This window comes from Pseudomonas sediminis (assembly GCF_002741105.1).
Taxonomy (GTDB): Bacteria; Pseudomonadota; Gammaproteobacteria; order Pseudomonadales; family Pseudomonadaceae; genus Aquipseudomonas; species Aquipseudomonas sediminis.
Window position 1 is genome coordinate 115,343 of record NZ_NIQU01000007.1, and the last position, 57,671, is coordinate 173,013.

General features: G+C 63.2%; 48 protein-coding genes (1 of these 48 cut by a window edge). 19 read left to right on the plus strand and 29 right to left on the minus strand.

Annotation, left to right across the window (positions count from 1 at the left end; all coding sequences use genetic code 11):
- Positions 1-163: the 5' end (the start) of a biotin synthase BioB gene (gene bioB / locus CDO35_RS17095; protein WP_074855420.1), read on the minus strand. 896 nt of this gene lie to the left of the window's left edge; 163 of the gene's 1,059 nt are visible here — the first part of the coding sequence; its start codon is at positions 161-163; its stop codon lies beyond the left edge, outside the window.
- A 196-nt stretch (positions 164-359) separates the two neighbouring features.
- On the opposite strand from bioB, the gene CDO35_RS17100 reads away from it, so the two are divergent.
- The 5 genes from CDO35_RS17100 (at position 360) to rarD (ending at position 4,448) form a co-directional block, all read left to right on the plus strand.
- The gene (locus CDO35_RS17100; protein WP_017675774.1) at positions 360-653 is read left to right on the plus strand and encodes a hypothetical protein; all 294 of its coding nucleotides are present in this window, start codon (positions 360-362) and stop codon (positions 651-653) included.
- Positions 654-696: 43 nt separating this feature from the next.
- The gene (locus CDO35_RS17105) at positions 697-1,437 is read left to right on the plus strand and encodes a ComF family protein (protein WP_099525882.1); all 741 of its coding nucleotides are present in this window, start codon (positions 697-699) and stop codon (positions 1,435-1,437) included.
- A 61-nt stretch (positions 1,438-1,498) separates the two neighbouring features.
- Entirely contained in the window at positions 1,499-2,263 is a 765-nt protein-coding gene (locus CDO35_RS17110) for a TOBE domain-containing protein (protein ID WP_099526054.1), read from the plus strand.
- A 98-nt stretch (positions 2,264-2,361) separates the two neighbouring features.
- Positions 2,362-3,336 carry a serine/threonine protein kinase gene (locus CDO35_RS17115; protein ID WP_099525883.1) on the plus strand — a complete coding sequence of 325 codons (975 nt, stop codon included), beginning with the start codon at positions 2,362-2,364 and terminating at the stop codon, positions 3,334-3,336.
- A gap of 218 nt (positions 3,337-3,554) precedes the next feature.
- A complete protein-coding gene (rarD, locus tag CDO35_RS17120; RefSeq protein ID WP_099525884.1) occupies positions 3,555-4,448 on the plus strand; it encodes an EamA family transporter RarD in 894 nt (297 codons plus the stop codon).
- 309 nt (positions 4,449-4,757) lie between these two features.
- On the opposite strand, the gene CDO35_RS17125 is transcribed toward rarD, so the two are convergent.
- Together CDO35_RS17125 and CDO35_RS17130 are read right to left on the minus strand one after the other, a co-directional pair.
- On the minus strand, positions 4,758-5,276 hold the full coding sequence (locus tag CDO35_RS17125; RefSeq protein ID WP_099525885.1) for a glycine cleavage system transcriptional repressor: 519 nt from the start codon (positions 5,274-5,276) through the stop codon (positions 4,758-4,760).
- Between the two features lie 36 nt (positions 5,277-5,312).
- The gene (locus CDO35_RS17130; RefSeq protein WP_099525886.1) at positions 5,313-5,762 is read right to left on the minus strand and encodes a GNAT family N-acetyltransferase; all 450 of its coding nucleotides are present in this window, start codon (positions 5,760-5,762) and stop codon (positions 5,313-5,315) included.
- A gap of 303 nt (positions 5,763-6,065) precedes the next feature.
- Here CDO35_RS17130 and CDO35_RS17135 point away from each other — a divergent pair, with 303 nt between their 5' ends.
- The gene (locus CDO35_RS17135; RefSeq protein ID WP_099525887.1) at positions 6,066-8,255 is read left to right on the plus strand and encodes a malate synthase G; all 2,190 of its coding nucleotides are present in this window, start codon (positions 6,066-6,068) and stop codon (positions 8,253-8,255) included.
- 128 nt (positions 8,256-8,383) lie between these two features.
- Here the strand turns inward: CDO35_RS17135 and CDO35_RS17140 are convergent, their stop codons facing one another.
- Positions 8,384-10,450 carry an LTA synthase family protein gene (locus CDO35_RS17140; protein ID WP_099525888.1) on the minus strand — a complete coding sequence of 689 codons (2,067 nt, stop codon included), beginning with the start codon at positions 10,448-10,450 and terminating at the stop codon, positions 8,384-8,386.
- Positions 10,451-10,615: 165 nt separating this feature from the next.
- Here CDO35_RS17140 and CDO35_RS17145 point away from each other — a divergent pair, with 165 nt between their 5' ends.
- Both CDO35_RS17145 and CDO35_RS17150 read left to right on the plus strand, forming a co-directional pair.
- Positions 10,616-12,547, plus strand: coding sequence for a putative nucleotidyltransferase substrate binding domain-containing protein (locus CDO35_RS17145; RefSeq protein ID WP_099525889.1), 1,932 nt, complete (start codon positions 10,616-10,618; stop codon positions 12,545-12,547).
- Positions 12,544-13,245 carry a 3'-5' exonuclease gene (locus CDO35_RS17150; RefSeq protein WP_099525890.1) on the plus strand — a complete coding sequence of 234 codons (702 nt, stop codon included), beginning with the start codon at positions 12,544-12,546 and terminating at the stop codon, positions 13,243-13,245. Before CDO35_RS17145 ends, CDO35_RS17150 begins: the two co-directional genes overlap by 4 nt.
- A 101-nt stretch (positions 13,246-13,346) precedes the next feature.
- Here the strand turns inward: CDO35_RS17150 and trhP are convergent, their stop codons facing one another.
- From trhP to CDO35_RS17190, 8 genes are all read right to left on the minus strand, one after another.
- Positions 13,347-14,654, minus strand: coding sequence for a prephenate-dependent tRNA uridine(34) hydroxylase TrhP (gene trhP / locus CDO35_RS17155; protein WP_099525891.1), 1,308 nt, complete (start codon positions 14,652-14,654; stop codon positions 13,347-13,349).
- A 249-nt stretch (positions 14,655-14,903) separates the two neighbouring features.
- The gene (locus CDO35_RS17160; protein WP_099525892.1) at positions 14,904-15,410 is read right to left on the minus strand and encodes a hypothetical protein; all 507 of its coding nucleotides are present in this window, start codon (positions 15,408-15,410) and stop codon (positions 14,904-14,906) included.
- Between the two features lie 91 nt (positions 15,411-15,501).
- Positions 15,502-17,271, minus strand: coding sequence for a sodium:solute symporter family protein (locus CDO35_RS17165; protein WP_099525893.1), 1,770 nt, complete (start codon positions 17,269-17,271; stop codon positions 15,502-15,504).
- A 6-nt stretch (positions 17,272-17,277) separates the two neighbouring features.
- On the minus strand, positions 17,278-17,538 hold the full coding sequence (locus tag CDO35_RS17170) for a DUF4212 domain-containing protein (RefSeq protein ID WP_099525894.1): 261 nt from the start codon (positions 17,536-17,538) through the stop codon (positions 17,278-17,280).
- Positions 17,539-17,679: 141 nt separating this feature from the next.
- The gene (locus CDO35_RS17175) at positions 17,680-18,468 is read right to left on the minus strand and encodes a PA3715 family protein (RefSeq protein ID WP_099525895.1); all 789 of its coding nucleotides are present in this window, start codon (positions 18,466-18,468) and stop codon (positions 17,680-17,682) included.
- A gap of 144 nt (positions 18,469-18,612) precedes the next feature.
- The gene (locus tag CDO35_RS17180) at positions 18,613-18,915 is read right to left on the minus strand and encodes a hypothetical protein (protein WP_099525896.1); all 303 of its coding nucleotides are present in this window, start codon (positions 18,913-18,915) and stop codon (positions 18,613-18,615) included.
- Positions 18,916-18,963: 48 nt separating this feature from the next.
- Positions 18,964-20,307 carry a cell envelope integrity protein CreD gene (creD, locus tag CDO35_RS17185; protein ID WP_099525897.1) on the minus strand — a complete coding sequence of 448 codons (1,344 nt, stop codon included), beginning with the start codon at positions 20,305-20,307 and terminating at the stop codon, positions 18,964-18,966.
- A 179-nt stretch (positions 20,308-20,486) separates the two neighbouring features.
- Positions 20,487-21,026, minus strand: a complete 540-nt coding sequence (locus CDO35_RS17190) for a phage infection protein (RefSeq protein WP_099525898.1) — start codon at positions 21,024-21,026, stop codon at positions 20,487-20,489.
- A gap of 245 nt (positions 21,027-21,271) precedes the next feature.
- Here CDO35_RS17190 and CDO35_RS17195 point away from each other — a divergent pair, with 245 nt between their 5' ends.
- Together CDO35_RS17195 and CDO35_RS17200 are read left to right on the plus strand one after the other, a co-directional pair.
- Entirely contained in the window at positions 21,272-22,903 is a 1,632-nt protein-coding gene (locus CDO35_RS17195; RefSeq protein WP_099525899.1) for a VRR-NUC domain-containing protein, read from the plus strand.
- Complete coding sequence (locus CDO35_RS17200; protein ID WP_099525900.1) at positions 22,900-25,200, plus strand: ATP-dependent DNA helicase; 2,301 nt, start codon at positions 22,900-22,902, stop codon at positions 25,198-25,200. Before CDO35_RS17195 ends, CDO35_RS17200 begins: the two co-directional genes overlap by 4 nt.
- Positions 25,201-25,341: 141 nt before the next feature.
- Here CDO35_RS17200 and CDO35_RS23310 read toward each other — a convergent pair whose 3' ends face one another.
- The 7 genes from CDO35_RS23310 to CDO35_RS17235 all read right to left on the minus strand — a co-directional run bounded on the left by CDO35_RS23310 (position 25,342) and on the right by CDO35_RS17235 (position 32,873).
- Positions 25,342-25,749, minus strand: a complete 408-nt coding sequence (locus tag CDO35_RS23310) for a DUF6232 family protein (RefSeq protein ID WP_099525901.1) — start codon at positions 25,747-25,749, stop codon at positions 25,342-25,344.
- A gap of 290 nt (positions 25,750-26,039) precedes the next feature.
- On the minus strand, positions 26,040-27,461 hold the full coding sequence (gene creC, locus CDO35_RS17210) for a two-component system sensor histidine kinase CreC (protein ID WP_099525902.1): 1,422 nt from the start codon (positions 27,459-27,461) through the stop codon (positions 26,040-26,042).
- Between the two features lie 2 nt (positions 27,462-27,463).
- Positions 27,464-28,144 carry a two-component system response regulator CreB gene (gene creB, locus CDO35_RS17215; protein ID WP_099525903.1) on the minus strand — a complete coding sequence of 227 codons (681 nt, stop codon included), beginning with the start codon at positions 28,142-28,144 and terminating at the stop codon, positions 27,464-27,466.
- Positions 28,145-28,339: 195 nt separating this feature from the next.
- A complete protein-coding gene (locus CDO35_RS17220) occupies positions 28,340-28,780 on the minus strand; it encodes a CBS domain-containing protein (RefSeq protein WP_099525904.1) in 441 nt (146 codons plus the stop codon).
- 64 nt (positions 28,781-28,844) lie between these two features.
- Entirely contained in the window at positions 28,845-30,875 is a 2,031-nt protein-coding gene (locus CDO35_RS17225; RefSeq protein ID WP_099525905.1) for a methyl-accepting chemotaxis protein, read from the minus strand.
- Between the two features lie 162 nt (positions 30,876-31,037).
- A complete protein-coding gene (rloA2, locus tag CDO35_RS17230) occupies positions 31,038-31,547 on the minus strand; it encodes a retropepsin-like aspartic peptidase RloA2 (protein WP_099525906.1) in 510 nt (169 codons plus the stop codon).
- A gap of 87 nt (positions 31,548-31,634) precedes the next feature.
- The gene (locus CDO35_RS17235) at positions 31,635-32,873 is read right to left on the minus strand and encodes an HD-GYP domain-containing protein (protein WP_099525907.1); all 1,239 of its coding nucleotides are present in this window, start codon (positions 32,871-32,873) and stop codon (positions 31,635-31,637) included.
- Between the two features lie 162 nt (positions 32,874-33,035).
- Between CDO35_RS17235 and CDO35_RS17240 the strand changes: the two genes are divergently transcribed.
- The 7 genes from CDO35_RS17240 (at position 33,036) to aauR (ending at position 40,972) form a co-directional block, all read left to right on the plus strand.
- On the plus strand, positions 33,036-33,929 hold the full coding sequence (locus CDO35_RS17240; RefSeq protein ID WP_099525908.1) for an acyltransferase: 894 nt from the start codon (positions 33,036-33,038) through the stop codon (positions 33,927-33,929).
- 256 nt (positions 33,930-34,185) lie between these two features.
- On the plus strand, positions 34,186-35,094 hold the full coding sequence (locus CDO35_RS17245) for a glutamate/aspartate ABC transporter substrate-binding protein (protein WP_099525909.1): 909 nt from the start codon (positions 34,186-34,188) through the stop codon (positions 35,092-35,094).
- 409 nt (positions 35,095-35,503) lie between these two features.
- Complete coding sequence (locus CDO35_RS17250; RefSeq protein WP_013717486.1) at positions 35,504-36,250, plus strand: amino acid ABC transporter permease; 747 nt, start codon at positions 35,504-35,506, stop codon at positions 36,248-36,250.
- The gene (locus CDO35_RS17255) at positions 36,247-36,915 is read left to right on the plus strand and encodes an amino acid ABC transporter permease (RefSeq protein ID WP_166432422.1); all 669 of its coding nucleotides are present in this window, start codon (positions 36,247-36,249) and stop codon (positions 36,913-36,915) included. The genes CDO35_RS17250 and CDO35_RS17255 overlap by 4 nt, the downstream gene beginning before the upstream one ends.
- Positions 36,912-37,646, plus strand: a complete 735-nt coding sequence (locus CDO35_RS17260; RefSeq protein WP_037005476.1) for an amino acid ABC transporter ATP-binding protein — start codon at positions 36,912-36,914, stop codon at positions 37,644-37,646. Before CDO35_RS17255 ends, CDO35_RS17260 begins: the two co-directional genes overlap by 4 nt.
- Positions 37,647-37,772: 126 nt before the next feature.
- Entirely contained in the window at positions 37,773-39,656 is a 1,884-nt protein-coding gene (locus tag CDO35_RS17265; protein ID WP_099525911.1) for a sensor histidine kinase, read from the plus strand.
- Positions 39,653-40,972, plus strand: coding sequence for a two-component response regulator AauR (gene aauR, locus CDO35_RS17270; RefSeq protein ID WP_099525912.1), 1,320 nt, complete (start codon positions 39,653-39,655; stop codon positions 40,970-40,972). Before CDO35_RS17265 ends, aauR begins: the two co-directional genes overlap by 4 nt.
- A gap of 156 nt (positions 40,973-41,128) precedes the next feature.
- On the opposite strand, the gene fdhA is transcribed toward aauR, so the two are convergent.
- The 8 genes from fdhA to CDO35_RS17310 all read right to left on the minus strand — a co-directional run bounded on the left by fdhA (position 41,129) and on the right by CDO35_RS17310 (position 51,290).
- On the minus strand, positions 41,129-42,328 hold the full coding sequence (gene fdhA / locus CDO35_RS17275) for a formaldehyde dehydrogenase, glutathione-independent (RefSeq protein ID WP_099525913.1): 1,200 nt from the start codon (positions 42,326-42,328) through the stop codon (positions 41,129-41,131).
- A gap of 257 nt (positions 42,329-42,585) precedes the next feature.
- Positions 42,586-43,449, minus strand: a complete 864-nt coding sequence (purU, locus tag CDO35_RS17280) for a formyltetrahydrofolate deformylase (RefSeq protein WP_099525914.1) — start codon at positions 43,447-43,449, stop codon at positions 42,586-42,588.
- Between the two features lie 122 nt (positions 43,450-43,571).
- A complete protein-coding gene (locus CDO35_RS17285; protein ID WP_099525915.1) occupies positions 43,572-44,201 on the minus strand; it encodes a sarcosine oxidase subunit gamma in 630 nt (209 codons plus the stop codon).
- Positions 44,194-47,217, minus strand: coding sequence for a sarcosine oxidase subunit alpha (locus tag CDO35_RS17290; RefSeq protein ID WP_099525916.1), 3,024 nt, complete (start codon positions 47,215-47,217; stop codon positions 44,194-44,196). Before CDO35_RS17290 ends, CDO35_RS17285 begins: the two co-directional genes overlap by 8 nt.
- On the minus strand, positions 47,214-47,540 hold the full coding sequence (locus tag CDO35_RS17295; protein ID WP_099525917.1) for a sarcosine oxidase subunit delta: 327 nt from the start codon (positions 47,538-47,540) through the stop codon (positions 47,214-47,216). Before CDO35_RS17295 ends, CDO35_RS17290 begins: the two co-directional genes overlap by 4 nt.
- Before the next feature lie 185 nt (positions 47,541-47,725).
- Entirely contained in the window at positions 47,726-48,976 is a 1,251-nt protein-coding gene (locus CDO35_RS17300) for a sarcosine oxidase subunit beta (protein ID WP_099525918.1), read from the minus strand.
- Between the two features lie 66 nt (positions 48,977-49,042).
- On the minus strand, positions 49,043-50,296 hold the full coding sequence (gene glyA / locus CDO35_RS17305; protein ID WP_017675820.1) for a serine hydroxymethyltransferase: 1,254 nt from the start codon (positions 50,294-50,296) through the stop codon (positions 49,043-49,045).
- A 694-nt stretch (positions 50,297-50,990) separates the two neighbouring features.
- On the minus strand, positions 50,991-51,290 hold the full coding sequence (locus CDO35_RS17310) for a hypothetical protein (RefSeq protein WP_099525919.1): 300 nt from the start codon (positions 51,288-51,290) through the stop codon (positions 50,991-50,993).
- Between the two features lie 239 nt (positions 51,291-51,529).
- On the opposite strand from CDO35_RS17310, the gene CDO35_RS17315 reads away from it, so the two are divergent.
- Positions 51,530-52,570 (plus strand): threonine aldolase family protein, encoded by a 1,041-nt coding sequence (locus CDO35_RS17315; RefSeq protein ID WP_099525920.1) that lies wholly within the window; start codon positions 51,530-51,532, stop codon positions 52,568-52,570.
- Between the two features lie 120 nt (positions 52,571-52,690).
- Here the strand turns inward: CDO35_RS17315 and gbcB are convergent, their stop codons facing one another.
- Complete coding sequence (gene gbcB / locus CDO35_RS17320) at positions 52,691-53,794, minus strand: glycine-betaine demethylase subunit GbcB (protein ID WP_099525921.1); 1,104 nt, start codon at positions 53,792-53,794, stop codon at positions 52,691-52,693.
- A gap of 313 nt (positions 53,795-54,107) precedes the next feature.
- Between gbcB and gbcA the strand changes: the two genes are divergently transcribed.
- Entirely contained in the window at positions 54,108-55,400 is a 1,293-nt protein-coding gene (gene gbcA / locus CDO35_RS17330; protein WP_099525922.1) for a glycine-betaine demethylase subunit GbcA, read from the plus strand.
- 171 nt (positions 55,401-55,571) lie between these two features.
- On the opposite strand, the gene typA is transcribed toward gbcA, so the two are convergent.
- Positions 55,572-57,395 carry a translational GTPase TypA gene (gene typA, locus CDO35_RS17335; protein WP_092378185.1) on the minus strand — a complete coding sequence of 608 codons (1,824 nt, stop codon included), beginning with the start codon at positions 57,393-57,395 and terminating at the stop codon, positions 55,572-55,574.
- Positions 57,396-57,671: the final 276 nt, after the last annotated feature.

Consider the following 57,671-nt stretch of genomic DNA (forward strand, 5'->3'; position numbering starts at 1 on the left):
TGATCGACAGCAGTGTGGAAACCTGCACGCGGTTCGGGTCGAAGTGTTGGCGATGGATGCTCTGCGCCTGGAACAGCAGGTCGTTGAAAGGCTGCTCGAACAGCGCGCGAACCTCGGCGAGGCTCCAGTCGTGGCGGGTGGTGATTTCGGCGGTTGCGCTCATCTGAGAAGTCCTTCGACGCTTGGTGGCATCTGTTGTCAGGCCCACACGGGGCATTCAGGCTTTGGCCATCATAAGTGGCGATTGGATGCTGTCAACCACGATAAAGACACAGGTTTACATATGATCAATTAATAACCAATAGAACTTATGTCATGGCACAAGGCCAAATGCTTACCCCTCCCACAGGATTTTCTGCATGCAGGTTGAAGGTTTTTTCGAAGGACTCGGCGAAGCGCTGGGTCGCGCCATCCGTTTCATCGTCGACATGTTGTCCGGCGTGCTAGGCGCCATGGCCGATGCCATCGACGACTTTCTCCAGGGTATGGCCAGGGCCATTGGCATGGACGTGTCGATATTCAGCATCATCCTGCTGATCATCGGCCTGCTGTTCCTGTTCAGCGGCGCTCGTTCACTGCTGCGCGGCTCGATCATCGGCGGGGTGATCTGGCTGTTCCTCGGCCTGATCGTCATGGGCTGGCTCATCCGCTGACGCGAACTACACTTCAGGCACCACCGCTCATGAATGAGCCGCGATGCCAGCGTTCGACCCAACCCTCCTGCAACGCCTCCCCTGGCTGCGACCGCGCCGCCATTGCCAGCTTTGCGACGAAACCACCGATCACCCCACGCACGCGGTCTGCACGGCTTGCGAGGCCGAGTTGCCGTGGCTCGGTGCGCATTGCCAGATCTGTGCGGTGCCATTGCCGGCCCACGGCATGATCTGCGGCGCCTGCCAGAACAAGCCGCCGAGTTTCAGCCGCGTGGAGGCGCCCTGGCGCTATGCCTTTCCCGTCGACAATCTGATCACCCGCTTCAAGCATCAGGCGCAATGGCCATACGGCCGTCTGCTCGCCGAACTGCTGGCTGAACACCTTCGCCATGCCTATGACGAAGGCCTGCCACGACCCCAGGCGCTGTTGCCCGTTCCACTGGCGCGCAAGCGCCAGCGGCGACGCGGCTTCAATCAGGCGCAGATGCTCGCCGAGTGGCTGAGCACCAGCCTCGACCTGCCGGTAGAGCGAGACTGGCTTCAGCGCCGTGTCGATACGCCCGCACAGCAAGGGCTGGATGCCGCGACGCGCAAGCGCAATCTGCGTCAGGCCTTCAGCCTGGAACTGCAGGCCAAGGTGGCTGGCGCGCACCTGGCGCTGGTCGACGACGTGCTCACCACCGGCGCCACGGCGGGCGTGCTCGCCCATCTGCTGCGTCGCGCCGGCGCCCTGCGCGTCGATGTGTATTGCCTGGCCCGCACGCCACGGCCGGGCGATGGCTGACTTGACGCGCCAGGCGCAGTCACGCACCTTGCCCGACATCCTTCCTGGCCACGCCTCAATCATGTCGCAGCTCGATCCCCTCGCCCAACTGCTCAGCCGCCGCCCGAAACGCCTGGCCCTGCTCGAGCAGATCGCCGAACAAGGCTCCATCACCCGCGCCGCCAAAGCCGCCGGGCTGAGCTACAAGGCCGCCTGGGACGCCATCGACGAGTTGAACAACCTCTCGGAGCAGCCCCTGGTCAGCCGCAACGTCGGCGGCAAAGGCGGCGGCGGTGCACGCCTGACACCCGCTGGCGAACGTCTGCTGGCACTGCAACAACGCCTGCAGGCGCTGCAGGTGCAACTGCTGCAGGCCGCCGGTGACGACGCCGACCTGGCGCTGCTCGGCCGCCTGATGCTGCGCACCAGTGCGCGTAACCAGCTCACCGGCCGCGTGCGCGCGATTCACGCCCACGGCCACAACGACCTGATCGATATCGAACTGCCCGGCGGCAGCCGCCTGCAAGCGCAGATCACCCATGACAGCACCGAGAACCTGCAACTGAGCGAAGGCAGCGGCGTGGTCGCCCTGATCAAGGCTGGCTGGCTGGAACTACAGCCACTCGATGCACCGCCAGCAGAACAGCACAATGCTCTCGAAGGCCGTATCGAACAGATTCTGCCGGCCAGCGACGGCCCCAGCGATGTGCGCATCAGCCTGCCTAATGGTCAAACCCTGTGCGCCCTGCTCGAATCCGCTCGCCTGGCCGAGCTGGGCCTGCGCGTCGGCGACCCGGTGCGCGCACAGTTCGCCGCCAGCCAGGTGCTGCTCGGTACGCAACTGTAGGGCGGCTGCAACTCGCTGATAACGCCAACGGCGGGTTACACCCGCCCTAGGTTCAGCGCAAGCCGGTAGACTGGGCGCCCACTCACGCGGAGCCGTTCATGAGCCATCCCTTTTCCACCCTCACCCCGGATCTGGTGCTCGATGCCGTGGAGAGCCTTGGCTACCTCAGCGACGCCCGCGTATTGGCACTCAACAGTTATGAGAACCGCGTCTATCAAGTCGGCATCGAGGACGAAACACCGCTGATCGCCAAGTTCTATCGCCCGGATCGCTGGAGCGATGCGGCAATCCGCGAGGAGCACAGTTTCAGCGCCGAGCTGGCCGAGCACGAGGTCCCGGTGGTGGCGCCACTGGCGCGCGATGGCGAGACACTGTTCGAGCACGTCGGCTTCCGCTTCGCCCTGTTCCCGCGCCGGGGCGGCCGCGCGCCGGAGCCGGGCAACCTCGACCAGCTGTACCGCCTTGGCCAGTTGCTCGGACGCATGCACGCCATCGGCGCCAGTCGTCCTTTCGCTCACCGCGAAACCCTGGCGGTGGACAACTTCGGCCATGCAGCCCTGGCCTCTCTGCTCGACGGCGGCTTCGTGCCGCGCAGCCTGCTGCCGGCCTACGAGTCGGTAGCGCGCGACCTGCTCGCCCGCCTCGATGAACTCTTCGCTCGTGTGCGCTACACGCCGATTCGCCTGCACGGCGACTGCCACCCAGGCAACCTGCTGCACCGTGACGACGCCTTCCATGTCGTCGACCTCGATGACTGCCGCATGGGCCCGGCTGTGCAGGACCTGTGGATGATGCTGGCCGGCGAACGTCATGAACGCCTTGGCCAGTTGGCCGAGCTGGTCGACGGCTATCAGGAGTTCCATGATTTTGCCTCTCGCGAGTTGCCGCTGATCGAAGGTCTGCGCGCCCTGCGTCTGATGCATCACAGCGCCTGGATCGCCCGCCGCTGGGACGACCCGGCCTTCCCCCTGGCCTTCCCCTGGTTTGCCGGCGAGCGCTACTGGGGCGACCAGATTCTCGCCCTGCGCGAACAGATGGCCGCACTGGATGAAGAGCCGCTGCGACTGTTCTGAGCCGATGCAATCCGGGAGCGCAGTTCCCGGATTGCATACGGGCTACGCACCGACCGCGCCACGTCCTCGCACCGATACAGTTGCGCGCACCGCGTAAAGTTTGCCTTACGACTTTGCCGGCGTTTCGGTATACATAAAAAGCTGAACGGACAGACAAGGCAGAGGCCAGAGCGCTAGAATTTCGCGGCAACCGTTAGCTGCCTAACCAAGGATTCTCGATGGCCACCGCCAACCCGCAACGCGGGTACGTTCTGGGCCTTACCGCCTACATCATCTGGGGCCTGTTCCCGCTCTACTTCAAAGCCCTGCAAAGCGTGCCGGCGATGGAAATCATCGTGCACCGCGTGCTCTGGTCCGCGCTGTTCGGCGGCCTGCTGCTGCTCGTCTGGAAGCACCCTGGCTGGTGGCGCGAGCTGCGTGACAACCCCAAACGCCTGGCGGTGCTGGCCGGCTGCGGCCTGCTGATCGCGACCAACTGGCTGGTATACGTGTGGGCGGTGAACAACGACCGCATGATCGAGGCCAGCCTGGGCTACTACATCAACCCCTTGATCAACGTATTGCTCGGCCTGCTGATTCTCGGTGAGCGCTTGCGTCGCCTGCAGTGGCTGGCCGTGGCCCTGGCCGCGATAGGCGTGCTGCAACAACTGTGGCAGGTCGGCAGCCTGCCCTGGGTATCGCTGGTGCTGGCGCTGACCTTCGGCTTCTATGGATTGATCCGCAAACAGGCGCCTGTGGCGGCACTGCCCGGATTGGTGGTGGAAACCTGGTTGCTGGTGCCGGTAGCGTTGGCCTGGCTGGTTTTGCACCCTGCGGCGATGAGCAGCCAGGCAAGTTTCTGGACCAGCAGCGAAGCGCTGTGGCTGGCCGCCGCCGGGCCGATCACCCTGGTGCCGCTGGTGTGCTTCAACGCCGCGGCGCGGCATCTGCCTTACACCACGCTGGGCTTCCTGCAATACCTGGCTCCGACCCTGGTACTGCTGCAAGCCATCTTGCTGTTCGATGAGCACTTCTCGCCGAGTACCCTGCTGGCCTTCGCCTGCATATGGGCGGGGCTTTTTGTGTACAGCCTGGATATCTGGCTGAACCTGCGCAAGCGCTCGACGCAGTAAAAGGCTGGTGCGCACAGCGGCACCCTACCCGCGCCTGCGAATCTCGTAGGGTGTCGCGGGGCCGCCCAGGCTATGCGCACCGGGGTCGATAGGGCACTGAGCAGAAAACGCTCAACTATCCCCAGGCCGCGTCAGCCTTGAGGCTGAGCGTGTCATCCCCGGCTTACCCACAGACCCATCCCCGGCATTTGTGCACAAGCCTTTGATCCTGTTGAATTTTTAGCCAGACAATGAAAAGCCCCGGGACACTAGACAGTGCGCCGGGGCTCCCCAGTTTATCCACAGGCTGATCCACGCATACCGTGGATATCAATCCTCAGCGCGCAGATTCAGCTCCACCATCAGGTCATCGGCCAGGGTTTCCAGGCGTGCCTGCAATTGCTCCAGGGCCAGCGTCTCCGGCACGGCCAGCAGCGCTTCGGCGGTGAACAGCAACTCGCCGCTCATCGGCGCTGGCGCCACCTCGGTCAGCAGGCTCTCCAGATTGACGCCCTGTTCGGCCAACACGCGAGTGATATCGCGGACGATACCGGGCCGGTCGTTACCCACCAGTTCCAGGCGAATCGCGCTGAAGCGCCCGCCCGGCTCGCTGCCGCTGGCCGCCAGTTGCACGCGAATGCCTTGCGCGCTGAGGGCTTCGAGCGCCTTAATCAGGCCGCCGTGGGCCTCGGCCGGTACATCCACACGCACGATCCCGGCGAACTGCCCGGCCATGCGCGCCATGCGGCTCTCCAGCCAGTTGCCGCCGTGGGTCGCTACACAACCCGCCAAGCGCTCGACCAACCCGGGTTGGTCCTCGGCAATCACCGTCAGTACCAGATGATCCATGTACTACCTCACTCGTTCACACAGGGTTCGAAAAGGTCAGCCGCGCAGCGACAACCAATAGGTGAAGAACTGTTCGTCACGTACGTAGCCAAGCCGCTCGTAAAGGCTCTGGCCGGCCAGATTGGTTTTCGCCGTTTCCAGTTGCAGACCACAAGCGCCGGTTGCCTCGGCATGTGCGCGGGCGGCGTTCATCAATGCCTCGCCAACGCCGCAACGGCGCGCGCTTTCGTCGACATACAGATCGCTGAGCAACCAGGCCGGTTCCAGCGCCAACGAGGACTGAAAGGGATAAAGCTGCACGAAGCCCTGCGCCGCGGCCTGCTCGTCGCGGGCGATGAACAGTTGCGAATCACCGCGCTGCAGGCGCTGGCCAAGAAAGCTGGCAACTTCCGCCGCGTCCCGCGGAACTTGGTAGAAGCGCAGGTAGCCGACGAACAGACGGGTGAGATCAACAAGGTCGGCAGCAACAACAGCGGATACCGTCATGGCAGGCTCCAGAATGACTGAAAGGCAGTATAGGCGAGGTGGCGTAGGCCATATCGGCGCACTTGTCAGCAGCCGACTCAATTAATCGTGTACGATTTTGCTTATTTTGTGGAACAATAGCGCACTTTTTTGCACGCACAGCGCACTAAATGTGACCATAAATAGTCTTTTGGTCGCAGACTGACGCTACCCCGCTGCATTTACCCAGGATCTTGATGTAGTATGCCGCGCTTTGGACTACAAGACGGAAACCCCGTCTCCAAAGCGGCTATTGAGTAGAGCTCAGAGAGAGTGAGGCAAGTGATGACTGAACGCGTTCAAGTCGGCGGCCTGCAGGTCGCCAAAGCCCTGTACGACTTCGTGAACAACGAAGCCATTCCCGGTACCGGCATCGCTGCCGACCAGTTCTGGGCCGGTGCCGCTGCGGTCATCAAGGACCTGGCGCCGAAGAACTACGCCCTGCTGGCCAAGCGCGACGAACTGCAGGCGCAGATCGACGCCTGGCATCAGGCGCGCAAGGGGCAGGCCCATGACGCGGCTGCCTACAAGGCCTTCCTCCAGGAAATCGGCTATCTGCTGCCGGAGCCGGAAGACTTCCACGCCACCACCACCAACGTCGACGAAGAAATCGCCCGTCTGGCCGGCCCACAGCTGGTAGTACCGGTGATGAACGCGCGCTTCGCCCTGAACGCTTCCAACGCCCGCTGGGGCTCGCTGTACGATGCGCTGTACGGCACCGACGTGATCAGCGAAGAAGGTGGCGCCGAAAAGGGCAAGGGCTACAACAAGGTCCGTGGCGACAAGGTCATCGCCTTCGCCCGCGCCTTCCTCGACGAGGCCGCGCCGCTGGCTGCCGGCTCGCACGTCGACTCCACCGGTTATGCCATCGTCGACGGCAAGCTGGTCGTCGCCCTCAAGGGTGGCAGCAACAGCGGCCTGCGTGACGACGCACAACTGGTCGGTTTCCAGGGCGAGGCCAGCGCGCCGATCGCCGTACTGCTCAAGCACAACGGCCTGCACTTCGAGATCCAGATCGACGCCTCCAGCCCGATCGGCAGCACTGACGCCGCCGGCGTCAAAGACGTGCTGATGGAAGCAGCGCTGACCACCATCATGGACTGTGAAGACTCCGTCGCCGCCGTCGATGCCGATGACAAAGTGGTGGTCTACAAGAACTGGCTGGGCCTGATGAAAGGCGACCTTGCCGAGGAAGTGTCCAAGGGCGGCAAGACCTTCACCCGCACCATGAACCCGGATCGCGTCTACACCAAGCCGGACGGCTCCGAGCTGACCCTGCATGGCCGTTCGCTGCTGTTCGTGCGTAACGTCGGCCACCTGATGACCAACCCGGCCATCCTCGACGCCGCAGGCAACGAGATCCCGGAAGGCATCCAGGACGCGCTGTTCACCAGCCTGATCGCGGTGCACAACCTGATCGGCAACACCAGCCGCAAGAACACCCGTACCGGCAGCGTATACATCGTCAAACCGAAGATGCACGGCCCGGAAGAAGTCGCCTTCACCAGCGAAATCTTCGCCCGCGTCGAGGATGTGCTGGGCCTGGCCCGCAACACCCTGAAAGTCGGCATCATGGACGAAGAGCGCCGCACCACCGTCAACCTCAAGGCGTGCATCAAGGCTGCCAGCGAGCGCGTGGTGTTCATCAACACCGGCTTCCTCGACCGTACCGGTGACGAGATTCACACCTCCATGGAAGCCGGCGCCGTGGTGCGCAAGGCCGCGATGAAGAGCGAAGCCTGGATCGGCGCCTACGAGAACAACAACGTCGACGTCGGCCTGGCCACCGGCCTGCAAGGCCGTGCACAGATCGGCAAGGGCATGTGGGCCATGCCGGACCTGATGGCCGCCATGCTCGAGCAGAAAGTCGCGCATCCGCTGTCCGGCGCCAACACCGCCTGGGTTCCGTCGCCGACCGCCGCAGCCCTGCACGCGCTGCACTACCACAAGGTCGACGTGTTCGCCCGTCAGGCCGAACTGGCCAAGCGCGCACCGGCTTCGGTCGACGACATCCTGACCATTCCGCTGGCCAAGGACACCAACTGGAGCGACGAGGAAATCCGCAACGAGCTGGATAACAACTCGCAAGGCATCCTCGGCTACGTGGTGCGCTGGATCGACCAGGGCGTCGGTTGCTCCAAGGTGCCGGACATCAACGATGTCGGCCTGATGGAAGACCGCGCCACCCTGCGTATCTCCAGCCAACTGCTGGCCAACTGGCTGCGTCACGGCATCGTCAGCGAAGCGCAGGTGGTCGAAAGCCTCAAGCGCATGGCGCCGGTGGTGGATCGTCAGAACGCCAACGACCCGCTGTATCGCCCGATGGCTCCGGACTTCGACAACAACGTCGCCTTCCAGGCCGCGCTGGAGCTGGTGGTCGAAGGCACCAAGCAGCCCAACGGCTACACCGAGCCGGTGCTGCACCGTCGTCGTCGCGAATTCAAGGAAAAGAGCAAGGCCAAGAACGGTCTGTGATTCGCTCACTGCGCGAATAAAAAACCGCCCTCCGGGGCGGTTTTTTTATGGGGAGTGTCGCGGCTAAAGCCCCTCCCACCCCACAAAGTTGAGTGTCCCGTGGGAGGGGCTTTAGCCGCGACGGGCAATCAGGGCTTGGCCTGCGCCGCCTTGTCCGCCGTCACCCCGGTGGTGTTGCCCAGCAGACTGGCTGTCGCGGTCTGCACGAAGGCCGACAGTTTGCGCTCCAGATCGCTGCGCCGCTGCGCGTCATCGATCACCTCGGCACTGGCCTCGTGGCCAAGCTGGTAGCGATACAGGCGCGCATCACGGTCACGCGGTTTGACCAGGATATTGTCGCCGGTCACCAAACCCACGGTCTGGTCGCTCCCGGACGGTTTGATCACCGCCACACCGGCATCACCCTCAGGCAGCGCCAGCAGATCGCGGCCCCAGCATTGCTGCTGCACGGGCTGACCGAGGCGGCCCATGATGGTCGGCACCACGTCGATCTGGCTGCCAACGGTGTCGCGACTGCTGCCGAAGGTGTCCTGCACGCCAGGGCCGATCAGCAGCAGCGGAACGCTGAAGCGCGAAAGGTCCATCTCGGTAATCTGCTCGTCGTTGCCGAAACCATGGTCACCCAGAACCACGAACAGGGTGTCCTTGAAATAGGGCTCCTGGCGCGCCTTGGCGAAGAACTGGCCGAGCGCCCAGTCGGCGTAGCGCATGGCAGTCAGGTGTTCGTCCAGCGAACCGTGGCCGGTGACGCGCTCGACCGGCAGGTCTTCCGGCAGCGCGTAAGGCGTGTGGTTGGACAGCGTCTGCAGCAGTGCGTAGAACGGCTTGCCCTGGCTGCCAAGCTTGGCCAGTTCTTCGGCGCCGCGGCTGAACATGTCCTGGTCGGACACGCCCCAGGTCGGATCGATGAACACCGGGTCGACGAAGTCGTCACGGCCGACGAAGTTGCGCATGCCCTGGTTAGCGAAGAAGCCGGATTGGTTATCCCAGGCGAAGCTGCCGTTGTAGACATAAACGTCGTCATAGCCACGGGCACTGAGCAGTTGCGGCAGGCCGGAGAACTGATGGCCGCCTTCAGGCATGCGCATCAGGTATTCGAACGCCGGCAAGTTGGGGAAGCAGGCCATGGTGGCGAACATGCCCTGGTGGGTGTGGGTGCCGTTGGAGAATACGCGCTGGAACAGCAGCCCTTGCTTGGCCAGGGCATCGAAGTTGGGGGTGATGCCGTCCTGGTTGCCCATGGCGCCGATGTAGCGGCCGGCCATGCTCTCCATGAGGATCACCACCACGTTGCGCACCTGCGGCAGTTGGCCTTCGGTTGGGGGCGTGTAAATGCGGCGCACGGCGGCCTGGTCAGGGTCGATCAGCTCATCGCGCGGGGTCAGCAGCAGGTCGCGGGTGACCTGCTGTGCTTCGTCAGCCGGCAGGGTGGCCTTCCAGCTGTTGTCGCGGTGATCGGAGAAAAAGTTCTCGGCGGCGTCGACCAGGGTCAGGGTGCCATTAAGGCCCAGGTGATTGGCGAACATCGAATCGGTGGTATAGGCGTCTCCCCAACGCAGCGGCGGGCCGGAGCGCAGGGTGCCACGGGCAGCAACCACGCAGACCAGCAGGAACAGTACGAACACGGCGGTGCGAGCCGGCCAGCGCGGCGGCGCAGCATGCCCGCGCGCACGCGTTGCGCGCTCGATACGGCGGAATAGCCAGGCCAGCAGCAGCGTCGCCAGGGCCCAGGCCAGCAGCAGGCGCAGCACCGGGAAACCGTTCCAGATCATGCTGGTAACGGTGCCCAGGTCTTCCTGCATGTACTGGAACACCAGGCTATTCAGGCGCTGGTGAAATTCGCGGTAGAAGTTCAGCTCGACCACGGCGAAGAACAGGCACAGGCTGGTGGCGAACGTCAGCCAGGCGACGTGCAGACGCCGTGCACGCATCGCCGTGACGCTGAGCAGCGACAGGCTCAACGGCACGCACAAATAGACGATCAGGCGCAGGTCGAAACGCGCGCCATTGATAAAGGCCTCGACGAAGGTGCTGGCCGGCGTATCGGCGATCAGCGCGTGGTTGTAGGCCAGAAGCCCCAGGCGAGCCAGGGCGAAGAGCAGCAGCATGCACAGCGCGCTGCCAAGGATGAACGCCAGGTGACTAGCAACACTGACCTGCGCCGCCTTGTGGGCAGCTGGTACGGATGACTGCATGGATGTGCCTTGCTCTTTACGGAATACGTGGGCGGGGGCAGTCTGCCTGGGCATAAGTCAAAATTTCGTCAAAACGGCGCTGCCCGCACCCTACTTAGGTGCAATGGGCAACCCGGCGGGCCAGGGCCACACTGACAACATCCCGAAACTGCGAGGCGCAAGCCCATGAGCAAGGCCGACGCAATGGCCGATGCGGGCAAGACTGCGGTGCTTCAGAACATCCACGGCACCATGGAGTTCCTGCACAAGTTCCCGCCTTTCAACCAGATGGACACCGCTCACCTGGCGTATCTGGTCGAGCACTGCCAGCTGCGCTTCTATGCCGAAGGTGACTCGATCATCAAGCCCAGCGATGGCCCGGTCGAGCACTTCTACATCGTCAAACAGGGCCGCGTGCACGGTGAGCGCCCACACAGCGCCCGGCGCGGCACCGAGACCACTTTTGAGATCACCGCCGGCGAGTGCTTCCCCCTGGCGGCACTGATCGGCGAACGCGCCACGCGCACCGAACACCTGGCCGCCGAAGATACCTTCTGCCTGCTGTTGGCCAAGCACGCCTTCATCAAGCTGTTCGCCGTTTCCAACCCGCTGCGCGACTTCGCCCTGCGCGGGGTCAGCAGCCTGCTCGATCAGGTCAACCAGCAGGTACAACTGCGCGCGGTGGAAACCCTCGGCGCGCAATACTCGCTGGACACCCGCCTGGGCGAACTGGCCATGCGTCAACCCATCGGCTGCGCGCCCGACACGCCTGTTCGCGATGCCGTGCGGCTTATGCACGAGCAGCACGTGGGCAGCATCGTGGTGCTCGATCCGGCCGACAAACCACTGGGCATCTTCACCCTGCGCGACCTGCGCCGGGTGGTCGCCGATGGCGTCGACCTGGCCCAGCCCATCGACAATCTGATGACACCCAATCCGTTTCATCTGCCGCCGGATGCCAGCGCCTTCGATGCCGCCATCGCCATGACCGAGCGGCATATCGCCCACGTCTGCCTGGTGGAACACGAGAAACTGTGCGGGGTGATTTCCGAGCGCGACCTGTTCAGCCTGCAGCGCGTCGACCTGGTGCATCTGGCGCGTACTATTCGCCATGCCGGCAAGGTAGAGACCTTGGCCGGGCTGCGCAGCGATATTCGCCTGCTGGTCGACCGCATGCTCGCCCACGGCGCCAGTTCGACGCAGATCACCCATATCGTCACCCTGCTCAACGACCACACCGTATGCCGGGTGATCGAACTGACCCTCGAGGAAATGGGCGATCCGGGTATCCCATTCACCTGGCTGTGCTTCGGCAGCGAGGGCCGCCGCGAGCAGACCCTGCACACCGACCAGGACAACGGCATCCTTTTCGAGGCGGAAAACGCCAGCGAGGCTGCGGCAATTCGCGAGCGCCTGCTACCGATCGCCCGCGAGATCAACCAGCGCCTGGCGCAGTGCGGCTTCACCCTGTGCAAGGGCAACATCATGGCCGGCAATCCCGAGCTGTGCCTGTCGCGCCAGGAATGGTCACGGCGCTTTGCTGGCTTCGTCCTCGAAGCCACGCCGGAGAATCTGCTGGGCTCGTCGATCTACTTCGACCTGCGCACCATCTGGGGTCCGGACGAAGGCTGCGAACAACTGCGCGAAGAATTGCTCGGCCGCGTCGCCAGCAACAGCCTGTTCCAGAAGATGCTGGCCGAGAACGCTCTACGCCAGCGCCCGCCGGTCGGGCGCTTCCGTGATTTCGTGGTGGCCCGTTCCGGCGCCGACAAGGACACCCTCGACCTCAAGGTGCAGGGCCTGACGCCTTTCGTCGACGGCGCGCGCCTGCTGGCACTGGCCAACGGCATCAGCGCAGTCGGCACCCTCGAGCGTTTGCGCGCGTTGATCACCAAGGGCGTGATCGATGCGCTGGACGGCGCCGCCTATGAAGAGGCCTATCATTTCATTCAGCAGACGCGTATGCAGCAGCATCAGTTGCAGGCACGTGACGAGCTGCCCTATTCCAATCGGGTCGACCCCGACCACCTCAACCACCTGGACCGGCGTATTCTGCGCGAGTCGTTCCGCCAGGCGCAGCGCCTGCAGAGCAGCCTGGCCATGAGGTATCAGTTATGAGCAAGTTCACCTGGTTCACCGGCCGCGGTCCGGCCCTGACCCAGCAGCAGTTGCAACGCCGCGATGCCTTGAGCGCCCCAGCAGCGTTCGACGACCGTCCGCTGCACCAGCAGCGCTTCGTCGTGCTCGATCTGGAAACCACCGGCCTGAACATGCGTCGTGACCAGGTGCTGGCCATCGGCGCGGTGGTGATCGACAACGGCGCCATCGACTTCGCCGAACAGTTCGAATGCACCCTGCACCGCGCCGATCATCAGGCCAGCGCCAGCACCCTGATTCACGGCATCGCCCCCAGCGAAGTGGCCCGTGGCGTCGAGCCGAGCGAGGCGCTGCTGGATTTCATGGAGTTCGTCGGCAGCAGCCCGCTGCTGGCCTTCCATGCCGAATTCGACCAGCGCATGCTCGCTCGCGCACTGCGCCAGAGCCTGGGCTATCGCCTGCAGCACAGCTTCTTCGATGTCGCCGAGATCGCACCGCTACTGTGTCCGCAATCGCGTGTTCGCCAGGGCGGGCTCGACGACTGGGTCGCCGAATTCGGCCTGCAGGTACACCAGCGTCACAACGCCAGTGCCGATGCGCTGGTGACCGCCGAACTGGCGCTGATGCTGTTCAGCAAAGCGCGGCGCCAGGGCATCGACAGTCTTTGCGAGCTGGAGCGCCAACTGGCCAGCCGGCGGCGGCGCCAGCACGCCATGTAATAGGTGCCATGTAGGGTCGTAGGGTGGATGAGGCTCTTTTCATCCACCATGAGGGCAACAACCCCGGTGGATGGGTGAAGCGTCATCCACCCTACGGGAACCTAGAGATCGCGCATCAGCAGCCCGTATTCCAATTGCACATCTGTCGGCAGCGGCAGATAAAGCACGTGACCGTCGCCCGGCGCCACCTGCTGCGCCTGGCCCTGCGCGTTCTGCAGGTGTTCCAACGTGAAACGCAGATTACCCTGTGGCGTCATCAACTCCAGTCCATCGCCCACCGCAAAGCGGTTCTTCACCCGCACCTCGACCAGCTCGCCACGGCGCTCACCGGTGAGTTCGCCAACGAACTGCTGGCGCTCCGCGACCGAGCTGCCGCGCGCGTAGTTCTGGTATTCGTCGTGCACATGACGACGCAGAAAACCCTCGGTATAACCGCGATGCGCCAGTGACTCCAGGCTGCCGAGCAGGCTCGGGTCGAAGGGTTTGCCGGCCAGCGCATCGTCGATGGCTCGGCGGTAGACCTGCGCCGTGCGCGCCACGTAGAAATGGCTCTTGGTGCGCCCCTCGATCTTCAGCGAATGCACACCCATGCGCAGCAGGCGCTCGACGTGCTGCACCGCGCGCAGGTCCTTGGAGTTCATGATGTAGGTGCCGTGCTCGTCTTCGAAAGCGGCCATTTCTTCAACTGGACGACCGGCCTCTTCGAGCACGAAAGCCTGAGTGCTCGGCGCGCCCTGCCCTAGCGTCGGCTCGACCACACGGACGATTTCGCCCAGTTCGTTCTCGGTTGCCGTCGTGGCTTGGTACTTCCAGCGGCAGGCGTTGGTACAGGTGCCCTGGTTGGGATCGCGGCGATTGATGTAGCCCGACAGCAGGCAACGCCCGGAATAGGCCATGCACAGTGCGCCGTGGACGAACACTTCCAGCTCCATACCCGGTACCTGGCTACGGATTTCCTCGATCTCTTCCAACGCCAGCTCACGCGAGAGGATCACTCGGCTCAGCCCCTGCTGCCGCCAGAACTCGACGCTGGCCCAGTTCACCGCGTTGGCCTGCACCGAGAGGTGAATCGGCATCTGCGGATAATGCTGACGTACCAGCATGATCAGGCCCGGGTCGGACATGATCAGCGCATCGGGCGCCATCTCGATCACCGGCGCCAGGTCCTTGAGGAAGGTCCTGAGCTTGGCGTTGTGCGGGGCGATGTTGACCACCACGTAGAACTGCTTGCCCTGCGCGTGCGCCTCAGCGATGCCGAGGGCCAGGTTGGCGTGGTCGAACTCGTTGTTGCGCACGCGCAGGCTGTAACGCGGCTGCCCGGCATACACCGCATCGGCGCCGTAGGCGAAGGCGTAACGCATGTTCTTCAGGCTGCCAGCTGGCGACAGCAGTTCGGGGAAACGGGGCATGACCGCAAGCTCGAAAATCCGGGGCTGGCGATTCTATGCAGGTGGCAGGCGTGGATATTGATCTGGGTCTATCGGGCGCAGAAAAGCAGCCGAGTCAGGCACCATCAGTGAAGGGTCGGTGCGCAAGGCGCACCCTACAGTGAGAGGCGTCCGCAAATAGGGAGTGATGGCCCAGTTCACGCGCACCGATGCTGCGCTTTCGCGTAGGGTGCGCCGTGCGCACCACTGCCGCGACACAAGAATGACGGGCTAGCGACACACTTGGCGATACAGCGCGTCGTCCTTGTCGATGCGCTTGAGCTGGGCAAGCTGAGGCTGCTTTTTCTCGTCCAGCGGCAACAACTCGCCAGTTGCGCAATTGAGCAGATGAGCTCGGTGCGAGACGTGGTCGATGTGCTGCTTCTCGAAACGATAGAGCATGAACTCGGCCACTTGCGCGTCCGCCACCTGCTCGCGCACGACGCTCTTGCTGTCGAGCACGGTGAAGGCGGTGACCATCGGCACGAAGTAGCTCCACGGGCGCCAGAACACGTGACCCGCTTCGGTCGCGACCACAACCGACTCCTTGGGCTGGCGCGCCTGCTGATGCTCGAACCAGGAGTACTCGTAGAACACCTGATAGCCCAGCATCCCCAAGCCACCGAACAGCGGCACGATCCACTTCGGCAGTTTGTTACGCGTCAGTTTACGCAGCAGCAGAGCGATACCGGCAGCGCCGAGCCCCGCCACCACGATGGCAAGCAAAGTCCACAACATATGGTTGTTCCCGAAAAAAGACGGGCCTCCAGTGGAGGCCCGTCTGTCAGAGCCTGGACCATCGACAGATGGCGTCAGGCCAGGATTATGCTTAGTGGTTCAGAGCGGCACCAGCACCTTTGGGGGTACGTACGCTTTCCACCAGGTCCTGGATTTCCTGCGGCGGTGCAACAGTGACCTGCGATACGCCGTAAGCCACAGCGAAGTTGATCAGCGCACCGACGGTACCGAAGGAAGCCGGGGAGATACCCATGAACCACTGGTCCGGGGTGTTCGGCAGCATGTTGGTGCCCGGAATGAAGAACCAGCCCAGGTAGGTGAAGATGTACAGCAGGGTGATCACCAGGCCGGCGACCATACCGCAGATCGCACCCTTGTCGTTCATGCGCTTGGAGAAGATCCCCATCATCAGCACCGGGAACAGGGTCGCCGCCGCAATACCGAAGGCCAATGCCACCACCTGCGCGGCGAATCCGGGTGGATTCAAGCCCAGGTAGGTCGCCAGCAGAATCGCCGCAGCCATCGATAGCCGCGCTGCCATCATCTCGTTCTTCTCGCTGATCTTCGGATTGATCAAGGTCTTGATCAGGTCATGACTGATCGCCGAAGAAATCGCCAGCAACAAACCAGCCGCCGTCGACAGTGCCGCCGCAATGGCGCCCGCCGCAATCAGGCCGACCACCCAACCTGGCAGGTTGGCGATCTCCGGGTTGGCCAGAACCAGGATGTCGTTGTTCACGGTCAGCTCGTTACCGTTCCAGCCACGCTCCTGAGCGGTCGCAGTAAAGGCCGGTGCAGCATCGTTGTACATCTGGATGCGGCCGTCGCCGTTCTTGTCTTCCCACTTGATCAGGCCGGTTTGCTCCCAGTTCTTGACCCACTCAGGACGCTCGTCATAGGACAGGGCAGGAGCCGAGGCGCCTTCCGGATAGATGGTGGTCACCAGGTTCAGGCGCGCCATCGAAGCAACAGCCGGCGCGGTGAGGTAGAGCATGGCGATGAAGATCAGGGTCCAACCCGCCGACCAGCGTGCGTCGGAAACCTTGGGCACGGTGAAGAAGCGGATGATGACGTGCGGCAGACCAGCAGTACCGATCATCAGCGACATGGTGAACAGCACCATGTTCAGCTTGTTGTCGACATCGGCGGTGTAGGCAGCGAAGCCCAGGTCACGCACCACTTCATCGAGTTTCTGCAACAGCGGCACGCCGGACTCGACGTGGTCACCGAACAGGCCCAGCGGCGGGATCGGGTTACCGGTCAGCTGCAGGGAGATGAAGATCGCCGGGATGGTGTAGGCCACGATCAGTACCACGTACTGCGCAACCTGAGTGTAGGTGATGCCCTTCATGCCACCGAATACGGCGTAGGCGAATACCACCGCTGCAGCGATCCAGATACCCGTGGAGTTGCTCACTTCGAGGAAGCGCGAGAAGGCAACACCGGCACCGGCCATCTGACCGATCACGTAGGTCACGGAGATGATCACCAGGCAGATCACTGCAGTCAGACGTGCGCCACGGCTGTAGAAGCGATCACCGATGAAGTCCGGCACGGTAAATTTGCCGAACTTGCGCAGGTAGGGCGCCAGCAGCATCGCCAGCAGCACATAACCACCGGTCCAACCCATGAGAAAGGTGGAGTTGGCATAACCACCGGCGGCAATAAGGCCCGCCATGGAAATGAAGGAAGCTGCGGACATCCAGTCAGCGGCTGTCGCCATACCGTTGGTGACCGGATGCACACCACCGCCAGCGACGTAGAACTCTTTGGTGGAGCCGGCACGCGCCCAGATGGCGATGCCGATGTAGAGCGCGAAGGACGCGCCTACGAACAACATGTTGATAACGAATTGGCTCATGACCACTTACTCCTCAACGCCATATTCTTTATCGAGTTTGTTCAGTCTCCACGCGTAGTGAAAAATGAGCCCGATAAAGAAGAGGATTGAGCCTTGCTGGGCGAACCAGAATCCGAGGTCGGAACCGCCAACGGAGATTCCCGCGACCATCGGGCGCAGGATCATGGCGAATCCATAGGAAACCAGCGCCCAGACAATCAGGCTCCAGGTGATGAGCCGCACATTGGCCTTCCAATAGGCCGCGGCATTGCTTTGTTCAGAAGTCATAGACGCCTCCGGTTATTGTTATTCTGATGCAGCTTCAAGCTAGCAGCAGGCCAGTACCGACCGACAGCTAGACATTGGTATTAGCCGCATCGCAGAGCGCTTCTGGAACGTCTTATCCCACCCGAGCAATACACAGCGCCTTCAGTGCGGGTCGGAGACCAACTCGATCGGCAGCAGATAGCGTTCTACGCCGTACTCGATACGGAACTGGCCGCGGCGGGCATCGGCTTCGATGGTCTGGCATTCGCCATCGGCCACCACCATGCGCCGGCCAGTATAGGTTTGCCTGAAGATCAGGTCGCGATAGCCATCGCGGCCAACCTTGTCGGTAACGATGAGCACGCCCTTGGCCTCGCCGAACGAAGCCGTGCAGTCGCCGTCTCGTTCACCGCCGAAGCTCTCCACCACCAGCCCTCCCATCAGGGGGCGCAACCCTTGCGCTTTCAACTCGTAGAGAGCGAGCTCGGTTTCCGCGAAGGGATTCATCCACGACCCGTTGCGGCGATTGATTCGAACGCCAAAGGCCAGGTCATCACCTCGTAGTCGATAAGGCGCGGTATCCAAGACCAACCGGTCCACATAGATCGCGTCCCAATCCAGTAGATTGGGCTTGACCAGGCGCGCCACGACGTCTTGCCTCGCATGATCCAGCACCAGTATTTCAAGGTCGCTCTGGCCTTGGTCAGGCTGCGCCTCGCGTACCAGCGGCACGGCGAGCAGGGTCAACTGAGGACGCGCAGGCCAGATCTTGCAGCTGCTCTGCTCGGCATCGACCCGATAGGCACCGCGCTCATCCTGCAGCCAAGCGCCGCCGGCATGGCCGGGATGCGCCAGCTCCAGCCAGGCTGACAGTTGCACCGCGCAGTCATCGGCCAACGCCACGCTGATCGACAGCAGGCCACCCAGGCCCGTTGCGAATAGTCCTTTCATCCTTGAGTTCCTTCATTTCATCCCGGCGCGAGTCTACGCCGCCAACCGCCCACTGCCCATGATGGGCATCGCGAAACAGCCAGGCGATACGCCGCGCCAGAAGGTGCCCGGCACGCGCCTCCTCGCGCAAGCCGATATGCCCGCTCATGGCCGATACCACAGGCGCATGAAGCCCAGTGCCAGCAGCAGGCCGACCTGGCCCAACGCTGCGCACAGCGACAGAAAGGAACGCAGCGTGCCGTTGCTCGCCGCGTCCTGGATACCGGTCAGGGCGTTCCAGAAACCGTCCGGCAGCACCATCAGGCTCAGGCTGGCGAGCGGCTTGCCGGTCAGCAACAGGCCGTCGATCAGGTTGAACCAGCCGCAGAACATCAGGCCGATGAGGATCATCACCGCCACCACCAGACCGAGGCCAAGGCAGGCAGAAAATTGCATGAGAAGACGCATGGGGTTCTCTCCAGAGAAGTGGCGCGGCCTACGCCGCGCCAGTCACGATCAGGCATGCGGAGTGCTGCGGCCGACGCCGTACCAGTCCAGTTTGCGGGTCAGCACCATCACGCTGCCGAGTACGCCGAACACCAGCAGCGAGCCCATCAACAGGGCGTAGTCCTCGGCGTTGAGCAGGCCATAGAGCATGGCGTACAGAGCGGCCAGCAACGCGCCAAAACCCATGCCACGTCGCCAGCTGTGCAGCACGAAGCTGACGTAGAAACCGATCAGGCCAACGCAGGCGCCCGCCGAAAGACCATAGGCCAGGGTGAACGGCAGATGCTCGGAGAGCGACAGCAGCAGCAGATAGAACAGCGCCAGCGACAGGCCGACCAGGGCGTATTGAACCGGGTGCACGGCCAGGCGCTTGAGCACCTCGAAGAGGAAGAAGGTGGCGAAGGTCAGGGCGATGAACAGCAGCGCATATTTGATCGCACGATCGGTCTTCAGGTACTGGTCGACCGGGTCGACGAAGCTGACCCCGAAGTTGCGGCCGAACAAAGCCTGGCAACGATCACCGCCCACGCAGTCGCGCAATGCTTCCTCCAGATTGGTGGCGAAGAAGCTGGTCTGCCACTCGGCAGTGAAGCCTGCGGCACTGATCTCGCGGCTGCTCGGCAGGTATTCACCGACGAAGCTCGGGTGCGGCCAGTCGGAGCTCAGCTTGACCCGGCTGTCACGCCCGACCGGCACCACCGAGAGCTGCTCGGTGCCCTGCAGCTTGAGGTCGAAAGCGAACTCGAGAATCTGCCCGCCCTGCGCATCCAGAGCCGGAATCGGTGCATGCACGCCAGCGCCGAAGTTATCGTCAGCACTGCCCGGCGCGAAGCTTAGGGTCTGGCCATTGAGGCGCAGCTGCAGATCGTTGCTGATGCCGCGGATATCGCTGATGCCGACGGAGAGGAAGGGCTTCTCGAAACGGTAGAAGCCCAACTCGTCGCCCAGCCCCAGGCGCGCCGGCAGGCGGAATTGACCGCTGACCTGGCTGTCGCTGCGGTACAGGCGCGCTTCATAGATACCACGGGCACGCAATTCGGTGCCCACCTGACCTTCGAGCACGAAGCGCTCCGGCAGGAAGTACAGGCGGCCGCGACGCTGGCGCTCTTCGCTATAGCGCTCACCGGTCTTCTCGTTGGTCTTCCACTCATGAGTGGTCTTGATATACGGCAGCACCAGGATCGGCCCGGTGATCTGCTGGCGGTAGCTGGAACTGCGGGCAATGTCCTGCAGCACCTCGTAGCGCAGTCCTTGGCGCTCATCGACCAGGCCATCGATCATTAGCAGGGGAATCATCAGCAACAAAATCAGCAGGGCGATGGCGCCCAGCTTGAAGCCCAGGGAACGGCTCATGGTACGGCTCTCCGTAGCGAGTGAAGGTACGGCAGAGTCTGGGCAAGGGCGGTGGGAGGCGTGTGGGGCGAGCGTGGAGATTGTGTGGAGAATGGGTGAAAGAAAAAGGACGCCGATTCAGGGCGCCCTTTCTAACTGCTGTGCGGCATAAGACTGCTCCCGCGTGATGGATATCCGGATCAGCTGATACGGCTGGCACCCACGCGGTCGGCACCATCTTCGGCTACACGGTTCAGACCAACGCGGTCAGCACCACCTTCTGCGACACGGTTCGGGCCTACGCGATCAGCACCACCTTCTGCGACACGGTTCAGACCAACGCGATCAGCACCACCTTCTGCGACACGGTTCAGACCAACGCGGTCAGTGCCACCTTCTGCTACGCGGTTCAGACCAACGCGATCAGCACCACCTTCTGCTACGCGGTTCAGACCAACGCGATCAGCACCACCTTCTGCTACGCGGTTCAGACCAACGCGGTCAGCACCACCTTCTGCAACACGGTTCGGACCAACGCGATCAGCACCATCTTCGGCTACGCGAAAACGCTCCAGAGTACGCTCGGCACCGCCTTCGGTTACGCGGTTCGGGCCGACGCGATCTGCACCACCTTCAGCGACTACAGGGGCTGCAGACTGTTGAGCGTTGATCTGCGGCAGGGCGAAAGCACCGGCGGACAGAGCGGCAATAACGAGGCTGGCGAGGATATGCTTTTTCATGTTCGTTCTCCTGAGGGGGTAAGTAACTGGCTACGGTTGTCATGTTACGCACGCCCCAGAACGGCAAAAGGCACATCTCGGGATAGTGACAATCGACGCCATCGATACCTGAAAAAGCGCTTATCGATCAGACAGATAGTTGCCACGAACACTCGCACAGCGCTGCCCTCGCCTTCCGTCTACTCGGTGCGGTAGCGGGTGAACGGCACTGGCATCTGTATAAAAAACCAGTAAAACTTCGCCCCATGCTCAGCCTCGACGCTCCCGAACTCTATTATCTGGCCAACTTCCGCAAGGCCCTCGCCTGGCTCGACACCCATCACCGTGAACTGATGGATGACACCGAGCGCGCCTTCGTTGCGGACTTTCCCCAGTTGCCATTGCCCTCCCAGGCGCTGCTGGTGCGCCTGGTGATGCGCAAGGGCATTCACTTTCGCGCGAGCAAACTGCGCTACGCCGAGATCGGCGATATCCCAACTGCCGCAGAACCATTGCTGGAACTGGGCTTGCTGATCGACTGCGCCGCACTGAGCTTCGACGAACTCGGCGCCCTGCTGCTCAAGGACGAACTGGCCGCGCATTTCGCCGCTGACCTGCCGCGCGGGACATTGAAGAAAAGCGAAGTGCTCGACCATCTGCGCGAGCTGCACACAGAGCCGCGCAGCCTGGCCGACTGGTGCCCGAATATGGAGGAACGTCTGCTGAGCCTGGCTATCGGGCCGCTATGCGACCGCCTGCGCCTGATGTTCTTCGGCAACCTGGCGCAGGACTGGTCGGAATTCGTACTCGCCGACCTGGGGATATTCCGCTACGAGCAGGTGCCAATCACACCGGGCTCGCGCGGCTTTCGTCACCGCCAGGATGTGGATGACTACTTGCACCTGCGCGCCTGCCGCGAGGCTTTCGAGGTCGGCATGCCGGTGACCGAGGTTCTGCAGCACCTTGGCGATTTCTCCAGCGACAGCCCGCATATCGGCGAACGCCACCAGCGCCTGCTGCTGCAACTGGCGCAGCATCTGGAACGCGCTGGCGAGCTGGACTCTGCACTGGCGCTGTACCGCGACACCCGTGCGGTGGGCTCGCGGCAGCGGCAGATTCGCGTGCTGGAACGCCTGGGCCAGGATGCCGAAGCGCTGACACTCGCCGAACAGGTGATCGCGGCGCCGCACAATGCCGAAGAAGCGCAACTGGCCGAACGCGCACGCACGCGCCTGCGCAAACGCCTCCGCCTGCCGCCAGCAGCCAAGGCGGCGAAGCTGAACGAGGATCGCATCGACCTGCGCCTGCCGCGCGCCGCCAGCGTCGAGCTGGCCGTGGCCATGCACCTGGCCGAGCCCGATGCGCCGGTGCATTACGTGGAGAACACGCTGATCTGCGGGCTGTTCGGCCTGCTCTGCTGGGAGGCGATCTTCGCCCCACTGCCCGGCGCCTTCTTCCACCCCTTCCACACCGGCCCGGTGGATCTGCACCGCGCCGACTTCCACGCCCGCCGCGCTCCCCTGTTCGCCGCCTGCCTGGCCCGTCTGGAGGATGGCAGCTACATCGAGGCCATACGCCGCACCCACGCCGAGAAGTTCGGCATTCAGTCGCCCTTCGTGTTCTGGGAGCTGCTCGATACCGAACGCCTGGAACAGGCCCTGACCTGCCTGCCACCCGCGCACCTGGGCGCCTGGTTCCGCCGCCTGCTCGCAGATATCCGCGAGAACCGCGCCGGCATGCCCGACCTGATCCAGTTCTGGCCTGCTGAAGGCCGCTACCGGATGATCGAAGTGAAAGGCCCCGGCGACCGCCTGCAGGACAACCAGAAACGCTGGCTGGCCTTCTGCGCTGAGCACGGCATGCCGGTCAGCGTCTGCTACGTGGAGTGGAGCGATTGAACCTGCGTGTCGCCGTGCGCGAGCTGTGCGAGTTCACCGCCAAGGAAGGTGACCTCGACCTGCGCTTCACCCCCTCGCCCACTGCGCAGGAAGGCATGGCCGGGCACGCCACGGTGGTGGCCCGGCGCGGCCCGGATTACGTCTCCGAGCTGCCGCTGATCGGCGAGTTCGAGGGGCTGACAGTCAGTGGCCGCGCCGATGGTTTCGACCCCGAGTTCCGCCTGCTGGAAGAGATCAAGACCCACCGTGGCGACATCTCGCGCATCCCCGCCAATCACCGCCTGCTGCACTGGGCGCAGGTGAAGATCTACGGCTGGCTGCTGTGCCAGGAACTGGGCTTCGAGGAACTGGATCTGGCGGTGGTGTACTTCAACGTCATGACCCAGCAGGAAACGGTGTTCCGCGAGCGCCATAGTGCAGCCTCGCTGAGTGAGTTCTTCGCCCTGCACTGCCGCCGCTATATCGAATGGGCGCGGCAGGAACAGGCGCATCAGCACGCACGCAACCAGGCATTGGAAGCACTGGAGTTCCCCTACGGCGAATTCCGCCATGGCCAACGGCAACTGGCCGAAGCCGTATACCGCGCCGCGCGTGACGGCCACTACCTGCTGGCGCAGGCCACCACCGGCATCGGCAAGACCCTCGGCACCCTGTTCCCGCAGCTCAAGGCCATGCCCGGCCAACAGCTCGACCGCCTGTTCTTCCTTAGCGCCAAGACGCCAGGCCGGCGCCTGGCACTCGATGCCCTGCAACGCCTGCGCGAGCCGGACACGCCGCTGCGCGTGCTGGAACACGTGGCCCGTGACAAAGCCTGCGAACACCCGAGCAAAGCCTGCCATGGCGACTCCTGTCCGCTGGCCAAGGGCTTCTACGACCGCCTGCCGGCAGCACGCAGCGCGGCGCTGAAGGAGCGCTGGCTGGATCAACGAGCCGTGCGCAATATCGCCATCGCCCATGGCGTGTGCCCCTATTACCTGAGCCAGGAGCTGTGCCGCTGGAGCGACGTGGTGGTGGGCGACTACAACTACTACTTCGACCTCGGCGCCCTGCTGCACAGCCTCACCCTGATCAACCAGTGGCGCGTCTGCCTGCTGGTGGACGAGGCGCACAACCTGGTGGAACGCGGGCGCGGTATGTACAGCGCCGAGCTGGATCAGGCGCGCTTCAAGGCCATGTGCCGTGACGCGCCGAAGCGCCTGAAAAGCGTGCTGGATCGGGTCGACCGCCACTGGGATCAACTGCACCGCGAGCAGGAGGTGCCCTATCAGGTCTACCCGCTGGCGCCGGACTTGCTGCTTGCCGCGTTGGGCAAGGCCGTCAGCGCCATCACCGACCTGCTCACCGATCAACCCGAAGGCAACGGCGGAGAGCTGCTCAGTTTTTATATGGACGCCATGCTGTTCTGCCGCCTGGCGGAAAGCTTCGGCCCGCACTCGCTGTTCGATATCAACCGAGATGAAGCCGGAAACGGGCGCAGCTACTCCACACTGTGCATCCGCAATATCCTCCCGGCGCCCTTCCTCGGCCCGCGCTTCGAGGACGCCCACAGCGCCACGCTGTTCTCCGCCACCCTCAGCCCCAGCCACTATTACCTCGACCTGCTCGGCCTGCCGGAAGAGACCCAGTGCCTGGACGTCGCCTCGCCGTTCAGCGCCGAACAACTGCACGTGCAGCTGGTGCGCAACCTGTCGACCCGCTACCAACACCGCGACGCTTCGTTGGCGCCGATCTGCCAGTTGATGGCGCGCCAGTACGCCGAACGCCCCGGCAACTACCTGGCCTTCTTCAGCAGCTATCAGTACCTGGAACAGGTACTGCAGGAGCTGCACCGCGACCACCCGCAGATTCCGGTATGGACGCAATCGCGACAGATGGACGAAGCGGCGCGCCAGGGCTTTATCGAGCGCTTCCAGATCGGCGGCCGCGGCATCGGCTTCGCCGTACTTGGCGGCGTATTTGGCGAAGGTGTCGACCTGCCCGGCGAACGCCTGATCGGCGCCTTCGTCGCCACCCTCGGCCTGGCCCAGCTCAACCCGATCAACGAAGAAATCCGCCAGCGCATGGACGCCCTGTTCGGCAATGGCTACGACTACACCTACCTCTACCCCGGCCTGCAAAAGGTCGTACAAGCCGCCGGCCGCGTGATCCGAACCCCGGAGGATCAAGGCGTGCTCTACCTCATCGACGACCGCTTCGCCCGCCCCGAAGTCCGCCGTTTGTTGCCGACCTGGTGGCAGGTGGAACTGCTGCGCTTGCCGCTCAAATCCCCCACACCCGAGCCGCAACCCGATTTGTAGGATCGGCTGGGCGGCATTCCGTTTTAGCCGCGATCAGTTCGGCAAGTTTTAGCGTGGTGCGGGCAGCATGCTGTGGGAAGCGCTTCAGCGGCGACGGGTTCGTGTATCGCTCGCGGCTAAAGCTACTCCCACAAGATATCTTTAGCCTCGATAGACAATTGCCTGGTTCAGCGCGTCCTCAACGACCCTGATATCTGGCTCACTGTTGCTGGTTAACGCAGTGGTTTCTCCAGACGAGGTAGTGAGCACAATCTTGTACTCAAAGCGCGGCTTGATGGATCTGAACCACCATACCCCCAGTGCAACCATAGCGAGCGGCATAAACTTTGCCATTAAGCCAGATGAGGAGAATGCGCCTAGAAGCCAGAAAGCTCCGATAACGATGAGAACGATGGGCCCCGTCTTCGATGGGGTAAGGTCCGCGACTCCAACTTTGACTGAACTGACTGACGCCATTGCATAAGTCTGCTTGTGCGCAATAAACCGAGCATTGGTTACCTTGATTCCATGCTTATCAAAAAACACTTTCTCGGACGCTATAGCTTCCATGTGATTCCCACCCCGTTATAGATCTCGGTGAATCTACCATCACTACGCCATCACAGAAACCCGACAAGCTCATGTGCGCAGCCGGCCAGTAGCACAGGGGCTTGTGCTTGCCGCCATCGGCGGCATACAGCGGTTTGCATACCACGGTCGCCGATCGTACCCACGCTCCGCGTGGCAATGCAGCTAGTGCTCATCGAGAAGCAGTCGTGGGAGGCGCTTCAGCGGCGACGGGTTCGTGTATCGCTCGCGGCTAAAGCCCCTCCCATAGGGCGGCCGCTGAGAGACGCAGCCTAGACGGGTAGCATCAGACTCACTTCCACCCCACCCTCGACATTGCCGATCTGCAACTCGCCGCCATGCAGCTCGGCCACTTCCTGCACGAAGTTCAGGCCCAGGCCAGTGCTCTTGCGCCCACCGTTGGGGCGCGGCAGCGAGTAGAAGCGCTCGGTCAGTCGATCCAGCGCGTAGTCGGGGATGGCTTCGCCTTGGTTGAACAGGCGCAGGACGATGTGCTCGCCCTGGCGTTCGGCGGCGATGCGGATCTGCCCGCCGGGTGGGGTAAAGTCGAGGGCGTTGTCCAGCAGGTTGGCCAGCGCCTGACGCAGCAGGAAGCGCTCGCCGCGCAGGCTGAGGCCGGTCGGTATTGCCTGATCAATCTGCAGATGGGCAGCGGTGATACGCGCTTGTTGCGCTTGCAGCAGTTCGTCAACCAGCGGCGCCAGCGGCACTGTCACGCGTTCTTCCAGGCCCTGGCGCTGCTCCACCTGCGCCAGGTGCAGCAGGCGTTCGATCAGGTTCTGCAGGCGCGCACTTTCCTGCTGGATATTGCCCACGAAGCGCTGGCGTTGCTCGGCCGGCATATCACCTTCGAGCAGTTCGGCGGCCCCGCGGATGGCCGCCAGCGGGCTTTTCAGTTCGTGGGTCAGGGTGTGTACGTAGCGCTCGACGTAGGCCTTGCCTTCCAGCTCGGTGCGCATGCGCTCCACCGCCTTGGCCAACTGGCCCAGTTCGCCGCCACGCACAGTAGGCATTTCGGCGCGCTGCCCCTCGCTGACGGCCTGGGCGTAGCGAGTGAGCTTGCCCAGCGCCGCGCTGAGCCACCAGGACAGCGCCGCGCCGATTAGCAGGCCGAGGCCGATCAGCCCGGCGCCGAGCCAGCCAAGGCGCGTTTGCGAGCGCTCGATGTAGGGCTGCAGGGTGCGGTTGGGTTTGGCCACCGAGACCACGCCGATGATTCGCTCGCCGTCCTTGATCGGCGCGGCGACGTACATCACCGAGGAATCGGGATCGTCCGGGTCTTCGCGGGTCGAGCGGGCGCCGTACTGGCCGCGCAGGGTCAGCAGCACGTCGTTCCAGCGCGAATAGTCCTGGCCGACCGCCAGGCCTGTGGAGTCGAGCAGGACGACGCCCTTGTCGTCGGTGACGTAGATGCGATGGTTGACCTCGGCCTTGGTCACCCCCCAGATGCTCGCCTGCGGCTGGCGCCGGCCATAGGCCTCCAGCGCTTCGTGCAGGCGGCCCTGGCCGAGGGTGCCGGCCTTGACCTCGTCGCGCAGGATCTCGGCCAGCAGGTTGGCGGTATCGACCAGCGTCTCCTCGGTGCTCTGGCGCACGCCGGGGCGGATCTCGTCCATCACCGTGCTCAGCACGAACCAGCCGGCCAGGCCGACGAAGAGGAAGTAGACGAGGAAGATGCGTACGCCCAACGGCATGTTCAGTGTTCCGGCTCGTAGCTGTAACCCAGACCGCGATGGGTCTGGATCGGCTCTTCGCTCGGAGCGATGGCGCGCAGTTTGGCGCGCACGCTCTTGATATGGCTGTCGATGTTGCGCTCGTAGCCGGCCTCGCTGGCCACGCCGAGGGCATCGAGCAACTGCTCGCGCGCATAGACCCGGCGTGGCTGACCGAGCAGCGTGCGCAGCAGGCGAAATTCGTGGCGGGTCAGATTCAGGGCCTGGCCGTGGTAGTGAATGCGAAAGGCGGCATCGTCGATCTGAAAGGTGCTCGGCGCGCTGGCTGCTGGTGCTTCACGCGGCGCCACGCGTTTGAGGATGGCCTTGACCCGAGCGGCCACCTCACGTGGGCTGAAAGGCTTGACCACGTAGTCGTCGGCGCCGATTTCCAGGCCCACCACACGGTCGATTTCCTCGCTCCGCGCGGTAAGAAAGATCACCGGCAGCTCGGAGAAACGGCGCAGGCGTTTGCACACTTCAAAGCCGCTGATATCTGGCAGGCCGACGTCGAGAATGGCCAGGTCGAAGGTACCGTTTTCCAGCAGGGTCAGCGCCTCGCCGCCCAGGCTCGACCAGTGCGTGGCAAAACCTTCGGCCTGCAGGGCATAGACCAGCGTATCGGCAATCGCGGCTTCGTCTTCGACTATGAGTATCTGCGGCATCGGGCGTCCTGCACCTGTGGGGCGACGGCAGGAGACTGCCGAGCGCGGGAGCCAGCGTCAAGCGAGGGATTGGCGAGTTTCACCCGCCCTACACGACAAGCGCCACTGCGACTGGATGGATGCAAGAGATAGAACGAAGCAGGAGGCCAGAGTCGAAAGCGTCTCCCACGAGGCTGTCGCTCACCCGTAGCCCGGTCAGGGAATCTCGCCGCGAATGTACTGCTCCAGTTGACGGATCAGGTCGGCCTGTTCGGCAATGGTTTCCTTGACCAGGTCACCGATGGACAGCAGGCCGATCAGCTCGCCTTCGGCCAGCACCGGCAGGTGACGCAGGCGGCGCTCGGTCATCAGCTCCATGCAGTACTGCACGCTGTCACGCGGGCCAACGCTGATGACTTCGCTGGTCATGATTTCGTTGATCTTGGTGTTGAGCAACGAGCGCTCGGCCAAGGCCACCTTGCGCACGTAGTCACGCTCGCTGACGATGCCGACCAAGCGCCCACCGGAGAGCACAACCAAGGCACCGATCCTATGCTCGGCGAGGATACGCAGCCCGTCGAGCAGCGAATCCTCACTGTCGACGCTGTAAACGTAGGCGTTGGCTTTATTGCGAATAACCTCTGCGACAGTTTTCATGCGGGCGGCTCCTGTTGTTGTTATCCGTTTTTAGCAGAGTTGGCCAGCCAGGTCAGCCTCGACCTCAGTCGAGACTGAAGCGCCCAGTGTTCTGCGCCAGCCCTTCGCTGCCTCGACGCAGTTGTTCGGCGGCACTGCTAACGGCCTGGGCACCATCGAGTAGTTGGCCGGCAGCCTGGTCGACCTGCTGGATATTGCCACTGACCTCATCGGCGGTGGCCGCTTGCTGCTCGGCGGCCGTGGCGATCTGCGCCAGGCGGTCGCTGACGCGCTGCACCGAGTCGACGATGTTCTGCAGTTCATCGCCCATGGCCAGCACGCTGCCGATGTCGCCGTCGGCCTGGCTGCAGGCTTCTTCCATCAGGGTGACCGACTGCCCGACCACGCGCTGCAGGTTGTCCACGGTCTGGGCGATTTCCTGGGTCGAGTCCTGGGTGCGCTTGGACAACGAGCGCACTTCATCGGCGACCACGGCGAAGCCTCGCCCGGCCTCACCCGCACGCGCGGCTTCGATGGCGGCATTGAGCGCCAGCAGGTTGGTCTGCTCGGCGATGCCCTTGATCACCTCGACCACGCGGTTTATCTGCTGGGTCTGATCGCGCAGTTGCTGCAACGCTGCAGCGCTGTCGCCGAGACGGCTGCTGAGGTGGCGCATGCTGGCGCTGGTGCGCTCACTGCGCTGGTTACTGCTCAGCGCCACTTCACGGGTCTGCTGCGCTTCCACCGCCGCCTGCTCGCAGCTTTGCGCCACGCTCTGTGCGGTGGCGGCCATCTGCGTGGCGGCGGTGGCGATCTGGCTCATCTGCGCCTGCTGCTGCTCGACGGCGTCCAGGGCATCACGCGCCTGGCCACCGAGCAGTTGCACCGTGCTATCCAGTTGCTGGCTTTCGCGATTGACACCCTGCAGTGAGTCGCGCATCTGCTCGACTGCGGTATTCAGCGCCTGGGCGATGGCGGCCAGGTCGTCACGGCCATTGACCTCCATGCGCACGCGCAGATCACCGTCACGCAGACCGCGCGCGGCTTCGATGATGTTGCTGGTGCTGATGCGGATCGAGGTGTTCAGGCACATCAGTACGTACATCGCCAGCAAGGTGAGCGCGATAAATGCGCCAATCACCTGGATCATCGAGTGCAGCGCCTGCTGCCGGTAATAACCGAGGCTGGCGGAGAACTGCTGATAGAGCGACTGCTGCAGGCCCTGCAGTTGGGTTTCCAGCGCTTCGACACGTTGCACGAACTGCTCGGGCGTGAGCGCCATGGGGCTGGCCTCGAACATGTCGCGGTCGATCTGGACGAGGAAGTCGTCGAACGCCTTGAGTGAGGCATCGAAAGGCGCGCTCAGTTGGCGCATGGCCTGCGGCGCCTCGCGTGACAGGGTGATCTGCGCCTTGACCAGCTGCGCCCGTTGCTCGTCGAGGCTGCGCCGCAAGTCGCGGATCAGCACCCGGCTCTGCAGGGTGAAATGCTGCGAGACCACGGCGCCATGGCCCTGAGCGGCGAAGGTGCCAAGTTGCTCGAGCAGCCGCGGCATGACGTAGGTGATCTGCTCCATCATCAGGTAGGTGTCGAGGCGCGGATCGAGAATCAGGGTGCTGTCGGTCGCCACCTGCTCGCGCAGGGCAATCAGGTACAACAGCGCCTTCTGGTAGCGCTCCAGTGCATCGGGCAAGGGGACCTTGGTCAGCCCTGCAGCTCGCAGACCGTCGCGCTCCCCCTGCAGGGCCTGGAAATGCTGGCGCGCCTGATCACTGATCAGCTCGCTCTGCAGCGGCTCGGCCGCCTGCTGCAAGGCCTTGTCGAGCTTGGCCTCGCGCTGCTGCAGCAAGCCTTGCGCGGCATTCTCGGTGCCTTTCCATCGCGCCAGCAGGGTGCGCTGGGCGATCAGCTCATGTTGCACCTGAGCCATACGTTCCAGCGCCTGCGCGCCTTCCACTTCGTAGTCCACGGATTGCAGGCGCGACAGGTAGTCACTGCTGATGACCCACAGCGCATAACCGAGCGGCAACGCGAACAACAGGAACACCAACTGAAACTTGTGGGCAAAACTGAAACGCTGCAGTAGCCGTACACCCGGCTTGAGTACTCCCGTCATAGCGACACCTCAACGACCTAAAGGGCCTACAGGCCTGGCAAAGAATTGCATGAAGCAAAAAGCAGGCCCGGCGCCCTTATGGGCAAGGAAGTCGATACTGGGCACTCAAGACGAGTGTAATGGCCAATAGGTATCAGTCTTTTCCGAAATGCGACAATTAACTCAGCATTGGGGACGATCGCGGGTGTAACGCTCGGCCGGGTCCACCGCTGCACCAAGATCGCGCATGGCGCTGGCACCGATCAGCAGGGGGTAGCTGAAGGTGCTGCGGTCGGTCAGGTTGACCTCGATGGTGCGCTCTTCCTCGCCCAGGCAGATCGGCATCTCGATCACCGGGCGCTGCGAGTAGGCGACTTCCTTGACCTCGGCGTCGCTCTCTTCGGTACGCTTCTTGATCTCGGCGATGCGTACCAGCGGGTGCTCATACACCTTGTCTTCAGCACCATCGACGGCTAGGCGGAAGCGCACCCAATCCTCACCATCGCGCTTGAAGGGTTCGATGTCCTTGGCCGATAGCGAGGCGGTCATCGCGCCGGTGTCCATCTTGGCCTTGAGAGTCTGGCCCAGAGCGGGGAGCTTGATCAGTTCGTAGCGGCCGTAAAGGTCCGGTTGTTCATCGGCCATGGTCGGCAGACTGATGGCGGCGGCCAGCAGGAGCAGAGCGTATTTCAAGGTTAGGTCCTCTAGTTTGCAGTGACCGAACCTACGACTGCCATGCGCCTGGCATGTTCCGCCAAAAGCGTTACAACGTGCTGCAAGCTAGCGGCCGCGTCCCTCCAGATCCACCCCACTCCACAGCTCATCGAGCCGCTCGAAACCCCACTCCTCGGCCGATTCACGCCCGACAATGCGATCCTGGTCGGTGATCTTGCTCAGGTCGACGACGCTCTGCGGCAGCGGCAAACGCGACTTGGCCGAGAAGAACACCTTGACCCTGGGCGCCAGCAACGCTTTGGGATTCTGCTCCATGACCACCGCCAGGCGTCCACTTTGCAGACGCACCAGGGCGCCGACCGGATAGATGCCGACGGTCTTGACGAAGGCCTGGAACACCACTTCGTCGAAATGCCCTTTCCATTCGGCCATCTTGCGGATCGACTCGGCCGGATCCCAGCCCTGCTTGTAGGGGCGATTGGAGGTGATCGCGTCGTACACGTCGCAGACCGCGCCCATCTTTGCCAGCAGACTGATCTGGTCACCTTGCAGATGATGCGGATAGCCGCTGCCGTCGACCTTCTCGTGGTGATGCAGGCACACGTCGAGAACCAGAGCGCTGACCTGCTTGCTGGCAATCAGGATATTGCCGCCAGCCTCCGGGTGCCGGCGCACCTTGGCGAACTCGTTGTCGGTGAGCTTGCCGGGCTTGTCCAGCAGCTCCTGCGGTACGGCCATCTTGCCGATATCGTGCAGCAAACCGGCCAGCCCGGCTTCACGCACAGCGGCCTCGGGCAGACCGAGCTGGCGTGCCAGGGCAATCATCAAGGCGCAGACCGCCACCGAATGCATGTAGGTGTATTCGTTGCTGTGCTTGAGCCGCGCCAGGCTGATCAGCGCATTGGGGTGGCGCATCACCGACTCGGAAATTTCCTCGACCAGCGACTCGGCCTGCTCGAACTGCAGCGCCTGGCCCATGCGCGCATCGCTGAACATGTCCATTACCGCCTGCTTGGAGCGCGCGCAGAGCTTCACCGCGTTCTCCAGCTCCTGCTCCATTGACAGTGCCTTGACCTTGGGCGGTTCGATGGCCGCCAACAGGCGGGCCTCAGCCTCGCATTGGACCTCAGCCTCGGTAGCGGCATGGACACCAGCGGCGACATCGGTGCCCTTGCTGACATCGATCCACAGCTCGCTGATCGCACTATCGCGAATACGAGCGAGATCCTTTTCGGAGTTGAGAAGAAATTTGGACTTCCAGAAGGGATGATCCATCCAGGAGCCGCAGAATTCCTGAATGAACATTCCGACGCGTAGATCAGCGACGGCGATCCGTTTGAGCATGGTGCGTACCGGCAGGTTGAAGCGCCTTCCGTGGGCGGGATGTCCCGTGGTGACGATCATTGGCTTATAGACACTGATCTGGCAATAGGCCAGTGGGTGGAGCTTTGAGCAAATTGTTGCGCTTGCATAAGATGTCCGCTCATCGCCCGCCATGGAGTCGACATGCGCCCTCTGCTGACCGGCCTAGCCAACATCGTTTTACTGCTCGCCAACACCCTGATCCTGATCGGTCCGCTGCTGCTGATCGCCCTCGCCAAGCTCGTGTTACCCGGCCAGAGCGCCCGCGATACCTGTTCACGCGGGGTGATGTGGGTGGCCGAATTCTGGGCCGAGAACTGCAAGCGCATCTTCGCCCTGCTCACCCCGACTCACTGGGACATTCGCGGCAACGCCGAGCTGCGCAGCGACCGCTCCTACCTGGTGATCAGCAATCACCAATCCTGGGTCGACATTCCTGCCCTGGTGCAGGCGTTCAACCGCAAGACGCCCTACTTCAAGTTTTTCCTCAAGCAGCAGCTGATCTGGGTGCCCTTCCTCGGCCTGGCCTTCTGGGCACTCGATTACCCCTTCATGAAGCGCTACTCCAAGGCCTTTCTGCAGAAGAACCCGCACATGAAGGGCAAGGACCTGGAGATCACCAGGGCCGCCTGTGAGAAGTTCAAGCGCCTGCCGGTCACCGTGGTCAACTACCTGGAAGGCACCCGCTTCACCCCGGCCAAGCAGGCGCAGCAGCAGTCACCTTACCGCTACCTGCTAAAGCCCAAAGCCGGTGGCGTGGCCTTCGTACTCGCGACGTTGGGTGAACAGATCGACGCCGTGCTGGACGTCACGCTGGTCTATCCCGGCAAGCAGGTGCCGGGCTTCTGGGCCTTGCTCAGCGGCCAGGTGCCGAAGGTGATCATGGATATCCAGACCCTCGAACTGGACCCGGCGCTGTATCAGGGCGACTACGAGAACGACCCGGGTTTCCGCCAGCAGGTGCAGGACTGGGTATCGGACCTGTGGCTAGCCAAGGACAAACGCATCGAACGGTTGCGCAGCGAGAACCACGGCTAGCAGGAGCACAGGGCCGGAGACCGTTCGGATTTCCGAATACAGCCGCACAGGTTTAGTCGGAAGGGCGAACGGGCAAGCGTTTACGAGCATTCAGAGATGAAAATAAAACCATTAAAAATCAATTAGATAAATAAAAATCGAAACCCTCGAAAGTGCTGGCACACAACCTGCTCAAGTCACTGCAGGAATGCAGTAGACCTTCCATGAGCAAAGTGGCGTACCCGCCATCACAACAACAACATCGAGGACTCGATTCATGCGTACCTTCCACCGTGTACTGAGCGTGGCCATTGCCGCCGCCTTCCTTTCCACTCCGGTGATCGCCGAAGAACTGACCGGCACCCTGAAGAAGATCAAGGACAGCGGCACCATCACCCTGGGCCATCGTGACTCGTCCATTCCCTTCTCCTACTTCGGCGACAACTCGCGCCAGCCGATCGGTTACTCCCATGACCTGCAGTTGAAGGTAGTCGAGGCGATCAAGCAGGAACTGGGCTTGCCGGACCTCAAGGTGCGCTACAACCTGGTGACCTCGCAAACCCGTATCCCGCTGGTGCAGAACGGCACCGTCGATCTGGAGTGCGGCTCCACCACCAACAACATCGAACGTCAGCAGCAGGTCGATTTCTCGGTTGGCATCTTCGAAGTGGGCACCCGCCTGCTGGCCAAGAAGACCAGCGGCATCAACGATTTCGACGACCTCAAAGGCAAGAACGTGGTGACCACCGCTGGTACCACCTCCGAGCGCCTGATCAAGTCGATGAACGCCGAGAAGAAGATGGGCATGAACGTGATTTCCGCCAAGGATCACGGCGAGTCCTTCCTGATGCTCGAATCCAACCGCGCCGTCGCCTTCATGATGGACGACGCCCTGCTCGCGGGCGAAATGGCCAAGGCCAAGAAGCCGGATGACTGGGCCGTGGTCGGCACCCCGCAATCCTTCGAGATCTACGGCTGCATGGTGCGCAAGGGCGACGCTGGCTTCAAGCAAGTGGTCGACAAGGCCATCAGCGCCACCTTCGCCTCCGGCGAGATCAACGATATCTACAACAAGTGGTTCCAGCAGCCCGTCCCACCGAAGGGCCTGAATCTGAATTTCCCCATGAGCGACGAGCTGAAGAAGCTGATCGCCAATCCGACCGACAAATCTGCAGAACAGATCTGACGGTGATGCACCGCCACGCTCACAAGGCGTAACGGCGCGGGGACCCCGGGGAAGCCGACGGCTTCCCCAACCTAATTCCTGACGAAGCCGAGACCATCCGCTAAGGAAACTCTGAAAAAGCCCCACACCGTCACTCCCGCGAAGGCGGGAGTCCAGGTGCAGCGGGAGTCTGGATTCCCGCCTGCGCGGGAATGACGACTATTTCAGACCATCCCTAGACGGATACGGGGCACTGTTGCCCGCTTTCATGCTTCGTCATCGTAGCCGTACCCAGGATCTCGCGAGCTGAAGCCGCTTGACTCGCGTTGCTCAACCTTCGGGCCAGCCTGCGGCTGTTACTCCCGTTGGTCGTAGCAACGCAGCAGGGCCGACGCGCAGCAGATCCAGTCCTCACAAGAGGGAAACTGCAATGAATTACAACTGGGACTGGGGTATTTACTTCAAGTCCACCGGCATCGGCAGCGAAACCTACCTGGACTGGTTCATCACCGGCCTGGGCTGGACCATCGCCATCGCCCTGGCCGGCTGGATCATCGCCCTGGCGCTGGGCTCGCTGCTGGGCGTGATGCGGACCCTGCCGAACCGCTGGCTGTCCGGCCTGGCCACCGCCTACGTGGAAATCTTCCGCAACGTGCCGCTGCTGGTGCAGCTATTCCTCTGGTACTTCCTGGTGCCGGACCTGCTGCCCGAGCCGCTGGAGCTGTGGTTCAAGCAGGATCTCAACCCGGCTACCTCAGCCTACCTCTCGGTAGTGGTGTGCCTTGGCCTGTTCACCGCGGCGCGAGTCTGCGAACAGGTACGCACCGGCATTGAGGCGCTGCCCAAGGGCCAGACCGCCGCAGCCTACGCCATGGGTTTCCGCCTGCCGCAGATCTACACCAACGTGCTGCTGCCGCAGGCCTATCGCATCATCATTCCGCCGCTCACCAGCGAGTTCCTCAACATCTTCAAGAACTCCTCGGTGGCGTCGCTGATCGGCCTCATGGAACTGCTGGCGCAAACCAAGCAGACCGCCGAGTTCAGCGCCAACCTGTTCGAAGCCTTCACCCTGGCCACGCTGATCTACTTCACCTTGAACATGAGCCTGATGATGATCATGCGCATGATCGAGAAGAAGGTCGCCGTACCCGGCCTGATTTCCGTAGGGGGTAAATGATGGACTTCAGTCAGATCATCCCTGCTCTGCCGGGCCTGTGGGACGGCATGCTGGTCACCCTGCAACTGATGGTGCTCGGCGTGCTCGGCGGTGTGGTGCTGGGCACCCTGCTGGCGCTGATGCGCCTGTCGCACAGCAAGCTGCTGTCGAACATCGCCGCGACCTACGTCAACTACTTCCGCTCGATCCCGTTGCTGCTGGTGATCACCTGGTTCTATTTCGCGGTACCGTTCATCCTGCGCTGGATCACCGGCGAGGACACTCCGGTGGGTGCGTTCAGTTCGTGCCTGGTCGCCTTCGTGATGTTCGAGGCGGCCTACTTCTGCGAGATCGTCCGCGCCGGCATCCAGGCCATCCCCAAGGGCCAGATGGGCGCCGCCTCGGCCCTGGGCATGACCTACGGGCAAAGCATGCGCCTGATCATCCTACCGCAGGCGTTCCGCAAGATGACGCCGTTGCTGCTGCAGCAGAGCATCATCCTCTTTCAGGACACCTCGCTGGTCTACACCGTGGGCCTGATGGACTTCCTCAACGCCGCTCGTTCGCGTGGCGACATCATCGGCCAGCCCCATGAATTTTTGATCTTCGCCGGCCTGGTCTACTTCACCATCAGCTTCGCCGCCTCGCGCCTGGTCAAGCTCCTGCAAAAAAGGTTAGCCGTATGATTTCCATCCAGAACGTCAACAAGTGGTACGGGGACTTCCAGGTGCTGACCAATTGCAGCACCGAGGTGAAGAAAGGCGAAGTGGTCGTGGTGTGCGGGCCGTCCGGTTCGGGCAAGTCGACCCTGATCAAGTGCGTCAACGCGCTGGAGCCCTTTCAGCAGGGCGACATCAACGTCGACGGCACCTCGATTGCCGACAAGAAGACCAACCTGCCCAAACTGCGCTCGCGCGTCGGCATGGTGTTCCAGCACTTCGAGCTGTTCCCGCACCTGACCATCACCGAGAACCTGACCATCGCCCAGATCAAGGTGCTCGGCCGCAGCAAGGCCGAGGCCGAGAAGAAGGGCCTGGCCCTGCTCGACCGCGTCGGCCTGGCCGCTCATGCGCACAAGCACCCGGGCCAGCTCTCCGGTGGTCAACAGCAGCGCGTCGCCATTGCCCGTGCCCTGGCCATGGACCCGGTGGTGATGCTGTTCGATGAACCGACCTCGGCGCTCGACCCGGAGATGGTCAATGAAGTGCTCGACGTCATGGTGCAGCTGGCCCACGAAGGCATGACCATGATGTGCGTAACCCACGAGATGGGTTTCGCCCGCAAGGTCGCCGACCGGGTGATCTTCATGGACGCCGGGCAGATCGTCGAGGACTGCCCGAAGGAGGAGTTCTTCGGCGACATCAACGCCCGCTCCGAGCGCGCCCAGCAGTTCCTGGCGAAGATCCTCCAGCACTGAACGACATATGGCCCCGGATTGCATCCGGGCTTGGTAGGGTGCGCTGTGCGCACCACTGCCTCCGCACCACAAGCCGGTGCGCGCGGCGCACCCTACTTCGGGTATCTGGCCAGTCTGGGGAGGACTATGATGCAATGCCTGCCCGTCCCTCCTCGCGCCGACCTGACCGTGAAACCGCGCCTGCTCCGTCACCTGTCGCTGATTCTGCTGTTCCTGCTGCTGGTGCTCGGCTGCGGCTACGCCGGCTATCACATCAGCGATCGCGCCGGCATCCGTACGCTGGCCGAGAACGGTGAGCGCCAGCTGGAGCTCAACGCCCGCGCCGTCGAAAGTGAAATCACCAAATACACCTACCTGCCCAGCCTGCTGGAGCTGGAAGGCAACGTCTCGCGCCTGCTGCTGGCGCCCACGGCCTACCGCCGTCATCACGTCAACATGTACCTGCAGGGCCTCAACGAGCGCAGCGGCAGCCTGGCCATCTACGTGCTCGATCCGGACGGCCGGGTGATCGCCACCAGCAACTGGGACGAGGCCGACAGCTATCTGGGCGAAGATCTGTCGTTCCGCGCCTATTACCAAGACGCCATCGAGGGCCGTCCGGGCCGTTTCTACGGCATCGGCAGCACCACCGGCGAGCCCGGTTACTACCTGGCCCATGGCCTGCGCGAAGGCGATCGCATCATCGGCGTGGCGGTGGTCAAGGTGCGCCTCGACGCGCTCGAAGAGCGCTGGCAGCGTGCTCTGCTCGAAGCCTACGTCAGCGACGAAAACGGCATCATCATCCTCGCCAGCGATCCCATGGTGCGTTTGAAATCCGTGCGCCCGCTCGATGAAGCCACCAAAGAGCGCCTGGCGCGGAGCCTTCAGTATCACTGGGCGGCGCTGGAAGAACTGCAGCTGTTCAACCGCTCGCCAGTGGACGACGGCATCGAACAGGTCAGCTTCGCCACCGCCGGCGTACCTGCCAACTACCTGCTGCAGACCCGCCGCCTGGAAGACACGCCCTGGCACCTGACCCTGCTCAGCCCCCTGCAGGAACAGCGCAGCGCGGCCATGAGCCACGGCATGCTGGCGGCCGTGGCAGCAGCCCTGCTGGCCTTTCTGCTGATCGCCTGGAACGAGCGACGTAAGGTCATCGCCACCCGCCTGGCCGCACGCGAGGCGCTGCAAGCGGCCAACGACGAGCTGGAGCGCAAGATCACCGAGCGCACCGCCGACCTGCAGGCCAGCAATGAACGCCTGCAAGCCGAGGTGCGTGAGCGCCAGCAAGCCGAGACCACTTTGCGCCAAGCCCAGGACGAACTGGTCCAGGCCGGCAAGTTGGCGGTGATCGGGCAGATGTCCACCAGCATCGCCCACGAACTCAATCAGCCACTGGCGGCGCTGCGTACACTGTCCGGCAATGCCGTGCGCTTCCTCCAGCGCGGCGCCCTGGATGTCGCCAGCAGCAACCTGCAGAACATCGCCGAGCTGGTCGATCGCATGGGCAAGATCACCGGTAGCCTGCGCGCCTTCGCCCGTCGTGCCGGCGATAGCGGCGAGGCCTCGCTGAGCCAGGCGGTCGACGCCGCCGTCATGCTCCTGCATCCGCGCCTGCAACGCACCAGCATGACCATTCATCGCGACTATCTACACCCAGAGCAGGCTGACGTACGCCTGGCCATCGAACAGATTCGCCTGGAGCAGATTCTGGTCAACCTGATCAGCAACGCCCTCGACGCCATGCGCAACCAGGTCGACCGCCAGCTGTGGCTGAGCGGCACGGCGGATGCCGACGGCTACCAGCTGGAAGTGCGCGACAATGGCCCTGGCATCGCCCCGGAAACCCGCGCGCATCTGTTCGAGCCGTTCTTCACCACCAAACCCGGCGAACAGGGCCTGGGCCTGGGCCTGACCCTGTCCGCCAGCCTGGCCGCAGCAGCAGGCGGCAGCCTCACCGTACGCCACCCGGACGAGGGCGGCACCGCCTTCATCCTCAGCCTGCCCTACCCGCGGGAGCCCAAAGCATGAGCGACAGCCTCACCGTCCTGATCGTCGAGGACGATCCCCATGTGCTGCTCGGTTGCCAGCAGGCGCTGGCCCTGGAAGACATCGACAGCATTGGCGTAGGCAGCGCCGAGGAGGCCCTGCAACGGGTCGACGAGGACTTCGCCGGCATCGTCATCAGCGACATCCGCCTGCCCGGCATCGACGGCCTGGAACTGCTTACCCGCCTCAAGCAGCGCGACCCGAGCCTGCCGGTGGTGCTGATTACCGGCCACGGCGACATCGGTATGGCGGTCAATGCGATGCGTGACGGTGCCTACGACTTCATGGAGAAACCCTTCTCCCCCGAGCGCCTGGTCGACGTCGTGCGCCGCGCTCTGGAACAGCGCAGCCTGGCCCGCGAGGTCAGCGCCCTGCGCCGCCAACTGGCCGGACGCCAGGCACTGGAGCAGCGCATCATCGGCCGCTCGCCGGCCATGCAGCAGCTGCGCGAACTGATCGCCAACGTCGCCGACACCAACGCCAACGTGCTGATCGAGGGCGAGACCGGCACCGGCAAGGAACTGGTCGCGCGCTGCCTGCACGACTTCAGCCGGCGGCAGAGCAAGCAGTTCGTCGCACTGAATTGCGGCGGCCTGCCGGAGAGCCTGTTCGAAAGCGAGATTTTCGGCCACGAAGCCCACGCCTTCACCGGCGCCGGCAAACGGCGCATCGGCAAGATCGAACACGCCGACGGCGGCAGCCTGTTCCTCGACGAGATCGAGAGCATGCCGCTGGGACTGCAGATCAAACTGCTGCGCGTGCTGCAGGAACACAGCCTGGAACGCCTCGGCTCGAACCAGTCGATCAACGTCGACTGCCGGGTGATCGCCGCCACCAAATCCGACCTCGATGAGCTGGGCAGACGCGGTGAGTTTCGCAGCGACCTCTACTACCGGCTCAACGTGGTGACCCTGGAACTGCCGCCGCTACGCGAACGCCGCGAGGACATCGCTCTGCTGTTCGAGCACTTCCTGCAACTCGCCGCGCTGCGTTTCGACCGTGGCACACCGGAGCTGGACCGGCACACCCTGGCCGCGCTGACCGCACACGACTGGCCGGGCAACGTGCGCGAACTGCGCAACGTCGCCGAGCGCTTCGCCCTCGGTCTGCCGGTATTCAAGAAAAGCGGCCAGGCCGACAGCAACGCCCTGGGCTTCAACGAAGCCGTGGAGGCCTTCGAACGCAACCTGTTGGGCGCGGCACTGGAACGCCACGCCGGCAACCTCAGCCAGGCGGCGCAGGCACTGGGCCTGGCCAAGACCACGCTTTTCGACAAGGTGAAGAAGTACGGGCTGTAATCACCGCTGCCCCTGGCAGGAGCGGCTTCAGCCGCGAAATAAGGCAAGGCCGCAACGGCCTCATGACAAACAAAAAGGGAGCCCGAAGGCTCCCGAAAGAAGACGCCAACAACTGCACCTTTGCCGTGAAAGGGGGACTAAGCCCAGGTCACGCCGTCACGCTGCACTGAAGGTCTTGTGCGGGTCGATGACGAATTTCTTCGGCACGCCGGCATCGAATTCACCGTAGCCACGCGGCGCATCATCCAGGCTGATGACCTGCACACCGACCACTTCGGCGATGTTGATGCGGTTCCACATGATCGCCTGCATCAGCGCGCGGTTGTATTTCATCACCGGCGTCTGGCCGGTGTGGAAGCTGTGCGACTTGGCCCAGCCGAGGCCGAAGCGAATGCTCAAGGAGCCGATCTTCGCCGCCGCATCCACCGCGCCCGGATCTTCGGTCACGTACAGGCCGGGAATACCGATCTTGCCGGCTACGCGCACGACCCCCATCAGCGAGTTGAGCACCGTTGCCGGCGCCTCCTGCTGGGCACCGGCATGGCCGTGACCACGGGCTTCGAAGCCCACGGCGTCGACCGCGCAATCCACTTCCGGCTCACCCAGCAGATCAGCGATCTGCTCGTGCAACGGGGTGTCCTTGGACAAGTCGGCGATTTCGAACCCTTGAGCCTTGGCGTGAGCCAGGCGCGTTGGGTTGACGTCACCGACGATCACCACCGCAGCACCGAGCAGGCGCGCCGAGGCGGCAGCGGCCAGACCGACTGGACCCGCGCCAGCGATATACACCGTACTGCCAGGACCAACGCCTGCGGTGACCGCGCCGTGGTAGCCTGTGGGCAGGATGTCGGACAGGCAGGTCAGGTCGCGGATTTTCTCCATGGCCTTGTCGCGATCCGGCAGCTTGAGCAGGTTGAAGTCAGCGTAAGGCACCAGCACGTACTCGGCCTGGCCGCCGGTCCAGTCGCCCATGTCGACGTAGCCGTAGGCACCGCCGGCACGCGCCGGGTTGACCGTCAGGCACACGCCAGTGTGCTGTTCCTTGCAGGAGCGGCAGCGACCGCAGGCGACGTTGAAGGGGACCGACACCAGATCGCCGATCTGCAAACGTTCGACGTCGCGGCCCTTCTCGATCACCTCGCCGGTGATCTCGTGGCCCAGCACCAGGCCGACCTGCGCGGTGGTACGGCCACGCACCATGTGCTGGTCGGAGCCGCAGATATTGGTGGAAACGACTTTCAGGATGACCCCGTGCTCGATCTTCTTGCCGCGCGGGTCCTGCATTTTCGGGTAGTCGATCTTCTGTACTTCGACCTTGCCCGTACCGAGATAAACCACACCACGATTACCAGACATGCGTAACTCTCCTTTCTTGTTGTGGACACAAGACGCGACCGACTGGCCGCGCGGCCTTGCACTGGAGCTTGTTGCGTCTGTTGCCGGAAGCCGCCGGTAAAGCCTGGCAGGGCGATTTCCGTAGGGTGGGCCGAGCGGCGATCCGCTTTGGCCCACCAAGTTCTTCGTTGTGACTGGTGGGCTAAAGCCCACCCTACAAATGGCACCGTTACCGTAGGGTGGGCTTTAGCCCACCAATATTCGGTTCAGCAGTGCATTCAGGCGTTAAGCACCACCGTACGGTTGGCATTGAGGAACACGCGACGCTCGATGTGATAACCGACCGCGCGGGCCAGGGTCAGGCATTCGATGTCGCGGCCCTTGGCGATCAGGTCTTCGGGGTAGTGGGCGTGATCCACCGCCTCCACGCCCTGGGCGATGATCGGCCCCTCGTCGAGGTCGTTGTTGATGTAGTGCGCCGTGGCGCCAACCAGCTTGACGCCCTTCTGGTAGGCCTGGTGATAGGGTTTGGCGCCCTTGAAACCCGGCAGCAGCGAGTGGTGGATATTGATCGCCCAGCCGTCCAGCCGGCGGCAGAGCTCCGGCGACAGCACCTGCATGTAGCGGGCGAGCACCACCAGCTCCGCGCCGGTGTCCTCGATCACCTGCAGCACCTTGCGCTCCTGCGCCGGTTTGTCGGCCGGGTCGAGCGGAAAATGGTGGTAGGGAATGCCGTGCCAGCGCGCCAGCGGCTCCAGATCCGGGTGGTTGGACACCACCGCCACCACGTCCATGGCCAGTTGGCCGATACGCTGGCGATACAGCAGATCGTTCAGACAATGGTCAGCCTTGGACACCATCAGCACCACCTTGGCGCGGTAGCCCGGCGGGGTCAGCTCGACCTGCATGTCGAAGGGCGCCAGACGCTCGGCCACGCCGGCGCGGAAGGCGGCCTCGTCGAAGTCCTGCGGTTGGCGGAACTCGACGCGGATGAAGAAGCGCGAGGACAACCGATCATCGAAACTGTGGTGCTCGGTGACGTAGCAGCGCTGCTCGAAGAGAAAGCGGGTTACCGCATCCACGGTGCCGAGCACGCTCGGACAATGGGCGGTGAGAATCCAGGTGTCGGGGGTGCGGCTCATAACAAACTCCGATGATTTTCACCCCTCTCCCGCTTGCGGGAGAGGGGCCGGGGGAGAGGGCCGCCGGTACAACGCGATCCGCCCTTCCCCTCTCCCCAGAGGGGAGAGGAAGCCGTTCGATATCAGGCCTCGACCGCCAACCCATACTCGGCGCTGGCATCCTGCAGCCACAGCCAGAAGTAGTCGGAGAAGCTGCGGCGAATCACCAGCTCCCAGGTCTCTTCGCCGGTGTGGCGAATCACCAGCTGCGACTTGGCGAACACGGTGCCTACCGCCTTGCCGACCGGGAAGTTGCTCGGGTGCACGTCATAGCTGCTGGACTTCATCAGCAGCTCGCGCACCTTCGGCCCGGACAGCTCCAGCAGGGTCTGCCCGCCACTGACGTTGACCACCGAAAAGTGCTGACCATCCAGCGCCGTGCGCAGCTTGCGCTCGACCTCGAACTCGCTGCCGCCAGGCACGATGAGCAGCCATTCGTCCGGGCCCAGCCACTGCAGCGAGGTGTCGCCGTCGGCAACCAGCGTCAGCGCCACCGGCAGCTCCAGGCCCAGGGCCTTGTGCACACCGCCGGAGAAGCCAGCGTCCTTGGCATCCCCACGAATGACCAGGTGCCCGCGCAGTTTCTTCTCGCGCAGGGTGATGCCGGCGTTCTTGCGGCCCTTGCCAACCAGCTCATGCAGGCCGGCGTGATGCAGCGGCGACTGCCCGGCGATGTCGGCGGGACGTTGTTGGTAGACGTTGACGTTAGACATTCTGGCGATCCCCTTTCGGGTCATAGAACACGGAGCTGCAGATTTCGGCTTCGATCAGGCTGCCATCGGCCAGCGGCGCGAACACACGCTCGCCCATGCGCTTGAGGCCGCCCTTGACCACCGCCATGGCGAAGCTGTAACCCATCGCCGCGCTCATGTAGCTGGAGGTGACGTGACCGACCATCTGCATCGGGATGGACTGTTTCGGGTCGAACACCAGTTGCGCGCCTTCCGGCAGCACCTGGTTCGGGTTGACCGGTTTCAACCCCACAAGCTGTTTGCGGTCTTCGCGCAGGCAGTCGTCGCGGTTCATGCCGCGCTTGCCAATCCAGGAGAACGGCTTGGTGCGACCAACGCACCAGCCCATGTTGAGATCGTCCGGGGTCACCGAGGCATCGGTGTCCTGGCCAACGATGATGAAGCCCTTCTCGGCCCGCAGCACGTGCATGGTCTCGGTGCCGTAAGGTGTCAGGTCGAACTCCTTGCCGGCTTCGATGATCTGTTCCCACACGCCCAGGGCGTAGTCGGCCTGCACGTTCACTTCGTAGCTCAGCTCGCCGGTGAAGGAGATGCGGAACACCCGCGCCGGCACGCCGCCGACCAGGCCTTCCTTCCAGCTCATGAAGGGGAAGGCGTCCTTGTCCAGGTCGATGTCGGTGACCTTGGCCAGCAGCTTGCGGCTGTTGGGGCCGGACAGGGTCATGGTCGCCCAGTGGTCGGTGACCGAGGTGAAGTACACCTTCAGCTCCGGCCATTCGGTCTGGTGGTAGATCTCCAGCCACTCCATCACGCGGGCAGCGCCGCCAGTGGTGGTGGTCATGACGAAATGGTTGTCGGCCAGACAGGCGGTGACGCCGTCGTCGAAGACCATGCCGTCTTCCTTGCACATCAGGCCGTAGCGCGCCTTGCCCACGTCCAGCTTGGTCCAGGCGTTGGTGTAGACGCGGTTGAGGAACTCGCGGGCATCCGGGCCCTGGATGTCGATCTTGCCCAGGGTCGAGGCATCGAGAATACCCACGCTGTTGCGCACGGCCAGGCACTCACGGGCCACGGCGGCATGCAGGTCCTCGCCATTTTTCGGGAAGTACCAGGGGCGCTTCCACTGGCCAACGTCCTCGAACTCGGCGCCGTTCTTCAGGTGCCAGGCCTGCATCGCGGTGTAGCGCTTGGCATCGAACAGCTCACCACAGTGGCGACCGGCCACGGCGCCGAAAGTCACCGGCGTGTAGTTCGGACGGAACATGGTGGTGCCCATCTGCACGATGCTGATGCCCATCGAACGCGCGGCGATAGCCAGGCCGTTGATGTTGCCCAGCTTGCCCTGGTCGGTGCCGAAACCCAGTGCGGTGTAGCGTTTGACGTGCTCGACCGACTCGAAACCTTCGCGGGTGGCCAGCTCGATGCCGGCGGCGGTGACGTCGTTCTGCAGGTCGACGAACTGCTTGGGCGCCCGTGCCGTGGGTTTGTCGTGCGGCACCTGGAACAGCGCCAGCATCGGCTCTTCCTGACGTGCCTCGGCCTGCGGCAGGCTGCCACTGACGGCCTTGTAGCCAGCTTCGGCAGCCGCCTTGGCGCCGGCCTCGAAACCGTTGGCGAGCACGTCGCCGAGGGCGAACACGCCGTTCACCGCGCCGGCATCGATGCGCTGCTGGATACCGTTGCCCGGCCCCGGCACGAAACCGAGGATGTCTTCACGCCACTCCGGGCGACCGCCCAGGTGAGAGGCCAGGTGCACCACCGGGCTGTAGCCGCCGGAGCTGACGATCAGGTCGCAGTCCAGCACTTCACCGGGGCTGGTGACTTTGTGGGCCTTGACGTCGATGGCGCAGATACGCGCGCCGGTGACGCGCTTGCTACCGCGCGCCTCGACCACCGCGCTGCCGGTGAGGATGCGCACGCCACGTGCACGTGCTTCCTCGACCCAGGCGCCACGCGGATTGCTGCGTGCATCGGCCACCGCCACCACCTTGCGACCGGCATCGAGCCAGTCGAGCAGCACGCGGTAGGCATAATCGTTGTTGGTCGACAGCACCAGTTCCTGCCCCGGTGCCACGCCATAACGGCGGACGTAGGTCGACACGGCGCCAGCCAGCATGTTGCCGGGCACATCGTTGTTGGCGTACACCAGCGGCCGCTCATGGGCACCGCTGGCCAATACCACGCGCTTGGCGCGGACGCGGTGCATACGCTGGCGAGCCTGCCCCATCGGAGCGACTTCACCGAGGTGATCGGTCAGGCGCTGATGGATGGTGAGAAAGTTGTGGTCGTGGTAACCGTTGACCGTGGCGCGTGGCAGCAGGGTGACTTCCGGCAGCGTCTTCAGCTCGGCGATGGCCTGCGCCACCCAGTCGGCGGCTGGCTTGCCGTCGAGGGTCTCACGGGTGTCGAGCAGACTGCCGCCGAACTCTTCCTGTTCATCGGCGAGGATTACCCGCGCACCGCTACGGCCGGCAGCCAGCGCGGCGGCGAGACCGGCAGGGCCGGCGCCGACGATCAGCACATCGCAGTGCTGGTTCATCTGGTCATAGATATCCGGGTCGACCTCGGTGGGCGAACGGCCCAAGCCTGCGGCCTTGCGGATGTACTTCTCGTAGGTCATCCACAGGTTCTGCGGATACATGAAGGTCTTGTAGTAGAAACCGGGCGGCATCATGCCGCCGCCGACCTTGCCGAGAATGCCCATCAGGTCGGTGTTGACGCTCGGCCAGCCGTTGGTGCTGCTGGCCACCAGGCCGCTGTACAGCGCCTGCTGGGTGGCGCGCACGTTGGGAATCTGCGCCGCCTCGCTGGAGCCGATCTGCAACACGGCGTTGGGCTCTTCGGCGCCAGCCGCGACGATGCCACGTGGACGCGAATACTTGAAGCTGCGGCCGACGATGTCGACGCCGTTGGCCAGCAGCGCGGCGGCCAGGCTGTCGCCGGCGAAGCCCTGATAGGTCTGGCCATTGAAGGTGAAGCTCAGCGCCTGGCTGCGGTCGATACGACCACCCTTGGCAAGACGATTGACCTGGCTCATGCCGTTACTCCTTCTGCCACGGCTTGCTTGTCGGTGGCCGCGGCCGCGGTGACCGAAGGCTTCTCACCGACCTTGTAGGTCTCGAGGATCTCGTAGGTCACGGTGTGGCGGGTGACGTTGAAATACTTGCGGCAACCGGCCGCGTGCACCCACAGCTCATGGTGAATGCCGCGCGGGTTGTCGCGGAAGAACATGTACTCGCCCCACTCCGCATCACTGCAGGCATCGGGATCGAGCGGGCGCGCGATGTGCGCCTGGCCCTTGGCGTGGAATTCCTCTTCGGAGCGCAGTTCGCCACAGTAGGGGCAGAAGATGTGCAGCATGTTGGCCTCCTGAAACACTCCCCGTTCGCAGATGCCAACGGGGTTTATCTTGTCTCCCCTCTCCCACTTGTGGGAGAGGGGTCGGGGGAGAGGGCTACGGCGCTGGCCGAACTACCCTCTCCCGCCCTTCGGGCACCCTCTCCCGCAAGCGGGAGAGGGTCATCAGCTTTGCGCTACGCGCGCTTTTAGTGAGCCACGGCAGCGGCGCCGTGCTCGTCGATCAGTGCGCCGGTGTGGAAACGGTCAATGGAGAACGGCTTGGCCAGCGGGTGCATCTCACCCTTGGCCAGGCTGGCCGCGAAGACGTGGCCCGAACCCGGCGTGGCCTTGAAGCCACCGGTGCCCCAACCGCAGTTGAAGAACAGGTTGTCCACCGGAGTCTTGGAGATGATCGGGCAGGCGTCCGGGCTGGTATCGACGATGCCGCCCCACTGGCGGTTCATGCGCACCCGCGAGAGCACCGGGAACATCTCGACGATGGCCTGCAGGGTGTGCTCGATGGTGCCGTAGGAGCCGCGCTGGCCGTAGCCGTTGTAGCCGTCGATGCCGGCACCGATGACCAGGTCGCCCTTATCCGACTGGCTGATGTAGCCATGCACGGCGTTGGACATGATCACGCTGTCGATGATCGGTTTGATCGGCTCGGACACCAGCGCCTGCAGCGGGTGCGATTCCAGTGGCAGGCGGAAGCCGGCGAGCCCCGCCATGTGCCCGGAATTACCGGCAGTGACCACGCCGACGCGCTTGGCGCCGATGAAACCCTTGTTGGTCTCCACGCCGATCACCGCACCGTTCTGCTTGCGGAAACCGATCACCTCGGTGTTCTGGATCAGATCGACGCCCAGGGCATCGGCGGCACGTGCGTAGCCCCAGGCCACGGCGTCGTGACGGGCAACGCCACCGCGACGCTGTACGGTGGAACCCATCACCGGGTAACGGGTGTTCTTGCTGCAGTCGAGGTAGGGAATCTCCGCCTCGACCTGCTTGGCATCGAGCAGTTCGCCATCAACGCCGTTGAGGCGGTTGGCGCTGACGCGGCGCTCGGCGTCGCGCATGTCCTGCAGGGTGTGGCAGAGGTTGTAGACGCCACGTTGGGAGAACATGACGTTGTAGTTGATGTCCTGCGACAGCCCTTCCCACAACTTCATCGCGTGTTCGTAGAGCTGCGCGGACTCGTCCCACAGGTAGTTGGAACGCACGATAGTGGTATTGCGCGCTGTGTTGCCGCCGCCGAGCCAGCCCTTCTCCACCACGGCGACGTTCTTCACGCCGAACTCCTTGGCCAGGTAATAGGCGGTGGCCAGGCCGTGGCCGCCACCGCCGACGATGATCACGTCGTACACCGGCTTGGGCGTCGGGTTACGCCACATGCGCTGCCAGTTCTCATGGTGGCTGAACGAGTGCTTGAACAGGCCGAAGCCGGAATAACGTTGCATGGGCATGCTCCAGGGTTCTACTCCCCTCTCAGCGTTACGCGAGAGGGGCCGAGAGAAAGGGTTGGCTTAGCGATACACCGGGTAGTCCGCGCACAGCCCGGCGACCAGCTTGGCCACCTGCGCCTCGACATCGGCATCGCCGAGGTGATCGAGGATGTCGCAGATCCAGCCGGCCAGCGCCTGGCACTGGGCGACCTTGAAGCCACGGGTGGTGACGGCCGGCGTACCGATGCGGATGCCCGAGGTCACGAACGGCGACTGCGGGTCGTTGGGTACGGCGTTCTTGTTCACGGTGATGCCGGCACGGCCGAGGGCGGCGTCAGCCTCCTTGCCGGTCAGCCCTTGCTTGATCAGGCTGAGCAGGAACAGGTGGTTGTCGGTGCCACCGGAGACCACCTCGTAGCCGCGCTCGATAAAGACCTTGGCCATGGCCTGGGCGTTATCGATCACCTGCTGCTGGTAGGCCTTGAACTCCGGCTCCATGGCTTCCTTGAAGCACACGGCCTTGGCGGCGATGACGTGCATCAGCGGCCCGCCCTGGGCACCGGGGAAGACGGCGGAATTGAGCTTCTTCTCGATCTCTTCGTTGGCCTTGGCCAGGATCAGGCCGCCACGCGGGCCACGCAGAGTCTTGTGGGTGGTGGTAGTGACCACATCGGCGAAGGGAATCGGGTTCGGATACAGCCCCGCCGCGACCAAACCGGCGACGTGGGCCATGTCGACGAACAGCAGCGCACCGACCTTGTCGGCGATGGCGCGAAAGCGCGGGAAATCCAGGGTCTTGGAGTAGGCGGAGAAGCCGGCGACGATGATCTTCGGCTTGTGCTCGACGGCCAGGCGCTCGACTTCGTCGTAATCGATCAGCCCGGTGGCGGTGTCCAGGCCGTACTGCACGGCGTTGTAGAGTTTGCCCGAGGACGACACCTTGGCGCCGTGAGTCAGGTGGCCGCCGTGGGCCAGGCTCATGCCGAGGATAGTGTCGCCGGCATTGAGCAACGCCAGGTACACGGCGCTGTTGGCCGACGAGCCGGAGTGCGGCTGAACGTTGGCGTAATCGGCGCCGAACAGGGCCTTGGCGCGGTCGATGGCGAGTTGCTCGACCTTGTCGACGTACTCGCAGCCACCGTAATAACGCTTGCCCGGATAACCTTCGGCGTACTTGTTGGTCAGGCCGCTGCCCTGCGCTTCCATCACCCGCTGGCTGCAGTAGTTCTCCGAGGCGATCAGCTCGATGTGCTCTTCCTGACGGCGTTCTTCCTGATCGATCGCCGCGAGCAACTCGTCGTCGTAACCCTGAATCTGATCCTGCTTGCTGAACATCTCGACTCTCCTGCAGCGCCTGTGGGCGGCGGTCTTGGACGGGCGGGCCGGCAAGGCCCTGTGCAGCGATGGTAGGGCCGCCCCTGCCCACTCAAATGCCTGCCAACGCCGTGAGAGCATTCGTTTGCGACATGGTCTTGTCGCAATCAGGCGCGTCGAGATCAGTTCGCGGTTTTGCGCACAAATAACGGGGATCAAGCTGTGGATAAACCGTGCACAGTGCTCCTCGCCCCAGCGCCTGCAGGCACTCCAGGGAAAAGATCATTTCCTGATCGATATCAAGCAGTTAATAACGCAGACCATGCACAGAAGCCGTGGACTAGCCTGTGGAAAAGCTGTCAACAGATGGCCAGGGGCTTGGCCAGCCGTGGCCTCGGCAGCGCTGTTCGATATCCATACACCCACGCAGACGCCCTGGCTTATCCACCAGCGACATGAGCGAAAGGCGAGGATCGGTTGGGGATATGCACAGAAGATGTGGATGACACTGTGCATAGGCTGTTCGACATGGGCCAGCAGCCAGGGCTGCCGCGGCCTGCCGGGATGCGGCTAAAAATCGAACAGGGTCAAAGATATAGAGCAGGCTTGTGCACAAATACTGTGGGCGGCGCTGTGCATGGCCTGTGGAAACATGGCGCTGGGCCAGAGCCCATGGGGCTCCGGCGCCAGCGCCTGCTATTTGCTCAACGACACCTTAAGGCTTGAGCTTGCCAGCACAGCTGCTGGAGGCATTCACCAGACGCTGCTGCATGGCAGGGTCAGGCGGGGATTGGCGGCTGATTTCCTGCAACTCGGCTTCGCTGAATTCCTTGCTGACGTTGGTCGCAGCGCAGTCGCAATAAGCACGCAGTTGTGGCTCCTCGTAGCCTGCCGGTGCGCCAGCAATGCACTGCTGAACGAATTCGGTCTTGGCATTATCCGACCACTCGGCGGCGGAAACGGGCAGCGCCACGGCCAGCGGCAGGGCAAGGGCGAGCAGGTGACGATAAGTCATGGGAAACTCCTTCTCTTGATTGCGGAGAGCGGATCGACTGCCGCCCTCTGGTAAGTGTGAACGCCAGAGCAAGCTTCAAGTTCCATCTGCTAGCCGAACGAGTGGCCACGAACCGACTCGACAGTACGCTTCAGCGCAACAACTCGTCGCGGCGACGGACGCCTGACAGATAGCCGCAGGGTTAAAGTAGAGGCTTTCCCGGCAGACCCGCCGGCAGGTTTTTCAGAAGGAACGCGCCAATGCCCGACAATGCCCAGCAATTCGCCAGCGACAACTACTCCGGCATCTGTCCCGAAGCCTGGGCCGCCATGGCCGAGGCCAACCAGGGCCACCAGCGCGCCTATGGCGATGACGAATGGACGGCGCGCGCTGCCGATCACTTCCGCCGCCTGTTCGAGACCGACTGCGAGGTGTTCTTCGCCTTCAACGGCACCGCCGCCAACTCCCTGGCCCTGGCCTCGCTGTGCCAGAGTTACCACAGCGTGATCTGCTCGGAGACCGCCCACGTCGAAACCGACGAGTGCGGCGCGCCGGAGTTCTTCTCCAACGGCTCCAAGCTGCTGCTGGCCAATACCGATAATGGCAAGCTGACGCCGCAGGCGATCCGCGAGATCGCCCTCAAGCGTCAGGATATTCACTACCCGAAACCGCGTGTGGTCACCCTCACCCAGGCCACCGAAGTCGGCACTGTCTATCGCCCGGAAGAAGTCCGCGCCATCAGCCAGGTCTGCGAGGAGCTGGGCCTGCACCTGCACATGGATGGCGCGCGCTTCTCCAACGCCTGCGCCTTCCTAGGCTGCAGCCCGGCCGAGCTGACCTGGAAGGCCGGCGTCGATGTGCTGTGCTTCGGTGGCACCAAGAACGGCATGGCCGTCGGCGAGGCCATCATCTTCTTCAACAAGGCGCTGGCCGAAGACTTCGACTACCGCTGCAAGCAGGCCGGCCAGTTGGCCTCGAAGATGCGCTACCTGTCCGCACCCTGGGTCGGCATCCTGCAGGACGATGCCTGGCTGAAGTACGCCAACCACGCCAACCGCTGCGCGCAGCTGCTGGCCACCCTGGTCGAGGACGTACCCGGCGTCAGCCTGATGTTCCCGGTGGAAGCCAACGGCGTGTTCCTGCAACTGTCGGAGCCGGCCATCGCTGCCCTCACCGCACGCGGCTGGCGCTTCTACACCTTCATCGGCGCTGGTGGCGCGCGCTTCATGTGCAGCTGGGATACCGACGAAGCCCGTGTGCGTCAGTTGGCTGCGGATATCCGTGAAGTGATGAGCGCCTGAACGACGCCATGACGTACCTGTGGGAGGGGCTTTAGCCGCGACCGTAACCCGGATGCAATCCGGGCTAGGGCCCCGTAGGGTGCACTGCGCGCATCAACACTCCCAGAGTCAAAGAGGCGATCAATAGTCGATCGCCACATCTCCTTTCGGCACGCTGCAGCACGACAGGATGTAGCCCTCGGCCACATCCTCGTCGGTGATGCCGCCGTTGTGCTCCATCTCAACGTCCCCGGCGGTCTTCATCACCTTGCAGGTGCCGCAGATACCCATGCCACAGGCCTTGGGAATATGCAGGCCGAGCTTGGCCGCAGCGGCGTGCACGGTTTCGCCGGGCGCCACACGGATGCTCTTGCCGGTGCTGGTGAATTCCACCTGATTGAGTTCGGCAACCGGCACTTCCGGCGCATCTGCGGCTTCGGCAGCCAGCTCCTTGACCTCGGCGCGAATCTCCGGCGGCGTCGGGCCGAAGGCTTCTTCGTGATAGCGACTCATCTCGTAGCCAGACGCCTCGAGCAGGCGCTTGACCGCACTCATGTAGGGCGTCGGCCCGCAGCAGAAGATCTCGCGCTCGAGATAATCCGGGGCGATCAGCTCCAGCATCGTCTTGTTCAGGTAGCCGCGATAGCCGGCCCAGGCTTCGCCCAGCCCGTGTTTCTCGCAGATCACGTGCAGGCTGAAGTTGTTGATGCGCGCCGCCATGTGCTCCAGCTCACGCTGGTAGATGATGTCCTTCGGCGAGCGAGCGCTGTGCACGAAGACCATGTCGACATTGGCGTTGGTGTCGTAGAACCAGCGCGCCATCGACATCACCGGGGTGATACCGACGCCACCGGACAGATACAGCACTTTCTCGGAAGGGAAATCGATGGCATTGAACAGCCCGACCGGCCCATGCACTGGCACCTCGTCGCCTTCCTTGAGGTTGTCGTGCAGCCAGTTCGACACCTTGCCGCCCGGCACCCGCTTGATGGTAATGGAGAAGCTGTAAGGCACCGAAGGCGAGCTGGAGATGGTGTAGGAACGCATGATCGGCTGGCCGTCGATCTCCAGCTCCAGGGTGACGAACTGCCCCGGCTTGAAGAAGAACAGTACCGGCTGATCGGCCATGAAGCAGAAGGTGCGCACATCCCAGGTTTCCTGGATCACCTTGACGCAACGTACCAGATGGCGGCCGTTGGTCCAGGTTTGCGTCGTAACCGGATTGAGGAAGGCGTTGGCGGTCATGAACGGCTCTCCACGCGGCCGGATATCGGCCCATATGCGGCGAATTGTGCGAAAGGCCGCCGGCTGTCATTTATCTACCTGCGACATCCGCATGCTTATCGCGACCTGCCCGATAGCACGGGGCCTGGCGCGTCGGAAACAAATCTGGCCATGTCGCCCATGGATAAGGTTTCACCTTGTGCCGGCTCCACACTCCGCTCACCAAGCATGCACGCCCATTGCAGGCAGCAGCGATTGATCGAGACCTTGCGGCATATACCGTATCAGCCACTATTTCCGGCAGGCGCGAGGCGCCCGCCAATGAGGAGCCACCATGGACTGCACCCAAAATCTGAGCCTGGGCGACCCGCTGGAACCCGCGCGTAAGGCCACTGCGCAGATGCTGCATGATCGCGACCGTACATTCTCCCTGCCGCAGCCGTTCTACAGCGACGAGCGCCTGTTTCAGGTCGACATGCAGGAGATCTTCCACAAGGAATGGCTGATCGCCGGCATGACCTGCGAGATTCCGGCCAAAGGCAACTTCCTCACCCTGCAGATCGGCGACAACCCGATCCTGGTCATTCGCGGCGCTGAAGGCCAGATCCACGCCTTTCACAACGTCTGCCGCCATCGCGGCTCGCGCCTGTGCGTGAGCGACAAGGGCAAGGTGGCCAAGCTGGTCTGCCCCTACCACCAGTGGACCTACGAACTGGACGGCCGCCTGCTGTTCGCCGGCACTGAAATGGGCGCTGACTTCGACCTCAAGGACTACAGCCTGAAGCCGGTGCAGTGCAAAACCGCCGGCGGCTACATCTTCATCTCCCTGGCGGAAAACCCGCCGGCCATCGACGAGTTCCTCGCCACCCTGGCGCACTACATGGAACCGTACGACATGGAGAACACCAAGGTGGCCGTGCAGACCACCCTGATGGAAAAGGCCAACTGGAAGCTGGTGATCGAGAACAACCGCGAGTGCTACCACTGCAACGGTTCGCACCCGGAACTGCTCAACACCCTGCTGGAATGGGATGACGTCACCGATCCACGCGCCAGCCAGGCGTTCAAGGATCAGGTCGCCGAGTGCACCACCCGCTGGGACAAGGACAAGATCCCCTACGCTCACGCCAGCTTCGGCCTGCGCAACCGCATCGTGCGCATGCCCCTGCTCAAGGGCACCGTATCCATGACCATGGACGGCAAGCAGGGCTGCAAGAAACTCATGGGCCGCATAACCGACCCTGACCTGGGCTCCATGCGCATCCTGCACCTGCCGCACTCGTGGAACCACTGCATGGGCGACCACCTGATCGTCTTCACCGTGTGGCCGATCAGCGCGCAGCAAACCATGGTCACTACCAAGTGGCTGGTCCACAAGGACGCCGTCGAAGGCGTCGACTACGACGTCGCCCGCCTGCGCCAGGTATGGGACGCCACCAACGACCAGGACCGCCGCCTGGCCGAGGAAAATCAGCGCGGCATCAACTCCACCGCCTACCAGCCAGGCCCGTACTCGAAGACCTACGAGTTCGGCGTGATCAACTTCCTCGACTGGTACAGCGAGCGCCTGCTCAACAACCTCGGCGACACCCCAGCGCAATCGCTGCGCCAGGTGGCAGGCGAGTGATGACGCTGAGCCTGCTGGTGGTGATCGGGCTGGCAGCTTATGGGTTGCTGGCCTGTCGGCCGCAGCGTGACTGAAGCCGCTCCTACCGAGCTAACAGCATCCACAACAAAAAGCCCCGCCAGATCGTTCTGGCGGGGCTTTTCATTTACAGCCGAGGCTAGTCGCTAAGCGTCAGGCCTTGTTGGCTTTCTTGGCAGCGCGGGTGCGCTCGCCTTCGTCGAGGATCTTCTTACGCAGACGGATCGACTTCGGCGTCACTTCGCACAGCTCGTCATCCTGGATGAATTCCAGAGCCTGCTCCAGGGTGAAGCGAACCGGCGGCACCAGGGCGATGGTTTCGTCCTTGCCCGAAGCACGCATGTTGTCGAGCTTCTTGCCTTTGGTGGGGTTCACGCCCAGGTCGTTGTCGCGGCTGTTCAGGCCGACGATCTGACCGTTGTAGATTTCCTGGCCGTGCTCGACGAACAGCTTGCCGCGCGCCTGCAGGGTTTCCAGGGAGTAGGTCAGCGCCTTGCCGGTATCGATCGAGACCAGTACGCCGTTCTGACGGCCAGACATGCTGCCCGGCTTGACGGTGTCGTAACGATCGAAGATCGAGGTCAGGATGCCGGCGCCGTTGGTCAGGGTCAGGAACTGGTTACGGAAACCGATCAGGCCGCGAGCCGGGATGTTGTATTCCAGGCGCACGCGACCTTTGCCGTCCGGCGACATGTTGGTCAGGTCGCCCTTACGCAGGCCCATTTCTTCCATGACCTTGCCCTGGGACTCCTCAGGGATGTCGATGGTGACGTTCTCGAACGGCTCCTGCTTGACGCCGTTGACTTCGCGGATGATCACTTCCGGACGGCCAACGCCCATTTCGAAGCCTTCGCGACGCATGGTTTCGATCAGTACCGAGAGGTGCAGCTCACCACGGCCGGAGACCTTGAATTTGTCGGCGCTGTCGCCTTCTTCAACGCGCAGGGCCACGTTGTACAGCAGCTCCTTGTCCAGACGCTCCTTGATGTTGCGGCTGGTGACGAACTTGCCTTCTTTACCGCAGAACGGCGAGTCGTTGACCTGGAAGGTCATCGAGACGGTCGGCTCGTCAACGGTCAGCGGCTTCATCGCTTCGACGTGGTTGATGTCGCACAGGGTGTCGGAGATGAACAGCTGATCCATACCGCTGACGCAGACGATGTCACCAGCGGTGGCTTCTTCGACGTCTACGCGGTGCAGGCCGTGGTGGCCCATCAGCTTGAGGACGCGGCCGTTACGCTTCTTGCCGTCGACATCGATGGCAATGACCGGGGTGTTCGGCTTGACCTTGCCACGGGCAATACGGCCAACGCCGATGATGCCGAGGAAGCTGTTGTAGTCCAGTGCGGAGATCTGCATCTGGAACGGGCCGTCTAGGTCGACGTTCGGGGCCGGTACGTGGTCGACAATGGCCTGGTACAGCGGGGTCAGGTCTTCGGCCATGTTCTCATGGTCGAGACCGGCGATGCCGTTCAGGGCGCTGGCGTAGACGACCTGGAAGTCCAGTTGCTCGTCGGTGGCGCCGAGGTTGTCGAACAGGTCGAAGATCTGATCCATGACCCAGTCAGGACGCGCGCCCGGACGGTCGATCTTGTTGATCACGACGATCGGTTTGAGGCCGGCTTCGAAGGCCTTCTTGGTCACGAAGCGGGTTTGCGGCATCGGGCCGTCCTGGGCGTCAACCACCAGCAGTACGGAGTCGACCATGGACATTACGCGCTCAACTTCGCCACCGAAGTCGGCGTGGCCGGGGGTGTCGACGATGTTGATGCGGTAGTCGTTCCACTTGATGGCGGTGTTCTTCGCCAGAATGGTGATGCCGCGCTCTTTTTCCTGGTCGTTGCTGTCCATCACGCGCTCGTCGTTGAGCTCGTTACGTTCCAGGGTGCCGGACTGACGCAGCAGGGCGTCGACGAGGGTGGTTTTGCCATGGTCGACGTGGGCGATGATGGCGATGTTGCGTAGATTTTCGATCACTGTGTGTATCTCGATCAGAGGATTCGGTGTGTCGCCCAGCCTGGACGACGAATATGAAGAAACTGGGATCAGCGAGCTGATCGGGGTACCTCTAAAAACGTAGGCGAGGCAGTCAGTGCAAGGCAGAAACAAGCGAAAAACGGTCGGAGTCGCGCTCGACTTTACGAGCTATGTGAGCATTTTGAGCTTGTTTTTAACGCAGCAATGACAACGCAGGTAGTTTTTAGAGGTGCCCCGGGTCGGGAGGGCGATGGCGGATACTGCCGCCATTCAACC

Excerpts from the sequence above, each read along its gene's own strand:
- CDO35_RS17140 (WP_099525888.1), bottom strand. The coding sequence starts at position 10,450 with ATGCAGTCATCCGTACCAGCTGCCCACAAGGCGGCGCAGGTCAGTGTT.
- creC (WP_099525902.1), bottom strand. The coding sequence starts at position 27,461 with ATGCCGTTGGGCGTACGCATCTTCCTCGTCTACTTCCTCTTCGTCGGC.
- purU (WP_099525914.1), bottom strand. The coding sequence starts at position 43,449 with ATGAGCCGCACCCCCGACACCTGGATTCTCACCGCCCATTGTCCGAGC.
- CDO35_RS17195 (WP_099525899.1), top strand. The coding sequence starts at position 21,272 with ATGCTCAGCCTCGACGCTCCCGAACTCTATTATCTGGCCAACTTCCGC.
- CDO35_RS17105 (WP_099525882.1), top strand. The coding sequence starts at position 697 with ATGCCAGCGTTCGACCCAACCCTCCTGCAACGCCTCCCCTGGCTGCGA.
- gbcB (WP_099525921.1), bottom strand. The coding sequence starts at position 53,794 with ATGACCGCCAACGCCTTCCTCAATCCGGTTACGACGCAAACCTGGACC.
- CDO35_RS17165 (WP_099525893.1), bottom strand. The coding sequence starts at position 17,271 with ATGAGCCAATTCGTTATCAACATGTTGTTCGTAGGCGCGTCCTTCGCG.
- CDO35_RS17220 (WP_099525904.1), bottom strand. The coding sequence starts at position 28,780 with ATGAAAACTGTCGCAGAGGTTATTCGCAATAAAGCCAACGCCTACGTT.
- CDO35_RS17255 (WP_166432422.1), top strand. The coding sequence starts at position 36,247 with ATGATGGACTTCAGTCAGATCATCCCTGCTCTGCCGGGCCTGTGGGAC.
- CDO35_RS17115 (WP_099525883.1), top strand. The coding sequence starts at position 2,362 with ATGAGCCATCCCTTTTCCACCCTCACCCCGGATCTGGTGCTCGATGCC.
- CDO35_RS17125 (WP_099525885.1), bottom strand. The coding sequence starts at position 5,276 with ATGGATCATCTGGTACTGACGGTGATTGCCGAGGACCAACCCGGGTTG.
- CDO35_RS17225 (WP_099525905.1), bottom strand. The coding sequence starts at position 30,875 with ATGACGGGAGTACTCAAGCCGGGTGTACGGCTACTGCAGCGTTTCAGT.
- CDO35_RS17315 (WP_099525920.1), top strand. The coding sequence starts at position 51,530 with ATGCCCGACAATGCCCAGCAATTCGCCAGCGACAACTACTCCGGCATC.
- CDO35_RS17100 (WP_017675774.1), top strand. The coding sequence starts at position 360 with ATGCAGGTTGAAGGTTTTTTCGAAGGACTCGGCGAAGCGCTGGGTCGC.
- glyA (WP_017675820.1), bottom strand. The coding sequence starts at position 50,296 with ATGTTCAGCAAGCAGGATCAGATTCAGGGTTACGACGACGAGTTGCTC.
- CDO35_RS17245 (WP_099525909.1), top strand. The coding sequence starts at position 34,186 with ATGCGTACCTTCCACCGTGTACTGAGCGTGGCCATTGCCGCCGCCTTC.
- gbcA (WP_099525922.1), top strand. The coding sequence starts at position 54,108 with ATGGACTGCACCCAAAATCTGAGCCTGGGCGACCCGCTGGAACCCGCG.
- CDO35_RS17240 (WP_099525908.1), top strand. The coding sequence starts at position 33,036 with ATGCGCCCTCTGCTGACCGGCCTAGCCAACATCGTTTTACTGCTCGCC.
- CDO35_RS17130 (WP_099525886.1), bottom strand. The coding sequence starts at position 5,762 with ATGACGGTATCCGCTGTTGTTGCTGCCGACCTTGTTGATCTCACCCGT.
- CDO35_RS17160 (WP_099525892.1), bottom strand. The coding sequence starts at position 15,410 with ATGTTGTGGACTTTGCTTGCCATCGTGGTGGCGGGGCTCGGCGCTGCC.
- CDO35_RS17295 (WP_099525917.1), bottom strand. The coding sequence starts at position 47,540 with ATGCTGCACATCTTCTGCCCCTACTGTGGCGAACTGCGCTCCGAAGAG.
- CDO35_RS17285 (WP_099525915.1), bottom strand. The coding sequence starts at position 44,201 with ATGTCTAACGTCAACGTCTACCAACAACGTCCCGCCGACATCGCCGGG.
- CDO35_RS17310 (WP_099525919.1), bottom strand. The coding sequence starts at position 51,290 with ATGACTTATCGTCACCTGCTCGCCCTTGCCCTGCCGCTGGCCGTGGCG.
- trhP (WP_099525891.1), bottom strand. The coding sequence starts at position 14,654 with ATGCCCCGTTTCCCCGAACTGCTGTCGCCAGCTGGCAGCCTGAAGAAC.
- creB (WP_099525903.1), bottom strand. The coding sequence starts at position 28,144 with ATGCCGCAGATACTCATAGTCGAAGACGAAGCCGCGATTGCCGATACG.
- CDO35_RS17190 (WP_099525898.1), bottom strand. The coding sequence starts at position 21,026 with ATGAAAAAGCATATCCTCGCCAGCCTCGTTATTGCCGCTCTGTCCGCC.
- CDO35_RS17135 (WP_099525887.1), top strand. The coding sequence starts at position 6,066 with ATGACTGAACGCGTTCAAGTCGGCGGCCTGCAGGTCGCCAAAGCCCTG.
- CDO35_RS17110 (WP_099526054.1), top strand. The coding sequence starts at position 1,499 with ATGTCGCAGCTCGATCCCCTCGCCCAACTGCTCAGCCGCCGCCCGAAA.
- CDO35_RS17250 (WP_013717486.1), top strand. The coding sequence starts at position 35,504 with ATGAATTACAACTGGGACTGGGGTATTTACTTCAAGTCCACCGGCATC.
- CDO35_RS17170 (WP_099525894.1), bottom strand. The coding sequence starts at position 17,538 with ATGACTTCTGAACAAAGCAATGCCGCGGCCTATTGGAAGGCCAATGTG.
- CDO35_RS17235 (WP_099525907.1), bottom strand. The coding sequence starts at position 32,873 with ATGCTCAAACGGATCGCCGTCGCTGATCTACGCGTCGGAATGTTCATT.
- CDO35_RS17150 (WP_099525890.1), top strand. The coding sequence starts at position 12,544 with ATGAGCAAGTTCACCTGGTTCACCGGCCGCGGTCCGGCCCTGACCCAG.
- CDO35_RS23310 (WP_099525901.1), bottom strand. The coding sequence starts at position 25,749 with ATGGAAGCTATAGCGTCCGAGAAAGTGTTTTTTGATAAGCATGGAATC.
- CDO35_RS17290 (WP_099525916.1), bottom strand. The coding sequence starts at position 47,217 with ATGAGCCAGGTCAATCGTCTTGCCAAGGGTGGTCGTATCGACCGCAGC.
- CDO35_RS17260 (WP_037005476.1), top strand. The coding sequence starts at position 36,912 with ATGATTTCCATCCAGAACGTCAACAAGTGGTACGGGGACTTCCAGGTG.
- rarD (WP_099525884.1), top strand. The coding sequence starts at position 3,555 with ATGGCCACCGCCAACCCGCAACGCGGGTACGTTCTGGGCCTTACCGCC.
- CDO35_RS17180 (WP_099525896.1), bottom strand. The coding sequence starts at position 18,915 with ATGCGTCTTCTCATGCAATTTTCTGCCTGCCTTGGCCTCGGTCTGGTG.
- CDO35_RS17300 (WP_099525918.1), bottom strand. The coding sequence starts at position 48,976 with ATGCAACGTTATTCCGGCTTCGGCCTGTTCAAGCACTCGTTCAGCCAC.
- CDO35_RS17265 (WP_099525911.1), top strand. The coding sequence starts at position 37,773 with ATGATGCAATGCCTGCCCGTCCCTCCTCGCGCCGACCTGACCGTGAAA.
- aauR (WP_099525912.1), top strand. The coding sequence starts at position 39,653 with ATGAGCGACAGCCTCACCGTCCTGATCGTCGAGGACGATCCCCATGTG.
- CDO35_RS17145 (WP_099525889.1), top strand. The coding sequence starts at position 10,616 with ATGAGCAAGGCCGACGCAATGGCCGATGCGGGCAAGACTGCGGTGCTT.
- creD (WP_099525897.1), bottom strand. The coding sequence starts at position 20,307 with ATGAGCCGTTCCCTGGGCTTCAAGCTGGGCGCCATCGCCCTGCTGATT.
- CDO35_RS17175 (WP_099525895.1), bottom strand. The coding sequence starts at position 18,468 with ATGAAAGGACTATTCGCAACGGGCCTGGGTGGCCTGCTGTCGATCAGC.
- fdhA (WP_099525913.1), bottom strand. The coding sequence starts at position 42,328 with ATGTCTGGTAATCGTGGTGTGGTTTATCTCGGTACGGGCAAGGTCGAA.